The following is a 57671-nucleotide window of genomic DNA, read 5'->3' as shown; positions in this document are numbered from 1 at the left end:
TGAAAGTCAGCCCACCACAAGAACGAGAAGATGGACGTTCAGAAGTTGATTTGTTAAAGGAAGGGGCTGTATTAATCAGTTTCCTCAATCCTTTGGGAAATCCTGTTGTAGCACAGCAACTAGCAAATCGGAAAGTCACAGCCTTGAGTATGGAAATGATTCCCCGTACCACTAGGGCGCAAAGTATGGATGCTTTGTCCTCACAAGCTTCATTAGCAGGTTACAAGGCAGTATTGATTGCGGCAGCTGCATTACCGAAATATTTCCCAATGCTGACAACAGCCGCAGGAACGATCGCACCAGCGAAAGTATTTATTATGGGCGCTGGTGTAGCAGGATTGCAAGCGATCGCTACCGCCAGACGTTTGGGTGCGGTAGTAGAAGCCTTTGATATCCGTCCCGCCGTTAAAGAAGAAGTGCAAAGCTTAGGGGCAAAATTCGTTGAAGTCAAATTAGACGAAGAAACCGTTGCTGCTGGTGGTTACGCCAAGGAAATCTCTGAGGCTAGCAAACAACGCACTCAAGAAGTTGTCGCCGAACACGTCAAAAATTCTGATGTGGTAATTACCACCGCCCAAGTTCCTGGAAGACAAGCACCACGGCTAGTTACAGAAGAAATGGTGGCACAAATGAAACCCGGTTCTGTGATTGTGGATTTGGCTGCGGAACAGGGTGGTAACTGCGCCTGTACACAAGCAGGTAAAGATATTGTGTGGAACGGGGTGACAATCATCGGCCCGATCAATCTCCCATCATCGATGCCAATTCACGCCAGCCAATTGTATGCAAAAAACGTAACTTCGTTAATGCAACTGCTAATTAACAAAGACAAAGCTTTGCATGTGGACTTTAGCGACGACATCGTTGATGCAGCTTGCGTTACCCACGCTGGTGAAATTCGCAATCAACGAGTGCGGGATGCGCTACAAGCTTTGAGTACTCAACAATCGGCGGTTAATTAGGGATGAAGGAGATGAGGGGGATGAGGAGGATGAGGGAGAAATAACTAATGCCCCATGCCCTATGCCCCATGCCCCATGCCCTATGCCCAATTCCCAATTCCCACTTACACAAGGAGTTTTGATTTTCATGACAGAGGCATTACTTGCTGCTTTGTTTGTATTTGTATTGGCATCTTTTATCGGGTTTGAAGTCATCAACAAAATCCCACCGACTTTACACACGCCTTTAATGTCAGGCTCAAACGCGATTTCTGGTATTTCGGTACTGGGAGCAATAGTTGCTGCTGGTGCGAGAGAAACGAATGTGTCAGTAATTCTCGGTTTGATTGCTGTGGTATTGGCAACAGTCAACGTTGTGGGTGGATTTTTAGTGACAGATAGAATGTTGCAAATGTTCAAGAAGAAGGAGATTAAGGCGTGAGCGACTTTTTACCAACTGGCATTCAGCTGACGTACTTAGTCGCTGCATCGTTATTCATTCTGGGCTTGAAAAAGCTGGGATCGCCGGCTACAGCGAGAAACGGTAATCTTGTAGCTGCTGTGGGGATGTTGCTGGCGATCGCAGCGACATTGTTAGATCAACATGTGTTGAACTACGAGATGATATTGTTGGGGTTGGCTATTGGATCGGGAATTGGTGCGATCGTTGCCTATAAAGTCCAAATGACCGAAATGCCCCAAATGGTGGGTTTACTCAACGGTTTGGGCGGTGCAGCTTCGGCATTAGTCGCCGTTGCTGAATTCTGGCGATTATTGGATAATTCTCAGACGATACCCCTAGATGTGAACATTTCCATGCTGTTGGACGTGTTAATCGGCGGTGTTACCTTCACAGGTAGTTTTCTCGCCTTTGCCAAATTGCAAGGCTTAATTAGCGGTTCCCCGATTACATTTCCATTCCAGCAACCATTTAACCTTGCGCTTCTGGCTGCTTATGTAGTAGGAAGTGTCTACTTAATCATCACACCAGATAGCTTACCCATATTCTTGGGAGTAGTTGGCGTTTCCTTGGTGTTGGGCGTAATGTTTGTCATCCCCATTGGTGGCGGTGATATGCCTGTGGTAATCTCGCTGTTGAACTCCTTGTCAGGTGTGGCGGCGGCGGCGGCTGGGTTCGTGGTGATGAACAATATGTTAATCATCGCTGGGGCTTTGGTGGGTGCATCTGGCTTAATCCTCACCGAAATTATGTGTAAGGCGATGAACCGCTCCTTATTTAGTGTGCTGTTCAGCGCTTTTGGTACAGGTTCTAGTTCTGGTGGTGCTGCTGCTAGTGGTGGTGCAACCGATCAAACCGTCCGCAGCATTGATCCTGAAGAAGGGGCGATGATGTTGGGTTATGCCCGTTCTGTGGTAATTGTACCTGGTTATGGTATGGCAGTTGCCCAAGCGCAACATAGCGTCCGGGAATTATCAGATCAGTTAGAAAAAATGGGTGTTGATGTTAAGTATGCCATTCACCCCGTTGCTGGAAGAATGCCGGGACACATGAATGTGTTGCTGGCTGAGGCAAATGTGCCTTATACCCAGTTGTACGACATGGATGATATTAATCCCCAGTTCGATCAAGCGGATGTGGCTTTAGTAATTGGGGCAAATGACGTGGTAAATCCGGCGGCGCGGAGTGATAAAAATAGCCCGATTTATGGTATGCCGATTTTGGAAGTAGATCGGGCGAAGCAGACGATTGTAATTAAGCGCGGGATGAGTACGGGTTTTGCCGGTGTAGATAATGAGTTGTTCTACAAGGAGAAAACGACGATGCTTTTTGGTAGTGCTAAGGATATGGTGGCGAAGTTGGTTTCGGAAGTGAAACAGCTTTAGCGAACCGCCAAGTCGCCAAGGGCGCGGAGGAAAGAAAGAATTTAGAGAGTTGGCTTGCTTTGGGGGTGTGATGCTTCTAAGGCAAGTTTTTTAGTCAAATAAAGTGAGTTTTGCAAATTTCGATTTTGGTGTTTATCTTGCATAAACTATTTATAGAATTTATCATGACAATTTCTTTGGCCTTACTACGGCGTACATTTTTAATCTGCCCCATATTTCTATAGCATAAAAACCAGCATCTGGATTGTCACTTGTCATAGCACGTACTACTTTAATACCTGGGCGATCGTATGTGTTCAAATATTGTTGATATTTTTTTAGTATGGGTTGAGCAGCTTTATCATCTACAGTAAAAAATTGAATCTCAAAATTGTTTTCTATAAAAGTCTGATCAACAAAATAAGTTATGCCGCGAACTATCTTATGACACAAACGTTCTAACTTATCGGCTGATATTGGAATAGATACATATTCTGGATAATAAACATTGCTTTGTACTTGAAAATTTGGATGTAAACCTATAGCTGGAATTGCTTCCCATTTAACTATTTCTTGTTTTATCTTCTCTCTTTTTCTTTCTCTTATTCGTTTTTCTCTTCTATCATTTGCATAGTCTGGATCTATTGAACGTAATACCTTATCTGTAATTCCGCTTGACTTTGCATCTTCAGGATCAATACACAAACCTAGTCTCAAAAGTAGATCCTCTTCCAATCTGCCATATTGCTCGTTGCATTTTTTGCATGATGGAATTGTCCATCTTTGCAAATTTTCAGGAGTATTATCTGGATACCAAGCAAAGGAGAATATATGATCTCGTGTCAAATATTCCACATTTTGTAAACAATGTACACATCTTCCTGACTTAGATCGTTTAGCCATTGTTTGCCTTGTTGCAGTTAAAATTTATTGTAGGTGGGGTAGAGCAACAGAGGAATCTAACCTATTGTCTGACAATATTGATGTACCATTGGAGAGGGCGTAAGTTATAAATATGATCACTGCCCCCTTGAGATTTTGGTATTATATGGTCAATTTCCCATCCATAAGTAGATTGACGCTTTCCATACTTGTATCTATTTATCAATCTTCCAAACTGATCTTTCCGCCAGATCCTTGGATCACAGTCTGGAAGAATAAAACCCTTTTCCCATACTGCTTGAATTTTAGTTAATTGGGCTGCATTTTGAGCCGTTTGATAGGCCAGCGCTAATGAATAATAATTAGGACTTACATTACCGAACATATTGTGGTTTCTCCTTATTAGAGTTAGTTTATAGATTATAGTACATTTGCACTAATAAATATTGGTAAAAAAGGCGATCGCGCCTCAAATCTCCATTGTGCGTAGGCGAAGCCCGCCGAAGACATCGCTTCTCTCCTTCCTCTGTGTCCTCTGCGCCTCTGTGGTTCGTTAAAAAGTGCGATCGCCTGCAAAATCTCTAAAGTGCGTAGGCGAAGCCCGCCGAAGGCATCGCTCATCAAAACATGATATAAATTTGAGATGATAGACCACGATCGCCTATTCAAAGAACTGTTAACAACCTTCTTCTGGGAGTTCATTGAGTTATTTTTTCCAGAGATAACAGCTTATCTGGAACGGGATACGATCTCCTTCATTGACAAAGAGGTATTTACAGATGTTACTGCTGGAGAAAAATATGAAACTGACTTACTAGTAAAAGCAAGATTTAGAGGCCAAGAATCGTTTTTTCTAGTACATCTAGAACATCAAGCTTATTATCAAGAAGCTTTTGATTTGCGGATGTATCGCTACTTCGCTAGATTGTATGAAAAATACGCCTTGCCAGTGTATCCTATCGCTTTGTTTTCTTACGATAGCCCCAAAAAAGCTGAAACAAATTTTCATCAGGTAGCATTTCCCAATAAAGTTGTTTTGCAGTTCAACTATGATGTCATCCAGTTAAATCGCCTGAATTGGCGAGAATATCTGCAACAGCAAAATCCCGTAGCTAGTGCGCTCATGGCTAAAATGAACATAGCGCCAAAAGACAGGCCCAGAGTAAAATCTGAGTGTCTGCGCCTGTTAGCTACCTTACAGCTAGATCCAGCGCGAATACAATTGATTTCCGGGTTTATTGATACTTATCTGCGACTAAATGCCCAAGAAGAAGAAATTTTCCAGACTGAAATTGCTCAATTTGAACCAACTCAACAGGAGGTAGTTATGCAAATCGTCACCAGTTGGATGGAGTCAGGGATACAACAAGGAGAGTTGAAAATAATCCAGCGTCTATTAACAAAGCGAATTGGTGTAATTACTCCTGAATTACAAGAGCGTCTGCGCGGGTTATCCTTAACTCAGTTAGAGGATTTAGCCGAAGCCTTACTAGATTTCTCAATGCAAGCTGATTTAGTGGCTTGGTTGCAACAGCAGCAATAAAATATCTATTGTACCTGCGATCGCTCTCTTGTTACTCTTCTTTCTCTGCGACTCTGTGGTTCGTTAAAAAGTGCGTAGGCGTTCGCGCAGCGTCTCGTAGAGAAGGCATCGCCTGAAAAATCTCCACGGTGCGATTATGATTAATTTGGAAAAAAATCAGAATCTAAGGTTTCATCAACAGAAAAAGGATAGTCTTTGGGAAAAATAGACAGAGGAAGACCTGTTTCAATAGATGCTTCTTTTCTAGCGTGTTGGTAACAAATGTCAAAAACTTCCGTGTAATAGTATTTTAAGCTAGGACTATCTACAAATGTTTCTTGTAATCTTTGACGATGTTCATAGATTGTATATAACCAGCTATTAGATCGGTTCTGGGGTTGAAATTTGTATTTGAGAAGGTGCATTAAAAGCACTCTAAGATTACTCCTTAAAGCATTTTTATCACTTCTTCCCATACTTTCAATTTCTTCAATTAAATTTTCTAACTCTAATTCTAAAAACTTTTTGTTTTTTAATAAATCAACGGTGTATTCTAACCACAAGTGATAATCTTGTGCATAGAGACTATTTGTTTTAGGAACAGATTGATTGCTCATAATCTTCTCCTTTATGGATATATAATTTTAACATTGTTAGAGGATTTAGCCGAAGCCTTACTAGATTTCTCAATGCAAGCTGATTTAGTGGCTTGCTTACAACATCAGCAATAAAATATGTATTCTACCAAGCGATCGCTAAGGTATGGGGTGAGAAATATTTAAGACAACAGCTAATGCTTGAGAAACAAGTTGCATTTCTGAGTCGGAGAGTTAACCTAGTTTTCTGACTAATCTTGTTTCTGAAACTGAACGTATTTGAAAAGCATCTACACCAGAAACTTTAGCTAAACTGTTCTCTGTGCTTGGTTCGAGCCGTACCATCCAAGGTCTAACAGCATATCTTTCTTTCCAATCTGTAACTGGAACAATAACCTTCAAAGGCAAAATCCCAATAGCATCATCATTGACTATAATACAAGGACGTTTTTTGCTAATTTCTGTGCCTACTGTTGGATCTAAATTAACTAACCAGACTTCACCTCTGTACATAATTTCCTGAGTTGTGTAAGTCTTCATCTGGATAGTAGCAAAAGTCTTCTCCCTCTAACTCAGAGAATATATCTAATTCACTACCAGGTGCATAGTCTGCGATCGCTTCGCTGCGACTTTGCGCGAAACAAAAAAGCGATATCCGAAACTCCTAAAGAGCGTAGGCGTAGGCGTTAGCCTCTCCAATAGTTGTCCGCCGTTCGCGTAGCGTCTCGTAGAGAAAGCATCGCCTATTATGGGGTATAAACCATCACACTAATTCATGTTTCTATTCTGCAACGCACATATTGGGACTTAAAGAATTTTATTAGTGGGATAGATTCATATCTCATTCCTCAAAGAGCAAACTGGTATTGAGCGATACTCCTATAGAGTCACTTAGCGATCGCCTGACACAGAAGTTTTGATTTTGAGTCTTCCCAAGTCCCCATGCTAAGACTTACCCTAGATTTTGATTCCCAAGCCCTAGTCTTAAAGATCAATTTAAGGCGAAGGTGGGAGCGTTCAGTGCTAATCTGAAAGGTGACATTGCTTAATTTTATGTCTTCTCCGACCGTATCTGAAATATAGCTTCACTCATTAGGCGCAGCATGGTCACAACCGCAGAAAAAACAAACATTGGCTACATTACCCAAATCATTGGCCCAGTCGTAGACGTTAAATTTCCCGGCGGGAAATTGCCACAAATCTACAACGCTTTGAAAATCAAAGGCACCAATGAAGCTGGACAGGAAATCAACATCACCATTGAAGTACAGCAATTGCTGGGCGACAATCAGGTGCGGACTGTTGCGATGAGTTCCACTGAAGGCTTGGTGCGTGGTTTTGAAGTTACCGATACAGGCGCTCCTATCAGCGTACCGGTTGGTAAAGCCACCTTGGGCCGAATTTTCAACGTCCTTGGCGAACCCGTGGACAACAGAGGCCCAGTAAATGCTGAAGCAACTCTACCCATCCACCGCTCTGCCCCCAAATTCACTGACCTAGAAACCAAACCTTCGGTGTTTGAAACTGGGATTAAAGTTGTTGACCTTCTGACTCCCTATCGACGCGGCGGTAAGATTGGTCTATTCGGCGGTGCTGGTGTTGGTAAAACCGTGATCATGATGGAATTGATCAACAACATCGCTACTCAGCATGGTGGAGTATCCGTATTTGCTGGCGTGGGTGAACGCACCCGTGAAGGCAATGACCTCTACAATGAAATGATGGAATCTGGGGTTATCAACAAAGACAACCTCAACGAATCAAAAATTGCTCTAGTTTACGGTCAAATGAACGAACCACCCGGAGCGAGAATGCGGGTTGGTCTTTCGGGATTGACAGTAGCAGAGTACTTCCGGGATGTGAACAAGCAGGACGTACTGCTGTTTATTGATAATATCTTCCGGTTTGTACAAGCAGGTTCTGAAGTATCCGCGCTATTAGGTCGGATGCCTTCTGCGGTTGGATATCAGCCCACATTGGGAACCGACGTAGGCGAACTGCAAGAGCGGATTACCTCGACTACAGAGGGTTCCATTACCTCCATTCAGGCAGTGTACGTCCCTGCGGATGACCTCACAGACCCCGCACCTGCTACTACTTTCGCCCACTTGGACGGAACTACAGTACTGTCTCGCGGTTTGGCATCCAAGGGAATTTATCCCGCAGTTGACCCCCTGAATTCAACTTCCACCATGCTCCAACCAAACATTGTAGGTGACGAACACTACAATACTGCGCGGGCGGTGCAATCAACTTTGCAACGTTACAAAGAACTCCAAGACATTATCGCCATTCTCGGTTTAGATGAATTGTCTGAAGAAGACCGTCTAATCGTGGCACGGGCGCGGAAAGTTGAGCGCTTTTTGTCTCAGCCGTTCTTTGTCGCAGAAGTATTTACCGGTTCTCCTGGTAAGTATGTGAAGTTGGAAGATACCATCAAAGGCTTCCAAAAAATTCTGTCTGGTGAGTTGGATGCTCTGCCAGAACAGGCTTTTTACTTGGTTGGCGATATTAACGAAGCGATCGCCAAAGCTGAAAAAATGAAAGGTTAGTCATTAGTCATTGGTCATTGGTCATTAGTGCGCGATCGCTAATGGCTAATGACAAAAGACAACAGACAAAAGACAAAGGACAAAAGACAAATGACATTAACCGTTCGGGTAATTTCCCCAGATAAAACAGTCTGGGATGCTCCAGCTGAAGAAGTAGTTTTGCCTAGCACTACTGGTCAACTAGGTATTCTAACTGGACACGCACCACTTTTGACCGCCCTGGATACTGGTGTAATGCGAGTCCGCGCCGCGAAAAATCAGAATTGGCAAGCGATCGCCCTTTTGGGTGGCTTTGCCGAAATCGAAGAAAACGAAGTGACAATTCTGGTTAACGGCGCTGAACGTGGCGACAAAATTAACCTTGATGAAGCTCGTGCTGCTTACAACCAAGCAGAAGCGGGACTGAATCAAGTTCCAGGAGACGATCGCCAAGCCCAAATTAAGGCAAATCAAGCCTTTAAACGCGCCCGCGCTCGGTTTCAAGCTGCTGGCGGTTCGGTCTAATTTAACTTTCTATTTCAACTTTGTAGGTTGGGCAATGTCCAACCTACAAATTTATTTATTTATTAATTTTAAAAAAAATTACGTCAAGTTTAAGAAATCGAGGCAAGCTTTGTTGAAGTGTTAACTTAGCTAATTAGTTGCCCAAATGGGCACAAATTATGAAAAGCTTTTCTTCTTTGCTTGGCACCCGTAAACAAAATAAGGCAGCTCGTTTTGCAGCATCCATCGTAGCAACCTTAGCGATCGCTGGTAACATTCACTCTGCTAACGCTACTCCTGTAAAAATAACTACTGCAAAAGAAATAACTCCGATATCAGTCCAGCTAAATCAGACTACACCAAATATTGCTCAGTTACAAACTAGCAAGACTCAATACCAAAGTGCTGGAATTGATGGTTTTGTACTGGTTCCCATCTTACTTGTCGGCGGCTTCGTCATATTCGTCCCCCTGTTCTTTGGCGGACTAGTGGTTATTGGCGAACGTGAAGTCGGCATTGTGGTCAGAAAATTTACCCTTTCCGGGCGCGGAATCCCAGCCGGAGGATTGATTGCTCTTAATGGTGAAGCAGGTTTACAGGCAGATACTCTGCCTCCTGGTTGGCACTGGGGCTATTGGCCTTGGCAGTATTCTGTAAAAAAAGAGTCGGTAATTGTCGTTCCCCAAGGGGAAATAGCTTTGATTGTGGCGGCAGATGGTGCATCCAACCCACCAGAGCGGATTTTGGGTAAAATTGTGACTTGTGACAACTTCCAAGATGCTCGAAAATTCCTTACCCAAGGTGGTGAAAAAGGGCGGCAAATGGGTTTTCTCACCGCAGGTACGCATAGGATTAACACCGCCCTGTTTAAAGTCATCATGGCATCAAATGCCAGCGCTCATGGCATGGCTCCAGAACAGTTGCGGGTGTACAGTCTTGCATCTGACAAAGTTGGCATTGTCACTACCTTAGATGGTGTACCGATTTCTGCTGGTGAACTCGCAGGCCCCGTAATTGACGGACACGACAACTTCCAAAATGGTTATAAATTTATTGATGGAGGTGGACGGCGAGGTTTACAAGAGCAGATTCTACTTTCTGGTTCTTGGAACTTGAATCCTTGGTTTGTTCAGGTTGAACAAGTGCCGATGACGGAAATTCCCATTGGGTATGTGGGTGTGGTGATTTCTTTCGTGGGTAAGGCACATCAAGATGTCAGTGGTGCAGCTTTCACCCACGGTAACTTGGTGAATCAGGGACATAAGGGTGTGTGGGTTGAACCGCTATATCCTGGTAAGCACCCGATTAATTCCCGGATTATGAAGATTGAACTGGTGCCAACGACCAACATTGTTTTAAACTGGTCGGGTCGGACTGAACGCCACAGCTATGATGCTAAACTGGCTTCCTTAACAGTGCGATCGCGTGATGGATTTGCCTTTGATTTGGAAGTAGCGCAAATTATCCACGTGGGTGCATTAGATGCCCCGAAGGTAATTTCTCGCGTTGGTGTAATGCAAAATCTCGTAGACCATGTATTAGAACCAACTATCGGTAATTATTTCCGCAACTCAGCCCAAGACTATACTGTACTAGACTTTTTGACGGCTCGGAGTGAGCGACAAGCTGAGGCTGCTGAGTATATTAAAACAGCATTGCGGGCTTACGACGTGCAAGCGATCGACACCCTGATTGGTGATATTCTGCCACCAGCGTCGTTAATGCAGACACAGACAGACCGAAAAATTGCCGAAGAAGAACGCAAGACTTATGAAGTCCAGCAGATGGCGCAAACCCAACGTCAGCAGCTTGTCCGGGAAACGGCATTGGCTGATATCCAGCAAGAAATGGTGAAATCAGAGCAAAGTGTGCATATTGCTGACCTAAAAGCTCAAGCCCAAATTAAGCAGGCGAACGGTGAAGCTGAGGGAACAAAACTCCGGGCAATTGCTGAGGCTGAAGGTATTCGGGCCACAGGTAACGCTAAAGCTGAAACCTACCGCACTGGTGTGGAAGCTTTGGGTTCACAAGGTTATACTGCAATGCAACTAATGCAGATTATAGGCGATCGCAATGTCCGCTTAATTCCAGATGTTTTAGTTGGCAGTAACGGTAGCAATAACGGCTTGGTGGATGGGTTACTATCGATGATTTTATGGAATCAAACTGGTAAAGGTGAATTGACACCAACACCTTTGCATCCACAACCAGTAGTTACCAAAGCCCAACCAACCTCAGAAAACGGTTATCCACCTATAGTTGTGAATTTTCCAGATAAGTCAACTTAACGTTAAAAGCGCTGTTTATAACCAGAGGCTCAGATCCCCGACTTCTTAAAGAAGTCGGGGATCTTTTTGTTCAGAAGTCATTTAGGATTGCTATATATTTTATTGTGAATGCCCTCCAAGCAAAGAAATTTTGTTGTTACAAGAACGCTTTCGTTTACTCAAACAGATTGGTAAAGGGGGATTCTGCAAAACCTCCCTCGCTGTAGATGAGGGTCAGTTTCCGCCAATTCCTTGTGTTGTTCAAGAATTATCGCTGGAATCCGAAACAGATCAAACTTTTCACCAAAAGGCGCAAAAGTTAGAAGAATTAGGGAATCATCCGCAAATTCCGGCAATGTTCGCTTATTTTCAGCAGAACGAGCATTTTTATTTAGTACAAGAGTTTATTGCAGGCACTAATTTAGCTCAGGTGGTTGAAGAAGAAGGCGCTTTTAATGAAACTCAGATTTGGCAACTTTTAGAAGATGTGTTGCCAGTTTTGCAGTTTATCAGCGATCGCCACATCATCCACCGCGACATTAAACCCCAAAACATCATCCGTAGATGCCCAATTACCAAAAAAGGGGATTTCGTCATAGTCGATTTTACCACTGCGAAAATCGTCACGGAAATCGATCGGCTAACATCTGAAACCAGTATCGGCAGTCCAGAGTACTCTGCACCAGAACAAGCGAAGGGAAAAGCCGTTTTTGCTAGTGACTTATATAGCTTGGGTGTAACTTGTATTTATTTACTTACCCAGATTCCTCCCTTTGATTTATATGATATTGCTAACGATTGTTGGGTTTGGCAACAATATCTTACTACCAAGGTTAGCGATGTCTGGCGACAAGACTCAAAGAGTCTACGCTTAGTACAAATTCTCGACAAGCTGCTACAAAATGCCGTTAACCGCCGTTTTCAATCAGCTAATGAAGTTATGCAAGCAATGGGTATGGAATGTAAAACTCAAAATTTTCAATTACCAAATCCTCCTTGGCAATGCTTGCATACCTTAACTGGGCATTCCGGGATATTAAGTGGTGTGAATGCCCTTGCCATAAGTTCTGACGACTATACCTTAGCCAGTGGTAGTGATGACAAAAACATCAAATTGTGGGATTTAAATACCCAACAAGTTCTAGCTACCTTATCGGGACATTCCCAAGCTGTTAAATCAGTTGCTTTCAGTCCTGATGGTCAAATTTTGGCAACAGCTAGCGACGATAAAACTATCAAATTATGGCGAGTTGAGACATTAAAGGAAATCTGCACTTTATTGGGACACTCACACGCTGTCAAATCGGTTGCTTTCAGTCCAGACGGGCAGATTCTCGCTAGTGGTAGCTGGGATAAGACAATCAAACTCTGGGATGTAAATACTGGCACAGAAATTTACACCATAACTGGACATCAATTACAGGTAAATTCAGTAGCCTTTAGTCCCCAAGGACAGATTTTAGCCAGCGCTAGCTATGACAGAACAATTCGCCTGTGGCACATACCTGCATTAGAAAATTCCCAGAGAGAATTTGAAAACCGCCCATGCTATAGCTTGTTAAGCACCCTTTCGGGTCATGCATGGGCGGTTTTGACAGTCGCTTTTAGTCCTGATGGTCAAATTTTGGCGACGGGTAGTGATGATAACACTATTAAATTGTGGGAGGTAAACACAGGTCAGCTAATTTGCACACTTGTTGGCCATTCTTGGTCTGTGGTGGCTGTAGCTTTTACTGCCGATGGCGAAACACTCCTAAGTGCAAGTTGCGACAAAACAGTTAAACTTTGGAGGGTAAGCACAGCAGAAGAGATTGTTACTCTCTCTGGTCATGTAGACTCAGTATCTGCTGTTGCTGTGAGCAAAGTTAGACAATTAATTGCAAGTGGCAGCCGAGACAAGACTATCAAACTGTGGCAGCTTGTAGAACAGCGCAATCGCTAACATTGTAATATCAGGCGCTACCTGTGAAGGCAACTTCTGGAAATTTCAACTGAGCTTCGGCCATTGGACGGTTTCTGCCTTCCTCTTGCCAGTAGTTAATCACTTCTGTCGCTTTATTAAGCAACTCGACACGATCCACGTCAGTAATCCAATGTTTGGATTCTAATTCCTTTTTTAACTCTTCCCAGGCATCATTTCTGGGCCAAAAAAAGTACTTAGTCAAAGGACTAGTGCCTTTGCCTACAATTTGATCCACTGCTAGAGCAACGTTTTCGTCTAACCACAAAATTTTCAAAATAAACTTGGTCAATCACACCTCCGGGAATTTCCGGGCATTACTTAACTAGGATAGCGATCGCTTATTTTAACGCAATACTCGATCAAATGACCAAACATTCGGGAGTGGGGAGTGGGGAGTAAGAAATTTTACTCAGTACTGTTTAGTGTTAATTTTTAATTTTTAATTTTTAATTTTTAATTCGGAGCGTAGCGACGTGACTGCCCAACTGCCCCAATCTCAAACAACATCTGGTTCAGATTTGTATGAGCAAGACTTCTACCTGTGGATTCAAACCACCGCAGAACTGCTCAAACAAGGCCGGCTCACAGAACTGGATTTAGAGAATTTAATTGAAGAAATTGAAACAATGGGCAGGAGTGAAAAGAAAGCACTCAGAAGCAATTTGGAAGTGGTGCTAATGCATCTATTAAAGTATAAATATCAAGCCGAAAAGCGTTCTGGTAGTTGGCGAGCCAGAATTCGGGAGCATCGTAAACGCCTCAGAGAAGCTCTAGAAGAAAGTCCTAGCCTCAAACCCTATTTTGGTGAGGTTTTCGGACTGTGTTATGACAATGCGAGACTCTTGGCTGCCGATGAAACTGAATTGCATCCGGCTATCTTCCCCGAACAATCTCCTTTCACTCCAGAACAAGCCCTCAACCCCGATTTTTTACCTGAGTTATAATCTCACCCGGCTCTCAAAGATTTTGCTGTTAATTTTTAATTTTCAATTTTCAATTTTCAATTCGGAGCGAAGCGACGTGACTGCCCAACTGCCCCAATCTCAAATAACATCTAGTTCAGATTTGTATGAGCAAGACTTTTACCTGTGGATTCAAACCACAGCAGAACTGCTCAAACAAGGCCGGCTCACAGAACTGGATTTAGAGAATTTAATTGAAGAAATTGAAACAATGGGCAGGAGTGAAAAACGGTCATTAGAGAGCAATCTGGAAGTATTGCTGATGCATCTACTCAAATACCAAATTCAAACTGAAAGGCGCTCAAAAAGTTGGCAGTACACAATTTTGGAACACCGCAGACTAGTCCAAAAGGCACTCAAGGAAAGTCCGAGTTTAAAGTCTCACTTTGATCGGGTTTTCGAGGAAAGCTACCAAACCGCTAGACGATTGGCTGTAATTGAAACTGGATTAGCGATCGCTATCTTCCCCGAACAATCTCCCTTCACGCCAGAGGAAGCCCTCAACCCCGATTTTTTACCTGAATTTTAAAAAGGAAAAAAGAAAAGACGCAATTCGTCGGGCATCAAAAACCTGTGAAATTGGGTGAAGTGCAAAGCGATCGCTATCCCATCTTAGAAGAAATCAAACTAGGCGATCGCATAGCCGTATCCAATTTATTCTAGTTTAGGGCATCTTCATACAGAATTGGCATAAGCCTTTTTATACAATTATTATGAAACCTGGAATTTCTTACGGGCTATTTATGAAAGGATGAATACATAGAGCAATACGATCTTCCCTACCCATGACTCAACAAACTTTTGCAAAAGCGATCGCTATTTTCGATATTGATGGCGTTGTGCGTGATGTTGGCGGTTCCTATCGTCGGGCGATCGCAGATACGGTAGAATATTTTACTACCCAAGCATATCGCCCAACTCCGCTAGATATTGACCAACTGAAGTCTGAAGGCGTGTGGAATAACGATTGGGAAGCATCACAGGAATTAATTTACCGCTACTTTGAAACCCAAAAACAGAGCCGTAAGCAACTGCAACTAGATTACAGTGCGATCGTTGCTTTTTTTCAATCCCGCTACCGAGGGACAGACCCGAATAATTTTACTGGGTATATCTGTAATGAACCCTTATTATTACAACCTAGCTATTTAGAACAACTTACCCAAGCGGGGATTGCTTGGGGATTTTTTAGCGGTGCGACTCGTGCTTCCGCTAACTATGTATTGGAAAAACGTCTGGGTTTGCAATCTCCGGTATTGATTGCGATGGAAGATGCACCAGCTAAACCAGACCCCACTGGACTTTTTGCTACAGTTCGTAAATTAGAGAAGGGAATTGAGCAAAAATCTGCGATCGTCTATGTGGGAGATACGGTAGCAGATATGTATACCGTAGAGAAAGCGCGGAGTCTAGATTCTTCTCGGACTTGGATTGGTGTAGGAGTTTTACCGCCCCATGTGCAGGAAACAGCAGCCCGTAGTGATGCTTATGGTGAGACACTAATAGCAGCAGGAGCAGCAGTAGTTTTGCTTAATGTGCAAGAATTGACTCCAAAGCAGATTCAAGAGTTGGTGAGTTCATCTCCCCGATCTATGTTCTAAGATTAATCAAGCTGCGGGTGCATGAATGACTAGCTGATAAAAATCTTGCTTTAATCATTGGGAGATTAATAAAAATGTCTGCACTTAAACTGCCTAACGGGCCCCAAACTCACCCTTGGATACAGATGTATCAGTGGCTTACTAATCCCTTAGAATATATAGAAGCCTGTGCTAAACGTTATGGTGATATCTTCACCCTCCAACTTGGATCAAATTTTGCTCCTCAAGTATTCATTAGTAATCCCCAGGCAATTCAGCAGATTCTTGCTACAGATCCAAAAAAGTTAGACTCTGGTGCATCAGCAGGGATTAAAGCGCCTTTATTAGGACAGCAATCATTACTATCTCTAGATGGAAAGCCTCATCAGCGACAAAGAAAGCTTTTGACACCCCCTTTTCACGGGGAACGAATGCTGGCTTATGGTGAATTAATCCGTGAAATCACAGAGCAAGTAACTAATCAGTGGCAGGTTGGAGAAACCTTTACAGTTCTGCCGTCTATGCAAGAAATCTCTTTCCAAGTGATTTTGAAGGCTGTATTTGGTCTAGAAGATGGCCCACGTTACAAAAAACTCAGCCAACTCCTAATTGAAATCCTGAATCCCAAAATCTCTCTACTAAGAACAGTTTTGCTTATTTTCCCATCATTGCGACAGGATTTAGGAGCATGGAGTCCCTGGGGGAAATACTTGCGTTTACGGCAGCAAATTGATGAACTCATCTACACCCAAATTCAAGAACGCAAAGCACAACCCAATCTATCTGGAACTGATATTTTATCTTTGATGATGGCGACTCGTGATGAAACGGGAGAGTCAATGACAGACTTGGAATTACGTGATGAACTGATGACCCTATTAGTGGCGGGTCACGAAACTACTGCAACTTCCTTATCATGGGCGCTGTACTGGATTCATCATCAGCCGGAGGTGCGGGAAAAACTACTGCAAGAACTAGATAATCTTGGTGAAAAACCAGACGCAAACGCTATTTTCCGATTGCCTTATTTGAATGCTGTCTGTTCTGAAACACTACGTCTTTACCCAGTGGCAATGTCAGCACTAAGTCGATTAGTCAAATCGCCGCTACAAATTGGGCAGTACAATTTTGAGCCTGGAACTATACTAATTCCCTCTATTTACTTGACCCATCATCGAGAAGATTTATATCCTGAGTCGAAGCAATTTAAGCCAGAGCGTTTTCTAGAACGACAATTTTCTCCATCTGAGTATTTACCCTTTGGTGGTGGAAACCGTCGCTGTATTGGCATGGCATTTGCCTTATTTGAGATGAAACTAGTTTTGGCAACAGTGCTGTCTCGCTGGCAAATGGAACTGGCTGATAGTAAACCAGTGAAGCCAGTGCGTAAGGGTTTGTTGTTTAGTCCGGGCGGAGGTGTGAAGATGGTAGTGAAGGGGAAGCGTCATCAAAATCAGCCCATGCTTCAGAGTAGCTCTAGTACTCTGTGAAGAAATAATTAACGAATAAATCTTCTGTAGAGACGGCGATTTATCGCGTCTCTCCGACCGTCAAAATGAATACATTGAAGGTGGGACTTCCGCGACTCGTTAATTAATTTGTTTAAGCCAAGACAGGCTTACCAGTAGAAACAGCTTGCTCAATAATATCAGCTGCTCGACTTACTCCCCCAGCACGCAAAGTAGCTGCTTGTAACCTGAGCGCATTCTGTTTATAAGATTCTTCTGTCAACACTCGCCTAATGGCATTTTGCAATCTGGGAACATTCAATTTCTTCAGGGTGACAAGCTCACCCGCCCCTGTCCAAGCAATACGCGCCGCTACTCCTGGCTGGTCATTAGCAACTGGAATTGCCACCATTGGCACGCCTTTTTTCACACATTCCATTGTTGTATTCATTCCCGCATGAGTAATCATGAGGGTGGCTTTTTCCAGCACTTCTAATTGAGGTGCATACTCAACTACTAAAGGATTTCCTGCTAAATCTGGCAGTGATTCGGGTTTAGCAGAACCTCCCAGAGAAATCACTAACTGAGCATCCAAATCTTCACAAGCTGAAGCAATAGTTTGAAAGACCCAAATCAAACGATTTTGCAATGTCCCCATCGAAGCGTAAATTAACGGTTTCCCCGTCAATTTTTCATAGGGGAAAGAAACAGGGACTCGACTGGCTGAAGTGTGGTAACTTCCCGTGAAATGGAACCAAGGAGCTAATTCTTCCCTGGGAAATTCAAATTCAGCAGGTGCATTACTGATTTGAGCTAGTGGAGAGTAGCTATCTGCAAGACTAGAGTACAGGGGTAATTTCCACTCTCGACGATATTCATTTAGCAAATCTTCAAGTGGTTTGACGACGCTATTAAGTAAGGTGTAACCCATTTGATTACGTAAGCGTGCCCACACAGATGGGCTATAGTTCCAAGTTGTGAAAAAAGGAGGAATGCTAGGTTCTCGATTCAGTACTACAGCGCTGCACACAGTGATGAAAGGAATTTTGAGAAACTCTGCAATTGTCCCTCCCTCTATAGAACTTTGGTTTATTAGCAACGCTTCTACACCTGCTGCTTTAATTAATGCTGGGGCATCCTGGAGTGTCACAGATGAAACACGCTTCAGCAAATCAATAGTGTATCGAAACGCAGCTAATCCCCGCAGTTGTCCTAACTTGCCAAAGGTTTCTGCTGTTGAACCAGGAACAAAATCTTTTTCACCAATTGCTTGGAATTCTATTCCGGCTGCGAGTGCTTTAGATTGAGTATCAAGGCTTCCAAAGAGGGTGACGCGATGGCCACGCCGTTGAAGTTCCTGCCCCAAGGGAAGCATAGTGTTGAGGGGGCCAGTTGCTGCGCCAGGACAGATGATGCCAAAATGAGTCATAATCAATGCCTCTATTATTTGATTTTTAAGAACTTATCTAAAGCTGATACCATGCTGGGCGGCCAACGGCGGATATTTGTTACCCAGTTGATGTCCTTGTAGCGGCTATCGAGTCCATAAGCTGCTACCCAGTTACTCTCGGCTTCACCTTGTTCTCCATTTACCCAATATGCAGCTGTCAGCGCAGCACGGACATCAGCAAACTTGGGATATTTACGAACAATATTTCGCATCTCGCGGATTGCTTGTTCTTTTTGACCTGTTTCATAAAGAGCGAGGGCATAATTAGCACGGGCAAAGGCAAAATTTGGGGCTATCTCATTAGATTTTTTGTAGTCTGCGATCGCATCTTCCCATTTTCCTAACCCTGTTTTGGCATTTCCGCGATTGTTATACGCCATCGCATCGTTAGGATCTAGTTCTAAGACATGATTATAATCTGCGATCGCATCATCCCATTTTCCTAACCCTTCCAACGCCGCCCCCCGATTCAAATAAGGATCCGTGACATTCGGCGCTAGTTCTATAGCTTTGTTATAATCTGCCAATGCCTCTTGTAACTTATTCTGACTCACCCGCGAATTTCCCCGATTACTCCACGCCCCCGCATTCGTCGGAAATTGCTCAATAATCTTTGTCCAGTAAGTTTCAGCCGTCGCAAAATCACCTTGATTCGTCGCTTCAAACGCTTGATTAGCCCACTCATCGCCTTGTTTCAACTGTTCTTGAGTAATAGGCGGTTGAGATTGTGCCATCACTGGAGTACCCCAGCCAAAAACAAGCAACAAACTGAGAAAAATACCAATCAACTTAATCATCTAGGTTTACCTGTTTATCTTGAAGATGGGGCATTGGGCATGGGGCATTGGGCATGGGGCATTGGGCATGGGGCAGAGGAACGGAGTTCAAATACTCATTCACGAGTATCAAACACTCATTCTCAATGCCCAATGCCCCATGCCCAATGCCCATTATTACAATAATGACAACTGTTCATTAGGCGGCGTAAACCCCAAATGCTTATATGCTGCCTTAGTCGCCATCCTTCCACGATGAGTCCGAGTTAAATATCCAATCTGCATAAGATAAGGTTCGTACACCTCTTCAATTGTTTGGGTATCTTCACCTGTCGCTGCTGCCATTGTTTCTAATCCCACTGGCCCGCCATTAAATTGTTCAATTATCACACTCAGCATCTGGCGGTCTGTCCAATCTAAACCGCAAGGATCTACTTGGAATAGTTGCAATGCTTCAGATGCAATAATTTCATTTATCTCTCCAGATACCTTTACTTCCGCATAATCACGTACCCTTTTAAGTAGCCTATTAGCAATCCGTGGCGTTCCGCGTGAACGACGAGCAATTTCTGTTGCACCATCTTCTGTAATAGGGGTTTTGAGTAATTGAGCGGTTCGCAGTACAATTTGAGTCAGTTCATCAACTTCGTAAAATCGGAGTTTTTGAATTAAGCCGAAGCGATCGCGCAGTGGTGAAGTTAAAGCACCCACACGGGTTGTAGCTCCCACTAAAGTAAACTTTGACAGTGGCAAACTTCTAATACGAGCGCTGGAACCCTTACCAATAGTAATATCTAAGCGATAATCTTCCATAGCCGGATACAGAATTTCCTCCGTCATCCGCGACAGGCGATGAATTTCATCCACAAATAAAATATCCCCTGGTTTCATATTCACCAGTAGCCCGACAATATCCCGTGGACGCTCTAGCGCTGGCGCACTGGTAATTTTGTAATTTACCCCCATCTCCGATGCTAAAATCATTGCCATTGTGGTTTTGCCCAATCCCGGCGGCCCATACAACAGCAAGTGATCCAGTACCTCACCACGAGACTTAGCTGCTTTGATGGCAATATCTAGCACATCCTTTAAATCTTTTTGCCCAATGTAATCGGCAAATCGGTGCGGTCGAATCCCTTCTTCTTGCTGCTCTTGTTCATCAATAGCAGCTTCAGGCTTCAAAATATTGTCTGTGGATGGTGTTTTTACCAACTCCCGACGCTGCTTTGGTTCTCCGTTGGGTTCTGGAGGCTGTTTTTTCGAGGAGATTATCGCCATAATTCAGCTATCTACTTTTAAGGGACTGGGGACTGGAGACTGGGGACTAGGGAGTGGGGACTGGGGACTGGGGACTAGGGAGTGGGGAGTGGGGAGTGCGGACTGGGGACTTGGGACTGGGAGAGCAGAGGGAGACAAGGAAAATAACCATGCCCCATGCCCAATGCCCCATGCCCCATACCAAATTCCCCATACCAAATTCCCATGAAAATTTTCGTTTGGAAATACCCGCGCCAATTTAAAATTTAAATTCCGGTCAATTACCCATAAGTACAAAAGTTATTATGTTATCTAAAAGAATCTTACCGTGCTTAGATGTGAAGGCGGGACGGGTTGTAAAAGGAGTTAACTTTGTCAATCTCCAAGATGCAGGCGATCCGGTAGAACTGGCGAAGGTTTACAACGAAGCCGGTGCTGATGAGTTAGTATTTCTGGATATTACAGCTACTCATGAAGACCGAGCTACTATTTTAGATGTCGTCTACCGGACTGCTGAACAGGTCTTTATTCCATTGACTGTTGGTGGTGGTATTCAATCCTTAGAAAATGTTAAAGCTTTGTTACGAGCCGGCGCAGATAAGGTTAGTATTAACTCTGCGGCGGTACGCGATCCAGACTTGATTAATCGGGCTAGCGATCGCTTCGGTAATCAGTGCATAGTTGTTGCTATTGATGCCAGACGCAGAAATAACCCGGAAAATCCAGGTTGGGATGTGTATGTGCGGGGTGGCAGGGAAAATACAGGTTTAGATGCCCTATCGTGGGCACTAGAAGTTGAAAAACGCGGGGCTGGAGAACTTCTAATAACAAGTATGGATGCTGATGGAACCCAAGCCGGGTATGACATCGAGATTACACGAGCTATTGCAAACGCTGTAGAAATTCCAGTCATTGCTTCTGGCGGTGCAGGTAATTGTGAACATATTTACACAGCCCTAACTGAAGGCAAAGCTGAAGCAGCACTACTGGCATCACTATTACATTACGGACAATTAAGCGTAGCAGAAATTAAAAATTATTTGCGCGATCGCAATGTGCCAGTAAGAACATCATCTTGATCAACCAAATACCCCTTAATGACATCTATCTGAAGTTAGACACACTTCTCAAAAAGGGTGTTAATATTATTTCACAAGTATTAACAAATATTAAAAAATATGTTGCTTCCTATTTTACTTTTTGATGTAGCTCTGGTAGCGTGGTCGCTGCACTTAATGGAAAAAGCCTACGAGAGTAAAGAATTTTCTCTAATGTTGGCTGGTACATTGGTTGCTCTGGCTGCTGCTGCCATGTTAGTAGTTTACTTTTTAATGGGGCATTGTATGACCTATTTGTTGCAAGTCTCGTTGTAATTGCTAAGTTCTAGAGGAGATATTTAAAATTTAGTTTCTACAAAAACTTGACAAAATACTAAGAATTAAGCCATTATATAATGGATTTTGAAGGGGTTATAGCGCAGTTGGTAGCGCACCTCAATGGCATTGAGGGGGTCAGCGGTTCGAATCCGCTTAGCTCCATTATTAACACTCCAAAGCACGTTAAGAAGCAGAGTTTCTGTGCTTTGATTCCTTCTTTCTCTCATCTGAAGTGGATGTTTGAGTGGTTTATCGGACACACTACCTTTTATTTTGCCACTCTTCAAATGTACGGAGATTTTTCAGAAATCAAATATTAGTCCTATATAATACAACCCTCCACTTTATACAGATTTCGGATTGACACTTTATAGACTGGCTCAAAATTCATGAATACATGCGGAATGGATACCAGCGACACTGAAGTTGATAGTAGCAACATCACTTGTAAGCAAAATTTATGAATACAACTAAGAGATATTTTTTACCCCTTCTTTTTGTAACAATGGTTTTCAGTCTCAGCAGTTGTAGTTCTAAACCCACCGCTCCTAAGATTGACAGCGAAACGCCATCCTCTATAGGAATACCGACGAATAGGCCATCGCTTGAGACTTCTAGCCAAATTCCTAGCGTAGCTCAGTTGAGAGAAAAATCTCCTAATCAAGAACTTCCTAAAGAAAATACATCTTCCTCATCAACTCCTAAAGCTGTTACTAGTAAAACTACTAACGCTACACTATATACAAGTGATGCCCAGTGTCAAGATTTCATTTCAGAAAAGGTTACAGTACCAGCCGATGAACCTGTGGCAAATGTTGTAAGTAAAATCTTAGAAAAACGAGATACAAGCGACTTTAGCTTGTCCCGATATCGTGTCAACATTAAAAATGGTATTGCTACAGTTGATTTGCGAATATCTCCCGAATCAAAGCGACAAATAGCTTCTCTTTCTAGTTGTGAGCAGTTTGCTCTGTTTGGGAGTCTCCGCAAAACTTTAACGAGTAATGCCCAATGGAATATTAAAGAAGTTCGCTTCACTGAGCGAGGTGAAGACATTGTTCTTTAGTTTAATATGGTGGTAAGCTGTCGTGCATTTAATTTGCACAGCGAGGGCGGGCAAGATGCCCACCCCACAAGAGATTTATTTTTTTGAGGATGCAAATTAAAGTATTTTCAGCTTAAGTGCCGTTATTAGCTAGCTGTAAATAGTGGCATTATCGTGGCTAATTCGGCAAACCCTCTACCCGCATCAAATCCAATTCCCGCTCAAATATTTCATCAATTGGCAACATTTGACCATCAACAGTCATAAATTTATGATCTTTTGTTGCCCGAATCACTGAACCATCTTCCAAACAATACTCAAACACTTCTTGCTGTCCGCGATTGTGCCATTGTGCCACAGGTTGCGTATAAATATTTCCATTATTATCAACGCTGTACACAGTACATTCAATATGTTTTTCTACAATCTCCCCAATCGGCAACAATCCATATTCTACCGTCAATATTTCCGTGTCATAGCTTAAACAATATTCAGCAAACTTCAACATTTGCTCAAATAATTCATCCGCAACTTTTTTCTGAACGCCATTTTTTGCAGCGCCATCCACGAATTTTTCTCGCTGCTTTTGCATCTCAGAAACTTTCTTTTTACCCATCGCCCGACGTAGCAAGTCAGCTTGTCCCAAAGAATATCCAGCCATATCTTGAGCAATTTTCATGATTTGCTCTTGATAAACCATAATTCCATAAGTCTCGTCTAATATTGGCTCTAAAATAGTGTGTTGATAATCAATATTTTCTCGACCATGTTTGCGGTTAATAAATTTAGGAATCAGCCCTGCATCTAATGGGCCCGGTCGATAAAGTGCCAAAATTGAAGAAATATCTTCTATATTAGAAGGCTTCAAATCGCGCACAATCTGACGCATTCCAGAAGATTCTAATTGAAATATCCCTTCTAATTCTCCTGCTTCTAATAGTTCATAAGTTTTTTGGACATCTTTGGGCAGAGTACTATGTTCTCCTTTAGCTAATATTCTTTGGGCTTTTCTTTCGTCGCGCGGAATTTCATCAGGATCAACCCGATATCCTCTAGTTTCTTGAATTAAATCAACAGTCTTTTGAATTAATGTTAGATTCCGTAAACCCAGAAAATCCATTTTCAACAAACCCATTGATTCCAAGTCTTCCATGAAATACTGGGTAATCACGGAACCATCATTATTCTTCTGTAAAGGGACAATTTCATCAAGTGGTTCGTCTGAAATTACTACACCTGCGGCATGAACACCAAAAGTTTTGTTAGTTCCTTCAATTCGCATGGCCATATCAAGCCAGTGGCGAACATGGGGTTCTTTATCATATTTCTCTTTGAACTCTGGTTCTGGAGTTTCATTAGAAATCATCACTTTGAGTTTCGTTGGTTTCCCCCGTACCACAGGAATTAATTTCGCCATTTTGTCAGCTTCCCCGTAGGGAATATTTAATACTCTGGCGACATCTTTCAAAACTGCTTTAGAAGTTAGGCGGTTAAAGGTAATAATTTGAGCAACTCTATCTGCACCATATTTATCAGTTACATATTCAATAACTTTATCCCGTTGTTCAATACAGAAATCTGTATCAATATCAGGCATAGATTTCCGTTCTGGGTTGAGGAAACGTTCAAATAGTAGCCCATGATGCACAGGGTCAATATTAGTAATTCGCATCGCATAAGCAACTAATGAACCAGCCGCCGAACCACGACCTGGGCCTACAGGAATATTATTATCTCTAGCAAATTTAATGTAGTCCCATACAACTAAAAAGTATTTTGAAAAACCCATCTGCTGAATCATTTTAAGTTCGTATTCCAATCTTTCTTTATAGACGGAATCGACTTCTTGGCGAGATTTGCGATTTAACCGTTCTAAAAGTCCGTTCCATGCAATATCTTCGGCGTAAGTGTCAGCAGTATGGCCGGAAGGAATGGGGGGTGTAGGAATCTGAGGCTCACCCATGATATGGTAAGGCTCGACTTTATCGGACACTTCTTCAGTAGTAGCGATCGCTTCTGCAATGACATCATCTGGTAAATGGTCACGAAATAGCTGCCGCATCTCCTCACCAGATTTGAGATACTCTGTGCCGCTATAACGCATCCGCTTATCTTCAATAATTAGCTTACCAGTTTGAATACATAGCAAAGCGTCGTGGGCTTCAACATCAAAACAAGAAATAAAATGCGAGTCATTAGTGGCAATAATTTTAATGCCTAGTTCCCTAGCAATTTTGACTATTTCTACATTCACAATCCGGTCTTCTTGGGAACCGTGGTCTTGAATTTCTAGATAATAATCATCACCAAATACATCTTTATACCACTGAGCAACTTTTCGGGCTGCATCTGGCCTATTACTGAGAATTGCTTGGGGGACTTCTCCACCTAAACAAGCGCTGGTAACAATTAAGCCTTCATGATATTGTTTGAGTAAATCTTTATTAATACAAGGACGAGAAAAAATTCCTTTACCTTGAACACCTTTAAGGTGAGAAATAGTAGTTAACTTAACTAAATGTTTGTAACCTTTAGTATTTTTAGCTAAAACGACTTGATGATATTTGGGACGGCGTTCTTGTTTTTCGATATCGCCGTTAATTACATACATTTCATTGCCGATAATCGGCTTAATATTTTGACTACGGCAGATTTTGATCAGTTCAATGGCTCCATACATGACACCATGATCGGTAAGGGCGATCGCTTTCATTCCCAGTGCGATCGCTTGATCAACCAACTCTGGTAGCTGACTTGCCCCATCTAGTAGACTGTAGTCACTGTGAATATGTAAAGGCACAAAGGACATAAGGATCTCCAACCACAAGCCAAGATATCTCTAGGGGCCTACCTTGTGGTATACCCTTTCAAGCCGGATTTTGCAAAGCAACGGAATATTACATTAGCAGTTTTTAACTAAAATTAAAGCTGTTCTTTTTCCGAAATTGTCACTGTCATCAGTGTTGTTTTAATAGTTACAGCAGTTAATCAGCATCTAACTAATGAGTGAAACAGAGAGTACTACTTCGCCTGAAACCAAAGCTGGCCGTTGGTGGCAGCGTATCCCTCTCACATTGCAAATTCTCATCGCCCTAGTAGCCGCAGTCAGCGTCGGAATTGCCCTTGGTGCGGGGAATCCCAATCCCAGCAACGCCACCTTAATCAATAATTTAGTAATTCCGGCTGATTTAGTGTTAAAGGCTCTCCGCGCCCTAGCTACGCCTCTGATTCTGGTAGCGGTTCTGCATACCTTAATGACTACCAATATCCCCGGTACAGCTGGACGGCGATTAGCAGTACTACTTTTAACTAACACTACCGTAGCTATTTTAGTAGGACTTTTGGTAGCAAATGTGCTGCGTCCAGGAACTTGGGGTAATGTAGCCACCACAACAACTACACAAATAACTACTCAGAGTATTGACCCTTGGGGAATCCTCAAAGATGCTGTACCAGAAGCTGTCCTGAAACCTTTAGTTGATAATAACGTCATCCAACTAATTGTTATTGCCCTGAGTTTTGGCATTGTCCTGCGGGGATTAAAATCTGAACAAATCGCCCAAGGGAAAAAAGGATACCAATCGATAGAAGATGTCATCGGGATTTTGTTTGAGGCGGTAGTCGGTGTCCTCAACTGGGTAATTGTCTTAGTACCTTTCGCCGTATTTGGGATTGTTGCTAAAACAGTTGCTATGCAAGGATTTGCACCTTTTAAATCTTTGGGTGCATTTATCCTGGCGGTGCTGTTAGCACTGGCATTGCAGGCGTGCTATTACCTAACCAGAGTAAAATTTGGTTCTTGGGTACCCCCGCTAAAATTTCTCGCTGGCGGATCTGATGCCTTTTTAACAGCTTTTTCAACTTCTTCTTCTGCGGCGGCAATGCCTGTAACCTTTGAGGTTTTGCAAACAAAAGTCGGTTTAAGGGAATCTTCTGCTGCTTTGGGGGCATTAGTTGGGGCAAATTTCAATAACGATGGTACTGCCCTTTATGAAGCAATGTCTGCGTTGTTTATTTCCCAGCTAATTGGGCAACATCTGACTCTAGGACAGCAGCTAATTGTCATCCTGACCTCGATTTTTGCATCTGTAGGTGCGGCAAATATTCCCAATGCTGGACTGGTGACGATGACATTGGTGTTCACTTCTGTAGGCTTACCTACCCAGTACATTGCTTTGCTAGTGACTGTAGACTGGTTTCTTGATCGCTGCCGCACCATGATTAATGTCATGGGAGATATGACTGTCAGTGCTTTACTTGACGGCAAAAAACCTCGTTCTGTAGACGAGGCTTAGTTTGCCAGCTTTTCAGGTAACTACATAGATATCTGTGAAATTAAATATGCATTATCCAGAACCCTTGTAGAGAGACGTAGTACTGCTACGTCTCTACATTCTTTTTAACCAGATGTCTAATGCTGTTGAGGCCCTTTGGCATCACATTCTTTAGTCCAGCAGCGCTCTAGAAGTCGAAGCCGCCAGATTAATGCAAAGCGTTGGGGATTCAATACTAATTTAGGATCGTGACTAAATAAAGGCTGGTTCAGATATTGCCAAAGGGGAAATTTAATTTTGGTGTGTTTTGGAGTCATAAGAACAACAAATATTATAAAAGTTGAGTGCCCATAGTTGGCATTTTGTTTAGGAATTGCCTGATAGTGTTTTTCTAGTTAAAGGCTACACTGTGGTTTTACAATTGTCCTGGTGGCAATTGCGGAATTTCATCAAGTGAATTTATGTTATTTCCGCTTTAATACTGAAATTGGAGACACCATTTTTTGATTCTACATCCTGCGATCGCTCGGTTTTCTGCCGGAGAAAGTAAAATAAGACTCAATAGACATTTCGGAAATAGATCGCTAAAATTTACCGAAGAAGAATTCAGGAGCCAGAATTGGCTTTAGCCCTGGGAGTTTCAATTGCGCCTATTCTGCATCTTGACCGAAACAGCACTCAGCACTCCTGAAAAAAAACTGGGACAGGCATCTTGCCCATCCCACAATAAAAAAGAGAATTTTTGTAATAGAACGCCTTGGCTATAACTAATAATGAGTGCCAGTTTTGCGGTGGTTGATGGCAGTAACAGCATCAGGCTTGAGTAATTTACCTTCATCGACAGTTGCATAGACAACCCAATGATCGCCACATTCCAGACGTTGATTCACTGAGCATTCTAAATATGCTAAAGCGTCAGTTAGGACGGTACAACCGTTATCTGCAACTGCTGTACTAAAGTTGGCGAATCGATCTTCCCCAGGTGCGAAAGATTTACGGAAATGCTTCATGTAATCTTGGTGATTGCCTTCAGGTAAAATATTTAAGGCAAACTTACCGCCTGGATACATCAAAGATTCGATCGCTCGGTCTTTAGCGATCGCAATACTTATTCCAGGTGGGTTAAAGGTGGCTTGAGAAACCCAAGCGCCTAACATTGCGGTAGACACTTCTCCAAGTTTCGCTGTCACCACACAGACGGAACCAACAATCCGACCAACAGCTTGTTCCACTGGGGTAGCAGCTTGTTGTGGTACGCGGATTTTTTTAGCTTTTCTCAGTGCTTGGGCAAAGTCTGTGCCTAGTTCTTCACAGAATTTGAGTGTGACATCATCAGGTTTAAACTTCACTTTCAAAGTGTCAAAACCAAAGCGATATCCAGAATCCCGGAGTTTTCCTTCTATTAAGTCAAAGGCTTCGCCACTCCAGCCATAAGAACCAAATACACCAGCGAGTTTGCTGTTGTCACCGCTTGAGATCACAATCCCTAAAGCAGTATGAATGGGAGTTGGCGCATGGCCACCAATGGTAGGAGAACCGATGATAAAACCTTCTGACTGTGCTAGGCTGATGCGAATTTCATCAGGGGTAGCAAATTCGCAGTTAATGGATTTGACTGCAACTCCACCTTTAGTTAGTCCGAGAGCGATCGCTTGTGCTAGAGTTGCCGTATTCCCATAAGCTGAAGCGTAAAGTAGGGCAACAGAAATCTCGCGATCGTTATGAGAACGACTCCATTCTCCATAAGCTTTGGTAAGCTCGATTAAGCTAGTGCGTACTAAGGGCCCGTGACCCACAGCATACATTCTCACCTGCAAATCTGATATTTTCTCCAAAGCTGCTTGCACATGAGGAGTTTGGGGAGCCATCAGGCAGTTAAAATAATAACGCTGGTCTTCTTTGAGCGCTTCCCAGTTATCATCAAAGACTTCATCACCACACAGATGAGTTGCAAATAACTTATCTGTGTAGAGAATTTGGGTTTGTTGGTCGTAGGTACAAAGTCCTTCTGGCCAACGTGGGCTAGGAGTGGGTAAGAATTTTAAAACATGACCTTTGCCTAAATCGAGAGTTTCTTTCCCCCGCATTACCAAGACGTTCAAATCTTGCTCTAGAAAAGCAGCCCGCAAATTGTTTGCACCGGGAAGAGAACAGACAAAAGTTATCTGTGGTGCCAGTTCTAAAATTGCTTTGAGAGTTGCAACTCGGTTGGGATTAAAATGCCCCAGGATTATATAATCCAAAGTTTTCAAATCTATAGTCTGCCGCAATGCCTCTAAATAAATTTCGGTAAAGCTTTCTGGCGGTGGATCAATAAGTGCGGTTTTATCAGCTTCAATTAAATAGCAATTGGAGGTAGTACCTCTTTCAAGTGCATATTCAATTTCAAACCGCAGACGTGACCAACTACGTGCCCTGATCGCCTTAGTATTTGTAGCAATTGGTAAAACTTGTACGTCGCGTGGCTTGGAATTGGTCATAGCTGTTTAAAGTTGGGGAATTGGGCATTGGGCATTGGGAATTGGGAATTGGGCATTGGGAATTGGGCATTGGGGAAGATGAGGGAGATGAGGGAGACAGGGAAAATAACCCATGCCCCATGCCCCATGCCCCATGCCCAATCTTTAGTAATAATTACCTACTTTGCGGTGGCGAACGGCGGTCAATCCATCGTTTTTGGAGACACGACCTTCTTGGACGGTGCAGTATAAAATCCAGTGGTCGCTGCATTCCATGCTGCTCTGTATTTCACACTCCATATATGCCAGAGCATCTGTCAAAATCGGAGAACCGTTTTTCGCGGTTTGAGTTTTCACTCCTGCAAATCGGTCAGCACCAGGATGCAAGCGCTTGAGAAAGTGCTTTTTCAATTCTTGAAAATTGCCTTCTTCCAAAACGTTGAGGACGAAGCGATCGCCTACTTGCATTAAGGAATCAATGGCGCGGTCTTTGGCAACGGCAATTGTTAATCCTAATGGTTGCAAACTCGCTTGCGTTACCCAGGATGCCAGCATTGCACTTGAGACATTATCTTTTTTAGTGGTGACTATATATAATCCACTACTAATGCGACCTAACGCCTTTTCCATGTTGACATCAAGAGACTTAATATGCTTGATGTTGCGATCGCGCACTAGCAATTGTCCGAAGTCTTTACCCGCTTCTTCACACAACTGGAATGTAGATGCAGTGGGAGCTTCTTTAATCCGAATAGCTGGGAAGGCTTCTTTGATGCCAGAGTCGATAAACTTTCTGCGGAGTGTATCAATGGGTTCATCATCCCCACCGTAACATTCAAACAGCCCAACAACTTGCTTGTTTTTGGCGACTGCTAAAACTGAACTGATACTAGCTTGGGCGGCGGCGGCGGTACTTGGGGGCATACCAATAATGATGCCAGCTGCTCTCCCGGCTAGTTCTTGAATTTCTTGGCTCTCAGCAGTACTCAAATCTAGTACTTCTACGCCAACGCCAGTTTTCAGTATACCTTCGGCAATTGCATGGCCAAGGCGCTCGCCATAACCATAATCTGAGACAAAAAACAAGCCAACTGTTGTTTCTGCTTTAGCTTGTTTTTGGCTCCAATTTTCGTAGCATCCAGTTAGAACATCTAGATGGTGGTATAATAAGGGGCCATGACCATTGGCAATTATATTAATCTTCCCTAGATCGCCCATCCGCTTCATCGCATTCAGCAGCGAACGAGCATTAGGGCCCATCAAACAGTCGTAGTAAAATCTAAAGTCGGCTTCGATCGCTTCTAAATCTTCGTCAAAGGTGCGATCGTCGCAAAAGTGCATCCCAAAAGCATCACAGGTATAGAGAATTTGGGTTTTGCGGTCAAAGCTAAAGATTGTATCTGGCCAGTGTAGGTTAGGCGCACTCACGAATTCCATTTCGTGTCCTTTGCCGATATCTATGCGATCGCCAGTTTTGACAACCCGCTTAGAAAATGGATCGTGGACTAACCCTTCTAAAAACTGAAGCGCAACTTTTGAAGCTAAAACAGTAGCTCTAGGAGCTAATTGCAAAACATCTTCTACCAAGCCACTATGGTCTGGCTCTGTGTGGCTGACAATTATATAATCAATTGTCTTGGGGTTAACAAGACCTTTTAGAGTCTCTAAATACAGATTGCGAAACTTCTGGTGAGAAGTATCAATCAAAACTGTTTGTTCACCCCTAATTAGATATGAATTGTAGGTTGTGCCGTTTTGCAGCCCGAATTCGATATCGAAGCGATCGCGATCCCAATCAAGAGAGCGAATCGCCGTTGTGTTAGGGGCAATTTCTACAGTTTGTATAGTTAGCCGATGTTGAACGTTCTCTGCGTTGGCATTGCCTGTCGTAGACATCGCTACCATTATTCGTCTCCGAGCGCAAATTGTCAGGTTTTTATTCTGCCTCCATTCTCCCTATTATTTTTTGTTTAAGTTGTAATGAATATCAGTTTTTGAGAAATTTAACATGTATCAATTATTGCTGTTTCTCAGCAACAATTGTGACTCAAAAAATCTACTTAAACTTAATGATTCAAAGAATTATACTGAGTATTTAATTTAGCTATTTATTTAATCTTATCCTAATTTCAAAATATTATGTTAGTTATATTGTTTCTTAATAAGAAATTAATAACTTAAAATCAATATCATACATTATATCCACAATTATTATATAGAGATCATATCTAATTTTTTCACAAACTCAGTACAACTAAAAAATATTTATTTTTCCTTACCTATTGCCTGTTGTATATGACCTAATTACAAAAGTAAGTTGATAAATCAAAGTGGATTTTTTATTTTGATAATGACGGATAAATGCTAAAAGTATCCAAGGATTTATAAATAAATTATGTGATTTTGGCATAGAATAATTGTCTTAGGAAAATAGATTAAAAGTTAGCTTTTTAATAGGTTATTTTATAAATTAGGTAGGAAAAGTGGGAAAAGTGGGAAAAATAGGAAAGTCAACAAAAATTTTCTATTTTCAATAGGTATTGAATATATTTATGTCTCAATCAAGAATCTTGTTACGTAAAATATAAAATTTACGTAAAGTCGAGAAAATAGATGTTTTTTGGAGAGCATCAAGACTAATTTACAGAGATGAGTTGAAGGAAAAGGAACTAGGCTTGTATATATATGTTTTGCTACTCATTCAAATAGGAAGTATCGTAAAAATTATTTTTAAAGTTTCGATAAATCACTGTAAAGATACAATTAATCTAATAATTTTAATGCTAAAGTTTTTTATCATCGACTTTAGACATTAATCAGCACAACGCCAGCAAATTATTATTGTAATAGCTGCTTTTGGCTATTGAATAAATTTGCCTATATAGACTAATGGCGTAATTTCTGATGTGCCTAACTTTTTATGAAATTACATTGTCGATTATAAATTACCAACTTTGATAGCGTTCTAAAGCTAATACTTGTTGGTAGTAGCCTTTTTAATACTGACATCCTTCATATTGTAGTTCAGCTTTCAGAGCAAAAGGTTATTAATTATGGGCTGCCGATTAAAAGTCTTTCTAACTCCTCAAGAAAAGCTAACTTTAGAAGAGTTAAGAAAAGCCAAAGATGTTCCTCAACGAACCAAAGATCGCGCTCAAGTCTTACTGCTAAATAATCGCGGCTTAAAAAATGAGCAAATTGCTAAAGGCTTGAACTGGGCAATTTCAACAGTGCGTCAAACCCTTCATCGTTGGGAAAAGATGGGTTTAGCAGGACTGTGGGATGCTCCTGGTAGAGGTGGAAAACCTCGATATTCAGAATCAGATTTAGTTTATCTAGAAAACTGTTTGGCTCAAGATTCACAGACTTATAATTCAAAACAATTAGCAAATAAACTGGCATCTGAACGTCAGGTAAGCTTAAGTGCAGATCGGTTACGACGGGTACTTAAACAAAGGGGAAAGAAGTTTGGAAGCATATGCAAACAACCCCAGGAACAGAATATTCATTAATTAACGGAACCTGCTTTGCATCTAGATATCTACGCTCACTAAATCCTGAAGCTGGAAAGGTACGTTTTTGATTCTGAATAAAATCCGATTTTGACTTTTTATGAATATGCGCGATCGCAAATGGGTGTAGATGTGCAGGAAAGCATCAGATATGCGATCGCGCTTACAACTTTAAATCATCAGCCGTTTCTACAATATACTTGTACGAAAGTAAGTGTGTTATTCACAATGTTAGCACAAGTGAAAGGTTGAGTTGATGCTGAAATTAGACCCTAGCACTATCAATGATTTGATGCAAGTTCTTAGACCATTTATGGAATCTGAGAGAGAACGTCGAACTTTCTTATTTACTGTGTTAGGTGATATACCTGTGTTGCAACATATCAGTTGGGATGGTGCTGTAGCAACTTTCATACCCGATATGGTGTGTAAGTTAGCAGATTATGGAGGGGGAGAGTATCTAAGCGCTATCTTGAAATATGTGCAAGATATAGTGGGAAAAGATGTACAACAAGGTATTGATAAATTACTCGATAAACTGCGGGATGATCCATCTATATTTATACCTTTATCTCCATCATTAGCAGAAGCTGAATACAGAAAAGTAGTGATGGAAAGAGTTACGCCTGATGGTGAAATTTCAGTTGCAGGTCGTGATATTTTAGATCAATGTAAGCAACGTTTGGGAATCTCAGAAGAAAAGGCTGAGAATATTGAGAAAGAAGTTTTACAGCCATTTAACGAATATCAAAAGAGTTTTGATAAATTTATACAGATTTTAGTTAAGCAAATCCACGATAAGTTACCGTTTTCTCAAGAAATACGAAGCGATTTAGAAGCGCTACATTCGCAACTAAAAATTACAGATGTAGAAGCACTTTATATTAAATTAGCTCACGAACTTTATAAACAAAATAAACTGGAAAAATCAATTAATCTTTATAAAGAATTAATTCTTTTTAATAAAGATAATGCTATTTATCGTCAGAATCTAGCTTATTTTTTATTACAAAATGAGCAAATAGATGATGCGATCGTAGAACTTCGAGAAGCTATTCGTATTGAACCAAACAACGTCAAACTATATGAAGATTTGGGAAATAGTTTTTACACAAAAGGTCAGTTTTATAAAGCTATTGAGGCATATCAACAGGCGATTGGAATTAGCACTGACGATACACCAAATGATTTAGCAAAAATACACTATTTGTTAGGATGTACTTTTTGTGAATGTGAGCAGTTAGAAGAAGCAATCAAGCAATATATACAAGCGATTGAGATTGATAGAAAATATGCAGAAGCATATGCTGAGTTAGGAAATTGTCAGCGCCGAATAGAAAATTTTGTAGATGCATATAGTAACTTACAAATAGCAATTACGATCAAACGAGACAATCCAAAATTTTACCGCTATTTAGGAATGGTTATGAGTAGTCAGGGCAAATATAAGGATGCAATTGTTCAGTTTGAAGAAGCTATAAAACGCAATATCATAACTAGCACACCAGATCCAATTACCTATACGCAATATGCATTTACGCTACTCGCACAAAGAAAACAAAAGCAAGCAGAAACTGAAATTAATCTAGCTATAAAACTATTCCAACAGCAAAATATGGGTGATGCTGCCAACCAAATGGAGGACTTATATGAGAAAATAAAAAAAGAAAGTAGTTGGAAAAGCTTTTTCAACTACTTTCTCAAAAATTAGCTTTTAAATCATTATTGATTAGCCAAGTATTTTTTAGGATCAGCTATATATACGATAGCGATTTGGAGGCAAAGTCCTTAACTTCGCTTATCATTATTTGCTTGAACCCTCGACGTAGCCGATGCAACTGCAATTCCAGCAATTGTAGTGGTTGTCGCACCACTCAAAACTAATATTTTGTGACGACGTTGTTCTTTAATAGCTTGCTGTGCCGCTAATTGTGCATCTTGTTTGTCCAGACTGGTTAATACCCCTTTATTAGCATAACGAGATGCTAGTAAATTGAAAGCTGCATCACGCGCTGAATAATAATTCTGTGCTGCTTCTTGAAATGCTTGGTCACTCAAGTTTTGAATATGACTAGGTAAATCATGTATCAATAATTGTGATTGAATTCTTGCGGTGATATCATCCTTCATTCCTTGTTTTAGGATCATCGCATCCCCGGATGATATATTATTAAAAAGTCTTTGTATCGCTTGCTTGTTTTCAGCTTCGGACATTGCTTTTTTGACTAGATGCAGATAGTTAAACTCGGAGTTTGGTAGTGGGTGGAACTGATTAGGATAGGTTGGTTTAATTGGTCTAGGTGGTTTAGATTTAAACCATGGCCATCGTATTTTAAATCTTGGTAACTTAATACCAACAACTGGTTCAAAACTACTCAAACTTATTTGTTCTGCATTCAAGTTCAATAAATTTCCAGAGTACCCAAAATTAACTTCAAATGAATTATGCAGGTACTTATCTAATGTCAAACTCGATACTGATGACAGCGAAACATTGCTAAACAAAAGTGTAACAAACAAAGCCTGCTTGCGTATCTGTGTCATACTTTCATGCGGCTGATAATTTTTATAAATTGACGCTTTTGGCAACTAAGTAGGTAGGCGTAATTAAATATAAGATCAAACCTCACCCTCAATCCCTCTCCAAAGTATCAGAGAGGGAAGCCGGAGGCAGGGTGAGGTTTTATATTTAATTTGACCCACTTACTTAATTCAGTTGATGGGCGTTATATTTAATTTCAACAGTTTCTCTACTTACAATTTCGGAAAATTAAATATTTTAATATGTGATTTTATATTACAGGAATTTTCAGGTCATTAAACTATAGGGTAAGGGCGGACGGATATGGAAAGATAAGCAGCAAATTAAACCTCACCAAATCTGGAAGCTGTAACAAATAAATCTTGCTGTAAACTAGCAATTTAGTAGCTTGTTTAGATAGGATGCAGCAATCGTGACTGTCCAATTATCCCAACCTCACTTCCAACGCCTTATCCGCATTGTACAGAATTTACCCGACTTTGCTAATGTGCGCGATCGCCGTCGTTTAGTTGCAGGTGCATTACAAGGTGTAGCTCAAGCAGATATTATTCTGGCGCGGTTAGATTTAGATGGTGCGCCAATGGGTGTTTCTGTGGAAGTAGTGCGGTTTTTCTCGCAATTTGGACGAGTTGCTTACAATCAAGAAGCCCTTGCTGTCTTCCTCAACTATATTCAGCCTTACACTGGGGATGAAGATAAAGACTTTATCGTAGAACTATTTCAGAATTACCCGCTAGATATTCCAGTCAGTCCTAGTCGTGGAATTAACAATTGGAAGGGAATGGATAGTACGGCTGATATCAAAGAAAAGATTATTGGGGAAAATACATTACGCGATATCTACATTTTAAACTTGGCTCTGGAAGCTTCAAAAGCTGTGGTTCGTATAGCTACTCCCGAAGGTTTAGGTACGGGATTTATGATTGCATCTGATTTACTAATGACGAATAATCACGTTATTAAAAGTCAGAAAGTTGCAGAAGAAAGTAATTTTAGCTTTAATTATCAACTGGATATCAACGGTAAAGAATGTCCAACACAGAGTATTGGAGCTTTACTAGGGGGAACTTTTTACACGAATGAAGAATTGGATTATACAGTAGTTACCCTGAAAGATATACCTGATTTCGGCAAACCTCTAATCTTTAAAAATAAATTAATGCGACGAGATGATCGCGTAGCAATTATTCAACACCCTGGCGGTCATTTAAAGAAAATCTCGATACAGAATAATTTTGTCGCTTATGCTGATAATCAAGTCTTGCAATATACTACAAGTACAGAACCGGGTTCATCAGGGTCGCCTGTTTTCGATGATAATTTTCAGGTAGTTGGTATTCACCATAGCGGTGGGATGCTTCTAGAACCAAATACGCAACAAAGACATTTACGTAATGCAGGAACAATTGCGATCGCTTTGTTGAATGACCTCCATAAAAATGCACCGGAGATTGACACCCATTTGTCGAGATAGTTAGGCGATTGCATAGCCGTGATTTCTGCTCGTCAGGTATATTTGCAAAATTCACCTATGAAAACAAAACCCACCAAACACTTTAATTGTTTGGTGGGTTTTGTTAGTTATTGTTTAGTGGATCCGAGCAGAGTCGAACTGCTGTCCAAATTGGGTATTGACTCCCCGCTCATTCACAGGTTTAGCCTTTCTGACCCTCAAGGCGGGAATCGTTCATTATCCCGAACGTAGGATGCTCTGATTTAATCTTAGCTAGCAAGCCAACCAGAGAACGCTTACTAGAGCATCCGTTGGGGTTTGGTCTTCAGTCCTTAACGGAGTCAAACTAAAGACGCTCGAACCTATAAGAGGTGTTTAGGCAGCTACTAGAGCATCCTTACGAGCAAAGCTAACGATGTTATTCGCATTTACTTTTTGTTTGAGCCTTTGATTTCCGAGAGGAGACTCACTCTCGACCTGAATCACAGAGCAGCGTTCGCCAACCTGTCGAAACCGTGACGGACCCATGCGCTTCTACATCTTAATTATAATACGGGATTTGGTAATTCGTAATTCGTAATTCGTAATTAGTAGTTATCCAAGTCAGAATATATGGCTCTAATTACTGCAAATAGCCAATCACTAATTTTGAAACCATTAGCAATTGGCTATTTGCCACGATCCACAACAAGTATTTTTTTAAGTTAGTGCTTCAGCACCACCTACAACCTCAAGAAGTTCTTGAGTAATTGCAGCTTGTCGGGCTTTGTTGTAAGACAGTGTGAGGCTGTTAATCAGTTCACCAGCATTTTCACTGGCATTACTCATAGCTGTCATTCGCGCTGCTAGTTCACTAGCGGCAGATTCTTGCAGCGCCCGCAATAGCTGGTTACTCAGATACAGGGGCAACAGAGAATCGAGGATTTGTACTGGATCTTGCTCGAAAATCATGTCAGGAGCTAATGCACGGACTTCCTTAGTCACTTTCTGCCGTTCGACTTCAAATTTACCGCCACGGGTTGTCAAGCGGAAGATTTCGTCATCGCTTGCTTCTAGACCTTGTGGATCGAGGGGCAGTAGGGTTTGGATCACAGGACGGGAGCTAACCAAGGAAAGGAATCTGGTATAGATTAATTCGATGCGGTCAACTTCTTCCGAAAGGAACAAGGAAAGTAGTTGATCGGCAATTTGATTGGCTTCGGCTGCGGTTGGAATTTGCTCTAGGCCGCTGTAGGTAGCATCAATGGGCTGATCGCGGCGTTGAAAGTATTGTGTTGCTTTGCGTCCGACTAGCACAAATTGATAGTCTAAGCCTTCTGCCTTGATTTCTTTGGCGCGGTTTTCTGCACGACGGATAACGTTATTATTGTAGCCGCCGCATAAACCGCGATCGCCTGAAATTACTAACAGCCCAACTGATTTAACTTGCCGTTTTTTCAGTAGTGGGAGGTTTGCTTCTTCAAAGCGGAGACGGCTTTGCAAACCATATAATACTTGTGCCAAGCGATCGGCAAAGGGACGAGTCGCTAGTACTTGTTCTTGCGCCCGACGCACTCTAGCCGCAGCTACGAGACGCATGGCTTCTGTGATTTTTTTGGTGTTTTTGACCGACTGGATGCGATCGCGTATTGATTTTAGATTGGCCATATTTTTTTCCTTAGTAGTTAGTCATTTGTCCTTTGTCATTAGTCAGTAGTCATTAGTTCTGTACCAATGACCCTTCGGGTTCGCCAGTTGCTTATGGGGGAAACCCCCAAGACCGCACTGGCTCACCAATGACCAATGACTAATGACTAATTACGCTGTAGCTTTGAAGGTCTTCTTGTATTCGGTAAGCGCTTCCTTCAAGGCTGCTTCTTCTGCGTCACCTAATGCTTTAGAAGCTTGTACTCCTTGGGCATATTTACCACCCTTTAAGGACTCCCGCAGACCTTGGGTAAAGGTGGTGACTTTATCTACAGGTACATCATCTAAGTAACCGTTGATACCTGCATACAAAATTGCCACTTGTTCATATACTGAAAGTGGCGAATTTTGTGGCTGCTTGAGAAGTTCGCGTAACCGTTGACCCCGTGCCAACTGGTCTTGAGTGGCTTTATCTAAGTCAGAAGCAAATTGGGCGAAGGCTTGCAAGTCGTCAAATTGGGCTAGTTCCAATTTAATCTTACCGGCAACTTTTTTCATTGCCTTGGTTTGCGCCGCAGAACCCACGCGGGATACGGAAATACCGGGGTTTACAGCCGGACGGATACCAGCGTTAAACAAGTCAGAAGAGAGGAATATCTGACCATCGGTAATAGAAATTACGTTGGTGGGGATGTATGCTGAAACGTCACCAGCTTGGGTTTCGATGATTGGTAGGGCGGTCATGCTGCCTTTACCTAATTCATCACTTAGCTTTGCGGCTCTCTCTAGCAAGCGGGAGTGAATGTAGAATACATCTCCAGGGTAAGCTTCGCGTCCTGGTGGACGACGTAGCAGCAAGGACATTTGGCGATAAGCTTGGGCTTGCTTGGAAAGATCGTCGTAAATTACCAGGGTAGCTTTGCCTTTGTACATAAAGTACTCGGCAATAGTTGCGCCTGTGTAAGGAGCTAGGTATTGGAGGGTTGCTGGTTCACTGGCGCTAGCAAAGACGACGACGGTGTAATCCATTGCGCCTTTTTCTTGCAATGTCTGCACCACGTTAGCAACGGTGGAAGCTTTTTGACCGATCGCCACGTAGACACAAACTACATCTTCTGATTTTTGGTTGATGATTGTGTCGATGGCGATCGCAGTTTTACCGGTTTGGCGATCGCCAATAATCAATTCCCGTTGACCGCGACCGATGGGAATCATTGAGTCAATAGCTGTGATACCCGTTTGCATGGGTTCGTGTACAGATCGACGAGCAATGATACCTGGTGCTGGAGATTCAATCAAACGACTTTCTGAGGATTTGACATCTCCCTTACCATCGATGGGAATACCCAAAGCGTTTACAACTCGTCCAATTAAGGCTTCACCAACTGGAATCTGAGCAATTTTACCAGTAGCGGTTACAGAACTACCTTCTTGAATTTCCAGCCCTTCACCCATCAACACCGCGCCCACGTTGTCTTCTTCTAAGTTCTGGGCGATGCCAATTGTACCATCTTCAAATTCTAAGAGTTCCCCGGCCATAGCCTTTTCCAGACCATAAATCCGGGCAATCCCGTCACCAACTTGTAAAACTGTACCAACGTTAGCAACTTTGACCTCTTGATCGTATTGCTCGATTTGTTGTTGGATAATGCTACTAATTTCGTCAGGTCTAATTGATATGCTCATGTGTCTATCTTGTTTGCTTTCGAGACGGAAGTAAAAGGAACTAGGGATTAGGGACTGGAGATTAGGGATTAGGGATGGAAAGAACTTATGACTATAATCTTTTTCCTAGTCCCCAGTACCCAGCCCCCAGTCCCAATTTTCTAGCTATTGGTTAAGCGCAATGAAAGGCGGCGCAGCTGACCCCGAATACTGGCATCAATTACCTGCGAACCTACTTTAATAATCACGCCACCAATTAACTCACTATCTACCTTGGTTTCTAGTTCTACCTGGCGAGCATTACTGATGGCAATCACTTTTTCTGTGATTGCTTGCTGTTGAGCTTCTGTGAGGGGAACGGCTGAAATTACTTCCGCTAATACGGTTTGATTCAGCTGCCGCAACAGCGCCAGATATTGTTGAAAAATCGATTCCAAGAATGCAATGCGGCGTTTGTCTACTAAAACCAACAAAAAGTTGCGTAAGTAGGGGTTAGCGCCTTCACCGAGTATTTTTTTGATGAGAGCTTTTTTGTTCTCAGCCTGAATAAACGGGTTGCTGAAGAAGTTATGTAGCTGTTTGTCTGCTCTGAGCAGTCCTAGAAAAGTCCGTGCATCTTCCCCGAACTCTTCTGTCAAATTTTTCGATTGCGCTATTGACAAAAGCGCCTGTGCATAAGGCTGGGCGACTTCGGCTGCGGCTATTTGACTTGTCATACATTGACTCCCAGTTGTGCGATGCTGCGATCGATTAAACTTTGTTGAGCATCGTCGGCAATCCCGCCTTTTAGTTGTGATTCGACTTTTTGCAGTGCTAGTGTAGCAACTCTTTGCCGTAATTGAGCGATCGCTCGCTCGGTTTCGGTGTTTAAATCTGCTGCTGCTGTTTGTTTCAAGCGTTCTACGTCTTGCGCTGCTTTCGCTAACAAGCCTTCTTTCGCTTTTTGAGCGTTTTCTACAGCCGATTGGCGAATGCGTTCTGCTTCAGCTTGAGATTGCTTCAACTGCTCTTGCGCTTGGGAAAGGGCCGTCTTTGCCTCTTTTAAGCGCCCTTCTGCTTCCTGAATTGCGGTGGCAATATTGGATTGTCGCTCGTTCAGGATATTGCTTAAAACCTTACGTCCGAAGTAGAATAGTATGCCAATCAGAATCGCTAGATTGATCAGATTGGTTTCAAAAATGTCTAGGTTTAGACCGAAACCACCTTCTGCTGCGCCTTCTGCCAATTCAGAATGAACAGCGTTCGCTTCTGCGGCAAGTAATAAGAATGTCCCCATGATACCCATTTACAAGTGCGCTGCTCGCTTGCTAATACGTTGTATTTTCCCGAAGGGAAATTAAGTATCTTTTCCCCGAAGGGAAATTAAGTATCTTTCCCCCGAAGGGAAATTAAGTATCTTTTCCCGAAGGGAAGGAAATTTAAGTATCTTTTCCCCGTAGAGAAATTTAAGTATCTTTCCCCAGAAGGGAAAAAGTGCCTTTTTTTGACACTTAATTAAGCGCTCTGGACTATAGCCCAGTTGCGCGTATGCTTTACACAGAACCAATCTCGTTAGTTTATCTAACTGCAGTTGGCCCCAATAGTTTTTCTAGAATCTGCCTGCTTAGAGCATCAACTTGTTGCTCTAAGGTGCTAAAAGCTGCTTGCTTTTGTTGTTCTATTTCAACAGAAGCTTGTTCTCGTTGAGTCTGAGCTTCTTTTTGGGCTTCAGCAATTTTCTCGGCAGTAATTTTCTTAGCTTCAAGTTGAGCGGCTTCTAGAGTAGCTTGCGATTGTCTGCGAGCGTCTGCGAGTTGCTGCTCATATTCGGTAGCCAAGCGCTCGGCTTTAGCCAAGCTCTCACGTGCCTCAAGGGTATTCGTTCGGATATAATTATCGCGATCGTCTAGTACCTTGGTCAGTGGCTTATAGAAAATTGCATTCAACAAAGCTGCTAATAGCAGGAATTGCAATGCCATGAAGGGCAAGGTAGCATCGAAATCAAACATTTGTCTCCTCTTTGGCTGGAGTAGCAGTTTTCATGGCTAGCAACGTCATCCAACCTTTCATATTTTAGAGACCCATAGCCAACAAGGGTCAAGGGATTTTGGATTTTAGATTTGCGATTTTAGATTTTTAGATCAGGGATAGCTCAGGGGCATGTACCAAAAACTCTTGATCGTCCAAAATCCAAAATTGGTAATCCATTACATCAGAACGACTAAATTTCCCAAATATTTTGTTTGATTGTAGAGGCGTGATGATTCACGTCTCCACATTCACAAAATTTTCAGGTCTTATGCGAAGGGGTTAGCAAATAGCAACACCAAGGCAATTACTAGACCATAGATAGTCAAAGATTCCATGAATGCCAAGGTTAATAGCAGAGTACCGCGAATTTTTCCTTCTGCTTCAGGTTGACGAGCAATACCTTCTACTGCTTGTCCAGCAGCGTTACCTTGACCGATACCAGGGCCAATTGCAGCTAAACCAATCGCTAAAGCAGCAGCGAGAACTGAAGCAGCCTGAACTAATGGATCCATGTTGATTTTCCTTGCTTTGATTACAAAACTAACAGACATTACGTTAACGATTAGAAACGTGGTTTTCACGCTGCACTCGTTTCTTTGAAATCGCGCTTTGCGATGTTTTGAGCGAATATGCTCTTATTCACTGTGCTATCAACTGAGAAGTTTAATGCTCCTCATGTTCTTCTCCGCCATGTCCCTCCATTGCCTCATGAATGTATGCTCCGGCTAGGGTGGCGAAAACCAGGGCTTGAATGGCACTGGTAAATAAACCCAAGGCCATTACAGGCAGAGGTACAAAGAGAGGAACTAGCAGCACCAATACCGCAACTACCAATTCATCCGCCAAAATATTACCAAATAGCCGGAAGCTTAGGGAGAGGGGCTTGGTGAAATCTTCAAGAATTGCGATCGGCAATAGAATCGGTGTTGGCTCTATATATTTCTTAAAGTAGCCTAAACCCCGTTTGCTAAAACCTGCGTAAAAGTACGCCAAGGAAGTTAGCAGTGCCAATGCAACAGTCGTATTGATGTCATTGGTGGGAGCAGCCAATTCGCCCGAAGGTAGCTTGATGAGCTTCCAGGGAATTAGCGCACCCGACCAGTTCGATACGAAAATAAACAAGAACAATGTGCCAATAAATGGCACCCAAGGACGGTACTCTTTCTCACCAAGTTGGTTTTTAGCCAAATCACGAATAAATTCTAGGGCGTATTCCATCAAATTCTGGATACCCTTGGGAATTCTTTGTGCGTTGCGAGTAGCAGCGATTGAAGCCACTACTAAAATGCTAATCACAAACCATGAAGTGAGGAAAACTTGCCCATGAATTTTAAGATTGCCCAACTGCCAGTAGAAATGATGACCTACTTCTAATTCGGCGAGGGGAAAAGAATTAAAGGCGTTTAAGAGACTAAGCATTTGCATTCTTCAAGCATTTTCCCCAACAAGCGAGGATGGGATTACTATCTTTGTGAGCCTGACTTTTTAAGAATCAGGAAGGAACGCAATTTGCACCATATAGACGAGGAGGGTGGCTTTGTAAGTTAGAAATCCCAAAAATATGGGCAAAATCTGTAGCTCACGCCATTGAGTTGCTACGATCATGACTCCCATAAATAGAGCAAAACGAGTTTTGCTCAAACTGGCTTTCTCACTACCAAGTTGCTCAACGTCTCTAGCCAACATTTTTAAGTAAACCACACCTGTACACGCCCCAATTAAATAATTTAGGGCAATGTTTAAGGAATAAAAAATCCACACAGAGATAAAAATAACCCCCGTCAAGACAAGCGTGATTACCAACAATCGCTGGAAGAGTTGATGAAACTCTTGCATGGAGTTACCTGATTCTGTGTCTCCAGAACCAGCTTTAGCATCTTGTTGCGTTGTCGGAGTGGGCGCAATTGATTCGTCTGACAAGCTCACGAGACTCGAAACCAGTACAGCTAAATTATGATGACTGCACATTCAGTCAGATGAATCATATCACGATGCGGTAACAATACTTTAGGAAAAAACAATTAACTTCTTGGCAACGTTAGACAGTAAGTAAAATCGCGCTCTCAGAAGCGAGAGAGCGGCTGATTATATAGGAGACTGTACAGGTGAATAATCGCCTAAAAATTCAAAATTTCTTCCAATTCCAGCTTTTTTGATTGGATTATTTTCCTCCAAAGTTGTTACATAGCATCTTGGTGTTTGAATTAATGGGGTGTCAATAAAATCAACTGGTGCTTGAGGAGTGTATGGACTTACCGCAAATCATAAATCGGAGAGTAGCGGCTTGTCATTAAACATCGCACCACTGCTGAATTTCAGGAAATTCAAACTTTTGGGATGCAGAATACCCGTTTGTTGGTCACTTTCCTAATTTACATTAATTTACCAAAAGTGGTGATAGGCGATCGCTCCTCGCCATGAGTATAAATTGCATTCTGATTAAGCAGGTGTCAATAAAATCAACTGCTGCTGAAGAAGTTTTCTTACCTCATCTAATCCAAGTTGCACACCTGCCAAAATCTCTGCAACTGTTGAATTTAAATCACACTTTTGCATAAATTCAAACTCTTCTACAGATAAATTAACAATCTGATAATTGTAGTTAAAAAAGCATTGACTAGGAAATCCTTCAATACAAGGATTAAGTTCGGGAATCGCTGTTAATAAGGTATTATCGTCTGACCAGTCAGCTTTGACTAAGGGAGGACGACCGAGGAAAAACTCGTAATGAGTTACTTCTGGATCTAGTAATTCTATCAGACGGTAAAGCTGGCGTTGGCTTTGCCCTGCGGAGGCATCGCTCAATCCTTTTGCCCGTTCTAATAGCTCTGGTGCTTTGCCCAAAAGTCTCTCCAAATCCCAGAAACTCGGATTCGAGAAACCAATAAACTCCAATCCCGAAGCATCAATTAATTCAAACAGAGTCTCAATGTTGTAGTCAATTTCCTGGGGATGCACGTACATATCAGCAAAGTGTTCATCCTTGTGGTTTTCTAATGACCAGCGTTGTTTTTCAGATTTGACAATTCGGTTATTTTCTGGTAGAGAAGCAAATATTTGTCGCCCGACTTGGACACCATCACGGTAGTCGCCTTTTTTGTCACCTTGCAGAAGTGCGATCGCTTTTTGCATGAGTTGAATTTCCCAGCGTCCCAATTCCCCATACACAAAAATGTGCATCAAGCCGCCTGGGGCTAGCTTCTTCGCCAAAGCTTGAATACCGCGAATTGGATCGAGGGTATGATGCAAAACGCCAACGCAGTTGATTAAATCAAACTCACCTGGTAACTGTTCCACATCAAATAAGCTGAGGTGATGAAACTCAACACGGGTAGCTCCTGAACGCTGACAACGTTCTTTTGCTACAGCTAAAGCGCCAGTGCTGAGGTCAATTCCCACAACCGAAGCCTGGGGATTGAGGTGAACCAGGTACTCTGTACTCACACCAGTACCGCAACCTGCATCTAAAATCCGAATATCTTGCCTTTGGGGTTTTTGACCTATGCAGAAGTTATGAGCGGCTAGCCAATTCCAGCGCCAGTTATAGCCTGGAGGTGGTTCATCCAAGAGGGCTTCGGGCGGAAAGGGGTAGGTATTGTAGAGTTTGGCAACAGCAGCACTAACGGTTTGGGAATCGGACATGATGAGGAATAACGCAGCATTTCTGAGTTTACCGGATAGTGGATGATTAGGGCAAAGATTACTATTGCTTATTTCCTGCTACTTACCACTCTTCTGTCACTTTCCGGGAGGGAGATTCAAAGCCTCTCTCCTAAAAGGCTACGGTATACACACAAGTCATCGAATCAGCCAAGACAAAAGAAAAACCCCACCCTGTCAAAGATTGGACATCCCTCTCCAAAGCATCGGCTACGGTGTACACACAAGTAGAAAAACACAATACACATAGCTTCAATCTAGTAGGGTGCGTTATGGACGTTAGTCCTAACGCACCAAAAATCTAGGATGGTGCGTTAGCGTCCGGCATAACACACCCTACAAAATGGGATTTGGGGTAATTAAATTATTTGTGTGTACACCGTAGCCTTTTAGGAGAGAGGTGTGCATCCAAGGGAGAAGCGCTATAATCTCCCTGATTCCTTGCTTCTTCCCCATTCCCCAACCCTTAATCTATCGCCTCATAATCAACCTGTGCGGTACTTTCTTCGTCAAAATCAAAGTTGAATTGTGGTATCAGCGTACCGTTCATTGGTGAGTCTACTTCTGGAGTAAAGAGACTATCTGAAGCCTCTCCAGTCTCATCATTTTGGCTGTTAGCTCGGTTATAAACATCAGCACCAATTGCAAACAGGGTTTGCTGGAAGTCGTCTAAGCGCTGCTTAAATTCCACAGTGGAGATGCTGGAGTCAATCATTGCAGCTTGAAGTTGTGAAACTTTTTCACTAGCCAAAGTCTTCATCTGGTCGCCGATAAAGTTGCTATTATCCTTGATGGTGGATTCGTAGCTGAACAACAGATTATCTGCTTGGTTTCTGAGTTCAACCAGTTCTTTACGTCTTCTATCTTCTTCGGAAAACAGTTCGGCTTCTTGGCGCATCCGTTCGACTTCGTTGGTACTTAAACCACCTGTATTAGTAATCCTGATACTCTGTTCTCTACCTGTGCCTTTGTCTTGGGCAGAAACCTTCAGGATGCCGTTAACATCGATTTCAAAGGATACTTCAATTTGTGGTACACCACGGGGCGATGGGGGAATTCCTGCTAGCAAAAACTTGCCGAGACTCTTGTTATCTCGTGACATTGCCCGTTCACCTTGGAGAATATGAATTTCTACCGAGGTTTGCCCATCAACTGCTGTAGAAAAAATTTGTGACTTACTTGTAGGAATTGTGGTGTTGCGTTCAATAATTTTGGTGAAGACTTCACCCAAGGTTTCAATTCCTAGAGACAGAGGGGTGACATCCAATAGTAAGAGATTATCGACTTCGCCACCCAAAACCCCTGCTTGGATAGCTGCTCCTAATGCTACCGCTTCGTCAGGATTGATAGAGCGATCGGGAGCTTTGCCATTGAAAAACTTAATCAGCGCATTTTGGACTGCGGGAATACGAGTAGAACCACCTACTAAAATAATCCGATCTATGGCATCTGGTTTGAGATCCGCATCTTTGAGCGCTTGGATCATTGGTTCGATGGTAGTTTCAATTAATTTCCCTGCAAGCTCTTCAAATTTAGAGCGGCTGAGTTCCATTTCCAGATGCTTTGGCCCGGTATCATCAGATGTGATGAATGGCAAGTTGATGGAGGTATTCATCATACTGGAGAGTTCAATTTTTGCCTTTTCTGCTGCCTCCCGCAGGCGTTGCAATGCCATCTTATCTTTGGAAAGGTCGATTTTCTCATCTTGCTGAAAGCGTTCCATCAGCCAAAGCACGATCGCATTATCAAAGTCGTCTCCACCCAAGTGGTTGTTACCACAAGTCGCCTTAACTTCAAAAACGCCATCCCCAAGTTGCAGGATCGATACGTCGAAAGTCCCGCCTCCCAAGTCAAATACTAAAATTAGCTGCTCTTGATCTTGCTTGTCTAATCCGAAAGCTAAAGCCGCAGCTGTTGGTTCATTGATGATTCGCAGGACTTCTAATCCGGCGATCGTGCCAGCATCTTTAGTGGCTTGTCTTTGAGCATCTGTAAAATATGCGGGTACGGTGATCACTGCCTGCGTGACTTCTTCACCCAAGAAGTTTTCTGCATCCTGCTTGAGCTTTTGCAGGATCATGGCGGATAGTTCTTGTGGCGTGTAGTTTTTTGAGCGAATTTGGACATCAACGGTATCATCTCTACCTTTGACGCAGTTGTAGGGGACGCGATCGCGTTCTATTTCAGTATCTTCCCAACGCCGCCCGATAAATCGTTTAATACTGTAAATTGTGTTTTCGGCATTGGTTACGGCTTGGCGCTTGGCCAATTGACCAACCAAGCGATCGCCACTCTTGCCAAATCCTACAATACTTGGAGTAGTTCGTCCGCCTTCAGAATTGGAGATCACCAATGGTTGACCACCCTCCAAAACTGCGACGCAACTGTTAGTAGTGCCTAAGTCGATCCCAATAACTTTTCCCATATTTGTCAGTATTTTTACCGAGTCTTTCTGCTGTAATATGTCGCGGAATAACTTTTTCTCTGAATCAAGGCTAGCGGATAACATCTGTGTAACCCATATTGCTGGTAGCAAGAGAGAAGTTGAAACACAGAGAGTTATCCAAAGCCTTGTCCAAGTTTTAGGTACGCGATGCTCGTTCTTGCTAGAACCCAGGCACTTTTGGTCAGCGAGACGAGCGACTACAGCTTAACTGTTGGCTGGACTCGACTGATCTTCCTCCGTAGAAGGTGTATCTTCCTTTGGAGCAGCTACTTTGACCATTGCATGGCGTAGCACGCGATCGCCCAAGTAATATCCGCGCACTAACTCTTCTAACACTGTTCCTTCAGGATGTTCATCCGTAGGTTCCCGCATTACTGCTTCATGGAGGTTAGGATCAAATTCTTGACCTTCAGGACGCATTGGTGATACACCCAAGCGCTTCAGGCTGTCTACTAATTGCTTGTAAACGCCTTGATAGCTTTTGTGCATGGTCATTTCGCCATCAGATTGCGGTTTGAGGTGCGATCGCGCCCGCTCAAAATTATCGACCACTGGCAGCAATTCTAGAATCGTGTTCCGCTTCATCAGCGTCTCTAGCTCTTCTTTTTCTTTGCTAGTACGTTTCCGATAGTTCTCAAAATCAGCAGCAATCCGCATATATTGAGTACTACGTTCTTCTAGTTGGGTTTTGAGAGACTCAATTTGTTGAGTCAGTTCTGCCAAAGCTGCCGTATCCACTCCAGTGTTCTCGGTTGCAGCGACACCAGTTTCTGGATTTGTAGTAGCTGCATCTCCCGGTACATTAGTTTGGGCTGCCACTTCCTCTGTCACCTCGCCATCAGATTCATTGAAATTAATTTGGGCTGGGAAGTCACTCTTCATTGCTTGCTTTACCTCTGTTGGTTCACCCAATTGCTGGCTAGTATTGTCTACCTGTTTATTTTCATCCATCATTGTCCACTCATTCCAGATGCTTGCTATTTATGGCAGTGTATCTCCATAGCTTGCAACTGTCGTCATCCACGACTTGCAACTGAGGCTGATCTTGTTGCCGACAAGTATTCTGGAATTGATGTAACCGTTTTCCTATTGTGACAAATGGTGAACACGTTAGCGTAGACACCATTAAGGCGGGAATCCGAACGAGTAGTGTAGCTCTAAAAGCGCAAAAAATAGTCCAAAGGTAGATTCTCCGGTAGGGGTAATTCATGAATTACCCCTACTACGTGTAGTTCTGCGTAAGTCCTAAGTAATTTGGAAGCTATGGCAAGACTTGTGTAATACACCGTAGGAAGTGGGGGAAGGAATGGAACCGGGGTTCTAAGAATAAGTTACCCTTACCCTTACATCAGGGTCAATCCAAAATTTAAAATCCAAAATCTAAAATCCTTTGACTCAGGACTTTTTTGGGAAATGAGAATTCTATCTCACAGGCTGGGAATACTTTAAACAGAGGTTCCCCTACTCATTCGCTCATTTATGACTTACTCGTCACCACAACGGCGCAGTACCGCTCTAACTACCAGAACAGAGTTTTCGCCCTTCGGCAACAAACTAGTGCAATCTGGTTATGTCAATACCGACCAGATGAGGCAGGCATTAATTGAAAGCCGCAAATCTGGCCGACCCTTAACGGAAGTATTAGAGTCAATTACTGGGCAACAACTATCACCTGAGTTGCTCAGGCAATACAAAAAGCAGCAGCTATTTGAACTTAAAATACTATACGGAGTTGAATTCCTCGATCCGGAAGTCAACTCCCTTGGCAACACGATGATGGGGAACCTGATTGAAACCCTCATCCCAGTGGATATTTGCCGTCGCCATCGTTTAGTACCACTGTCAAAACACGAAGACCAAACCCCGCCCTCAGTTTTAGTGGCGATGGTTGCTCCAGATAATTTAGAGGCTTCCGATGACCTGAATCGCATCTTGCGCCCCCAAGGACTGGCATTGCAGCGCATGGTGATTACACAGGAAGACTACCAGCAGCTAATCAACCAATATCTGGATGAAATGGCTGTTAAGCAAAAGCACCTGGAACAAGAAAAGTTTACAGATATTAATCAGGATTTAGAAAACCTCGGAAATCTCGATCTTTCTGATGCTCCTGAAGAAATGGAGGCCGATCTAGGGGCCGCGATGAAGGGTGCAGAGGATGCCCCAGTCATTAACCTAGTAAACAGAATCCTGGCTAAAGCCTTGCATGAGGGCGTTTCTGACATTCATATTGAGCCGCAAGAAGAAAACTTACGCATTCGCTTTCGGAAAGATGGCGTACTGAAGGAAGCTTTCGATCCCCTACCGAAAAAAATCATCCCGGCGGTGACAGCCCGATTTAAAATTATCTCCAATCTAGATATTGCCGAACGACGTTTACCCCAAGATGGACGTATCCGGCGGTTGTTTGAGGGACGTAAGGTGGATTTCCGGGTGAATACCTTACCCAGCCGCTACGGGGAAAAAGTGGTGTTGCGGATTTTGGATAACTCTTCAACCCAACTGGGATTAGATAAGTTAATTACCGATCCAGAGACTTTACATATTGTCCAGGATATGGTTAGCCGTCCCTTTGGGCTAATTTTGGTGACTGGGCCAACTGGTTCTGGAAAAACAACCTCGCTGTATTCTGCACTCTCAGAAAAAAACGATCCCGGAATTAATATCAGTACTGTAGAAGACCCGATTGAGTATAGCCTTCCAGGGATTACTCAAGTCCAGGTGATTCGGGAAAAAGGACTAGATTTTGCTACCGCGTTGCGGGCTTTCTTGCGACAAGATCCAGATGTGCTACTGGTGGGTGAAACGCGGGATAAGGAAACGGCAAAAACAGCAATTGAGGCTGCTTTGACAGGTCACTTGGTATTAACTACCTTACATACCAATGATGCCCCAGGCGCGATCGCTCGTTTGGGAGAAATGGGCATTGAACCTTTCATGGTTTCTAGTTCCCTAATTGGCGTTCTAGCTCAACGTTTAGTGCGGCGTGTCTGTTCTGAGTGTCGCATTCCCTACACTCCCACAACCGAGGAACTAGCTCGTTATGGTCTATCAGCATCTTCTGATGTCGGAGTCACCTTCTATAAAGCTAACACCTTGACATTAGATGCGATCGCTGAAGCCAAAACCAAAAATCAGCTTTGCTCAAAATGTAATGGGGCCGGCTACAAAGGGCGCTGTGGTGTCTATGAAGTCATGCGAGTTACCGAAAACCTGCAAACTCTCATCAACGAAGATGCACCGACGGAACGCATCAAGGAAGTGGCAATAGAAGAGGGGATGAAAACCTTGCTGGCTTACAGTTTGGACTTAGTGCGCGAAGGTTCCACCACTCTAGAAGAAGTAGAACGAGTGACGTTTACTGATACTGGTCTGGAAGCAGAATTAAAAGCCAAACGCAAGACTGGTCTTACCTGCCGGAATTGTCAGGCCACATTGAAACAAGAATGGCTAGATTGTCCCTACTGTATGACATCTAGGTTTTGAGATTAGTCATTAGTCATTGGTCATTAGTCATTGGTCATTGGTCATTAGTCATTAGTCATTGGTCATTGGTCATTGGTCGATGGTTAGTAACTTTAAACAAACGACAAAAGACAACTGACAAAAGACAAATGACAAATAACAAATAACAAACATAAAAAAGGAAGCAGAAATATGGAAATGATGATTGAAGACTTGATGGAACAGTTGATTGAAATGGGTGGCTCGGATTTGCACTTATCCGCAGGTTTGCCTCCCTACTTCCGCATCAGTGGCAAACTCACCCCCATCGGTGAGCATATATTGACAGCCGATCAATGTCAAAGGCTGATTTTTAGTATGCTCAACAATACCCAACGTAAAACCTTAGAGCAAAACTGGGAATTGGATTGTTCTTATGGTGTTAAGGGTTTGGCACGTTTCCGGGTCAATGTATACAAAGAACGTGGTTCTTATGCTGCTTGCTTACGGGCATTAAGTTCTAAGATTCCTAACTTTGAAAAATTAGGTTTGCCAGATATTGTACGGGAAATGACAGATAAGCCCAGAGGACTAATTCTGGTGACAGGGCCTACAGGTTCCGGGAAGACAACTACCCTTGCCGCGATGATTGATTTGATTAACCGCACTAAAGCAGAGCATATTTTAACAGTGGAAGACCCAATTGAATTTGTCTACGAACCAATTAAAAGTTTGGTTCACCAGCGACAACTGGGTGAAGATACTAAGAGCTTTGCTAATGCTTTAAAAGCAGCTTTGCGGGAAGATCCAGATATTGTTCTGGTGGGAGAAATGCGGGATTTGGAAACGATTTCTTTGGCGATTTCCGCAGCAGAAACAGGACACTTGGTATTTGGTACTCTCCACACCAGTTCTGCCGCCCAGACAGTTGACCGGATTATTGACGTTTTCCCACATGAAAGACAAACCCAGGTGCGGGTGCAGTTGTCTAACTCATTAGTGGCAGTATTTAGCCAAACCTTGGTATCCAAAAAAAGCCCTAAACCAGGTGAATATGGTCGGGTGATGGCTCAAGAAATTCTAATTGTGACTCCCGCTATTTCCAACTTGATTAGAGAAGGTAAAACAGCCCAAATTTACTCAGCTATTCAAACTGGCGGTAAGTTGGGGATGCAAACTCTGGAGAAGGTTTTAGCTGATTTTTACAAAGCAGGAACGATTTCTTTTGAAGCGGCGATGTCTAAGACTTCTAAGCCAGATGAAATCCAACGTCTTATCGGTACTTCTGTACCACCCCAGGCAGCAGGTGCAAAATCCGGTGTGGCTGCCAAAGCGCATTAAAGGAACTATGGGGATCAGGGAGATGAGGGGGATGAGGGGGATGAGGGAGAAAGAATAAAGAACTAATGCCCAATGCCCAATGCCCAATGCCCAATGCCCAATTACCAATGCCCAATGCCCAATTCCCAACGACTATTTTTAATTTATCTATGCCAAACTTTGTTGCCCGTGTTCGGGATTCTCAAGGAAAATCCCGAACAGAAAAAATTAGTGCTGAATCCTTGACGCAAGCTCGAACTAATCTTAGAGATCAAGGTTTTGTAATCCAGGATCTCAAACAATCTCAAGGATTTCAGCCAGATGTTGCCTTCAAAAAATTCCAGAATTCCTTAGTTAAGGTTTCTGTAAAAGACAAAGCTGTTTTTTCCCGTCAATTTGCCGTTTTGATGAATGCGGGGGTTGCGATCGTTAGAAGTCTGGGGGTACTTTCTGAACAGTGTAGTAATACTAAACTCAAACAAGCCCTAGTTGAGATTAGCACCGATGTTCAAAGCGGAATGAACCTTTCAGAGGCAATGCGGAAGCATCCTGACTGCTTTGATGGGTTATATGTGAGTATGATTCAAGCCGGTGAAGTGGGTGGTGTTCTAGACGAAGTATTGAATCGTTTAGCTAAGTTGCTAGAAGATGTTGCTCGCCTACAAAACCAAATTAAATCAGCTTTGTCTTATCCAACTGTTGTGGGTTTTATCGCAGTTGCGATCTTTCTGGGAATGACTATTTTTCTTATTCCCATTTTTGCCACAATTTTTACACAAATTGGAATCTCATTACCACCTTTAACGCAATTCTTGATGGATGCTAGTAAATTTTTGAGAAGTCCTGGCGCTTTCGTACTTCTCGGTATTCTCATAGCATTAAAATTTGCCTATGGACAATATGCTAAAACTCCTATTGGCCGCATAACAATTGATCGTCTTTCGCTCAAAATGCCGTTATTTGGTGACTTAATTCAAAAATCTTCAGTTGCCCGCTTTAGTCGGACTTTTGGTTCTTTGACTCGTTCAGGCGTACCAATTTTAACTTGCTTAGAAATTGTCCGAGATACATCAGGAAACCAAGTAATTGCCAATGCCATAGACGCAGCCCGGATGGAGATTCAACAAGGAGGTATGATTAGCATTGCTTTACAACAAAGTGATGGCGTTTTTCCGGCTATGGCAATTCAAATGATTAGTATCGGAGAAGAAACTGGAGAATTAGATGGAATGTTGATGAAAGTTGCTGATTTCTATGAAGATGAAGTCGAGCAAGCAGTAAAAGCAATGACTAGTATTTTGGAACCAGTAATGATTGTAGTTTTAGGGGGGATGGTTGGAACTATTTTGTTAGCAATGTATTTGCCGATGTTTGCGGTCTTTGAAAAGCTGGGATAAGGGATAAAGAGTTAGGAGTTAAGAGTTAGGAATTAAGGGTTTAAACTCTTTACTTTTTATGCTCATTTTTAACTCTTGACTGCTTAATTTTTTTTCTAACTCCTAACTATTGAATAAACTATGACTGTGCAAAAATCTGACTACGAAGCGAGTTTGGCAGAGTACAGCAATCATCTAGCTGCGATCGCCTTACTAAAGCAATATCGGCCATATTTAGAGATGATTCCCAGTTTGCGCCGTCCTGATGAAAGTGTCATCACTATCCCCTTGCCGATTGTACGTCTTCGCAACACAGCTACAACAACTCCACAAACAATCTGTTTACCCTGTGATGTGGCAATTTTGATGTGCGATCCTGAGTGGAAAATCAAAACTGGAGCCGAAATTTTAGTCTTTATTCATCGTGCTAACGAAGATTTTTCTGATTTGTTAGGACGTTGGCGACAAACCCAAGTTTTCTTGGACAATGATTATGAGTGGTTGATGCCTCTCCGTCACAGTCATATTTTGAGTGAGGGAGCTAATATTATATATCCTCTATTTGTTGTTTTTAGTGATACTTTAGAACGCATCCAACGAGGACTTGTAGGAGCCGAACTTCCATTTATTATCCAAACACCAGATTCGCTGCTTGAGGAAAATTTTACAGACATTTTCTCTCCAGAAATTCCATCAACTTAGAAAAAGCGGTTCCCATTCAGATGAAGTACAACATTAATCGCAAAGTGCAAGGGCACGGCAATGCCGTGCCCCTACTGGTGTATCTCACTCAACCGAGAACCGCTATAATAGTTTTTTTGAATAGCAAGTTCTAAACAAAACCAAAGATTTTCAAGTCTAAAGTTTAGGTTTGTAACTCCTAACTATGGCAGCTTTGGATTTTAGATTTCTCTTTCAATCTAAAATCTAAAATCCAAAATTCAAAATCTAAAATTGAATAGCTCCTAATTATTACCTAACAAATTTGGGCATAATTTCGGCAGCAGTAAATATTCCATAGATGCCGCGTTGGTGCAATTGCTTACCAGCTTTGAGATAACCAAAGGCAGGCCCGCAGACATTGGCTGCCATACTGGTTTCATCTCCCAGAGTAAAAGTATGGGTGGAAATCTTGCCTTCAAAGGTACGCCCTGTTACCTTAACGTTGGTGCTGAGGGGCTTTTTAGGATTGCGAGTATCGACTACACCACCAACTGTAACGCGATCGCGCCCTACTATTCCTGCCACCTCTAGCATCACATCATCAGCGTGTTCCATATTCTTCAAAGTCAGCACGCCATTAGTTTTATCTAGTAGTGCTTCTACTTCTGCGTCAGTCATCGCCCTAGCAGTTTCCACTGTGTAACCAGGCATGTGGCCAATGTCTTCCCGAACAGTGGCGCGGTAAGCTTCCCAGTTGGCAATTCCCACCCCAAAGGTGATTTCAACTTGATGAATTTCGGCGTAGCTTTGGGCGGCTAATGCGGCGGCCGCGGTTAACAGTCCGGGTGTAGCACCACAGCCTGTCATGTACGTAATCCCGGCTGCAAGGAGTTCTTCTTTCATCGCCAGTAGTTGTTCTACGGCAGAGGTGCGCTTAATTGCATCCACTAGCACCCCACGCCAACCAGATTTAATAAACTCCTTGGCTACAGAGGGGATAAAATCGTTTGGTAGGTTGGGTAAAGCCAGAAAATACCCATCCACAGGTTGAGCTATTGCAATTACATCCTGAATACTTTGATTTGTTAACGTACCAACTGGTTCTAAATAACCTACTGAACCTTGGGACTGGTAAGTTGCAATGCATTGTTGAGTATTTAAACCTTCAGCAGCGTAAGCGTAACCTTTTTGATCTGCTGCTGCGACTAAAATCATTTCCTGTTTAGCAGCAAGTACTTTGGCGGCGGCTTGTCCGAGTCCGCCGAAACCTAGTACTCCTATACGTATCGCTGACGAAATATTTGCTGTACTCATAATCAATTACTTAAGTTGAATCACAAGCCTTCAAACTTTACCATCTCAGCTTGTGGCTGATGGCTGACAGCTTTTAGCTATAAAGGTTAATTATGCTTCATTATCCTGGTTTCTTCGCCAACCAAATCAGTTTTTTCACCAGAAATTCTTGCTGGGTGATTTCGGCTTGAGTAAATTTTCACGCGAGATACCACCAGAAATCTAAATATACCTTGAAGCGATGGCTATGGCTGGCTACGCCTATGATGGTAGTGATGAAAGCTATGCCACCTTTGGTCTAAGCTGGAAAATACTAAATAATGTTGTCTTCATCAACAAGCTGCAAAACTCTCTTGTATAAAGGTTCAGCTACCCAGAATCCTGCTTGATTAATTAGAGCATCTAACAGAGGTTTCACAGCAGAAATTAGCCTTTGACTTTTAGCTTCAACCAAGATCCCTAAAATCCCTGTATAACTAATATTTAGCCTAGCTGCAACCATGCGACCTCGACGTTCATCAATCAACACTTGATCTGCTTTCATTTCCACTGCTAGAGCGATCGCTTCAGCTTCACCAATATCCAGCTCATTGCTGAATGCTTCAACCAGTATACGATCTTGAATTGGACGAGTTTGAATCCAGATAAAAGTTTGTACTTCAGTTGCACCTGCAACTAGAAAGTTTGGATCAGTCAGTTCTCGATAGACAGCTTCAGGAATTAGAACTGTTCCGTAAAGCTGTTGTAATAAATGAAGGTGGTTAATGGCAGCGAGGTTATTAATGGACGAAGTATCACTGACAATAATCACAGTCTCCCCATCGCCCGCAAGTTTTCTATATCTTGTTCAAAATCCTCCACACCGTAATGCACTGAAATTTGACGACTTGCGAGTAGATGCTGAAATGCTATACGATTCATGCCTGCAAAGCGGCTGGCTTGAGCAAGGGTTAACTTTTCTTTTTGAAAGAGCATCACTGCAATTTCCTGCTTCATTTCGCCTT

At 42.5% G+C, this 57671-nt stretch carries 56 protein-coding genes, 1 tRNA gene, 1 other RNA gene and 1 pseudogene (2 of these 59 cut by a window edge); 28 read left to right on the top strand and 31 right to left on the bottom strand.

Translation table 11 applies throughout. The features are described 5' to 3' along the window. The 3 genes from V7K98_RS11320 to V7K98_RS11310 form a co-directional block, all read left to right on the top strand. Nucleotides 1-962: the 3' portion of a Re/Si-specific NAD(P)(+) transhydrogenase subunit alpha gene (locus tag V7K98_RS11320; protein ID WP_335021725.1), read on the top strand. Its footprint begins 214 nt before the window's first position; only the last 962 of its 1176 coding nucleotides appear in the window; its start codon lies off the left edge, out of view; its stop codon occupies nucleotides 960-962. A 127-nt stretch (nucleotides 963-1089) separates the two neighbouring features. Beyond that, nucleotides 1090-1383 carry an NAD(P) transhydrogenase subunit alpha gene (locus V7K98_RS11315; protein WP_179066403.1) on the top strand — a complete coding sequence of 98 codons (294 nt, stop codon included), beginning with the start codon at nucleotides 1090-1092 and terminating at the stop codon, nucleotides 1381-1383. Further along, a complete protein-coding gene (locus tag V7K98_RS11310; protein WP_335021723.1) occupies nucleotides 1380-2786 on the top strand; it encodes an NAD(P)(+) transhydrogenase (Re/Si-specific) subunit beta in 1407 nt (468 codons plus the stop codon). The genes V7K98_RS11315 and V7K98_RS11310 overlap by 4 nt, the downstream gene beginning before the upstream one ends. 162 nt (nucleotides 2787-2948) lie before the next feature. Here the strand turns inward: V7K98_RS11310 and V7K98_RS11305 are convergent, their stop codons facing one another. The 3 genes from V7K98_RS11305 to V7K98_RS11295 form a co-directional block, all read right to left on the bottom strand. Beyond that, nucleotides 2949-3668 carry an HNH endonuclease gene (locus V7K98_RS11305; protein ID WP_335021721.1) on the bottom strand — a complete coding sequence of 240 codons (720 nt, stop codon included), beginning with the start codon at nucleotides 3666-3668 and terminating at the stop codon, nucleotides 2949-2951. A gap of 61 nt (nucleotides 3669-3729) precedes the next feature. Further along, nucleotides 3730-4032 (bottom strand): HNH endonuclease, encoded by a 303-nt coding sequence (locus tag V7K98_RS11300; protein ID WP_335021719.1) that lies wholly within the window; start codon nucleotides 4030-4032, stop codon nucleotides 3730-3732. Between the two features lie 35 nt (nucleotides 4033-4067). Beyond that, nucleotides 4068-4268 carry a hypothetical protein gene (locus V7K98_RS11295; RefSeq protein ID WP_335021717.1) on the bottom strand — a complete coding sequence of 67 codons (201 nt, stop codon included), beginning with the start codon at nucleotides 4266-4268 and terminating at the stop codon, nucleotides 4068-4070. A gap of 22 nt (nucleotides 4269-4290) precedes the next feature. Here V7K98_RS11295 and V7K98_RS11290 point away from each other — a divergent pair, with 22 nt between their 5' ends. Beyond that, nucleotides 4291-5190: a DUF4351 domain-containing protein gene (locus V7K98_RS11290; RefSeq protein ID WP_335021715.1), complete on the top strand. Its 900-nt coding sequence runs from the start codon at nucleotides 4291-4293 to the stop codon at nucleotides 5188-5190. 140 nt (nucleotides 5191-5330) lie between these two features. Here the strand turns inward: V7K98_RS11290 and V7K98_RS11285 are convergent, their stop codons facing one another. Then, nucleotides 5331-5786, bottom strand: coding sequence for a DUF29 domain-containing protein (locus V7K98_RS11285; RefSeq protein ID WP_335021713.1), 456 nt, complete (start codon nucleotides 5784-5786; stop codon nucleotides 5331-5333). Nucleotides 5787-5999: 213 nt separating this feature from the next. After that, a complete protein-coding gene (locus tag V7K98_RS11280; protein ID WP_442940410.1) occupies nucleotides 6000-6305 on the bottom strand; it encodes a type II toxin-antitoxin system PemK/MazF family toxin in 306 nt (101 codons plus the stop codon). Nucleotides 6306-6868: 563 nt separating this feature from the next. On the opposite strand from V7K98_RS11280, the gene atpD reads away from it, so the two are divergent. From atpD to V7K98_RS11260, 4 genes are all read left to right on the top strand, one after another. Continuing rightward, nucleotides 6869-8317, top strand: coding sequence for a F0F1 ATP synthase subunit beta (gene atpD, locus V7K98_RS11275; RefSeq protein WP_335021711.1), 1449 nt, complete (start codon nucleotides 6869-6871; stop codon nucleotides 8315-8317). 90 nt (nucleotides 8318-8407) lie between these two features. Then, the gene (atpC, locus tag V7K98_RS11270; RefSeq protein ID WP_335021709.1) at nucleotides 8408-8821 is read left to right on the top strand and encodes an ATP synthase F1 subunit epsilon; all 414 of its coding nucleotides are present in this window, start codon (nucleotides 8408-8410) and stop codon (nucleotides 8819-8821) included. A gap of 158 nt (nucleotides 8822-8979) precedes the next feature. Then, entirely contained in the window at nucleotides 8980-11088 is a 2109-nt protein-coding gene (locus tag V7K98_RS11265) for an SPFH domain-containing protein (RefSeq protein ID WP_335021706.1), read from the top strand. Between the two features lie 130 nt (nucleotides 11089-11218). After that, a complete protein-coding gene (locus V7K98_RS11260; RefSeq protein ID WP_335021704.1) occupies nucleotides 11219-13009 on the top strand; it encodes a serine/threonine-protein kinase in 1791 nt (596 codons plus the stop codon). A gap of 10 nt (nucleotides 13010-13019) precedes the next feature. Here V7K98_RS11260 and V7K98_RS11255 read toward each other — a convergent pair whose 3' ends face one another. After that, nucleotides 13020-13319, bottom strand: coding sequence for a 30S ribosomal protein PSRP-3 (locus tag V7K98_RS11255; RefSeq protein ID WP_069071048.1), 300 nt, complete (start codon nucleotides 13317-13319; stop codon nucleotides 13020-13022). A 184-nt stretch (nucleotides 13320-13503) separates the two neighbouring features. On the opposite strand from V7K98_RS11255, the gene V7K98_RS11250 reads away from it, so the two are divergent. The 4 genes from V7K98_RS11250 to V7K98_RS11235 all read left to right on the top strand — a co-directional run bounded on the left by V7K98_RS11250 (nucleotide 13504) and on the right by V7K98_RS11235 (nucleotide 17062). Further along, the gene (locus V7K98_RS11250; RefSeq protein ID WP_335021702.1) at nucleotides 13504-13974 is read left to right on the top strand and encodes a DUF29 domain-containing protein; all 471 of its coding nucleotides are present in this window, start codon (nucleotides 13504-13506) and stop codon (nucleotides 13972-13974) included. A 76-nt stretch (nucleotides 13975-14050) separates the two neighbouring features. Beyond that, nucleotides 14051-14521 carry a DUF29 domain-containing protein gene (locus tag V7K98_RS11245; protein WP_335021700.1) on the top strand — a complete coding sequence of 157 codons (471 nt, stop codon included), beginning with the start codon at nucleotides 14051-14053 and terminating at the stop codon, nucleotides 14519-14521. Between the two features lie 256 nt (nucleotides 14522-14777). Continuing rightward, nucleotides 14778-15593: a TIGR01548 family HAD-type hydrolase gene (locus V7K98_RS11240; protein WP_335021699.1), complete on the top strand. Its 816-nt coding sequence runs from the start codon at nucleotides 14778-14780 to the stop codon at nucleotides 15591-15593. Nucleotides 15594-15667: 74 nt separating this feature from the next. Then, on the top strand, nucleotides 15668-17062 hold the full coding sequence (locus V7K98_RS11235; RefSeq protein WP_335021697.1) for a cytochrome P450: 1395 nt from the start codon (nucleotides 15668-15670) through the stop codon (nucleotides 17060-17062). Nucleotides 17063-17174: 112 nt separating this feature from the next. On the opposite strand, the gene V7K98_RS11230 is transcribed toward V7K98_RS11235, so the two are convergent. The 4 genes from V7K98_RS11230 to ruvB are packed head-to-tail and all read right to left on the bottom strand — an operon-like array spanning nucleotide 17175 to nucleotide 20524. After that, complete coding sequence (locus tag V7K98_RS11230) at nucleotides 17175-18449, bottom strand: glycosyltransferase (protein WP_335021695.1); 1275 nt, start codon at nucleotides 18447-18449, stop codon at nucleotides 17175-17177. Nucleotides 18450-18463: 14 nt separating this feature from the next. Continuing rightward, on the bottom strand, nucleotides 18464-19267 hold the full coding sequence (locus V7K98_RS11225; RefSeq protein ID WP_335021693.1) for a tetratricopeptide repeat protein: 804 nt from the start codon (nucleotides 19265-19267) through the stop codon (nucleotides 18464-18466). Beyond that, nucleotides 19260-19421, bottom strand: a complete 162-nt coding sequence (locus V7K98_RS11220; protein ID WP_335021691.1) for a hypothetical protein — start codon at nucleotides 19419-19421, stop codon at nucleotides 19260-19262. Before V7K98_RS11220 ends, V7K98_RS11225 begins: the two co-directional genes overlap by 8 nt. Nucleotides 19422-19423: 2 nt before the next feature. Further along, a complete protein-coding gene (gene ruvB, locus V7K98_RS11215) occupies nucleotides 19424-20524 on the bottom strand; it encodes a Holliday junction branch migration DNA helicase RuvB (protein ID WP_335021689.1) in 1101 nt (366 codons plus the stop codon). A gap of 53 nt (nucleotides 20525-20577) precedes the next feature. Here ruvB and V7K98_RS11210 point away from each other — a divergent pair, with 53 nt between their 5' ends. The 6 genes and pseudogenes from V7K98_RS11210 to V7K98_RS11190 all read left to right on the top strand — a co-directional run bounded on the left by V7K98_RS11210 (nucleotide 20578) and on the right by V7K98_RS11190 (nucleotide 22945). Beyond that, a complete protein-coding gene (locus V7K98_RS11210; RefSeq protein ID WP_335021687.1) occupies nucleotides 20578-20766 on the top strand; it encodes a hypothetical protein in 189 nt (62 codons plus the stop codon). Between the two features lie 42 nt (nucleotides 20767-20808). Further along, nucleotides 20809-21582, top strand: a complete 774-nt coding sequence (hisF, locus tag V7K98_RS11205) for an imidazole glycerol phosphate synthase subunit HisF (RefSeq protein WP_335021685.1) — start codon at nucleotides 20809-20811, stop codon at nucleotides 21580-21582. 99 nt (nucleotides 21583-21681) lie between these two features. Next, nucleotides 21682-21876 (top strand): hypothetical protein, encoded by a 195-nt coding sequence (locus tag V7K98_RS11200; protein ID WP_012410736.1) that lies wholly within the window; start codon nucleotides 21682-21684, stop codon nucleotides 21874-21876. A 92-nt stretch (nucleotides 21877-21968) separates the two neighbouring features. After that, a tRNA-Ala gene (locus V7K98_RS11195) sits at nucleotides 21969-22041 on the top strand. Between the two features lie 35 nt (nucleotides 22042-22076). After that, nucleotides 22077-22199: pseudogene (locus tag V7K98_RS28905) on the top strand (IS630 family transposase); the annotation flags it as partial. Nucleotides 22200-22339: 140 nt separating this feature from the next. Continuing rightward, on the top strand, nucleotides 22340-22945 hold the full coding sequence (locus tag V7K98_RS11190) for a sporulation/spore germination protein (protein ID WP_335021683.1): 606 nt from the start codon (nucleotides 22340-22342) through the stop codon (nucleotides 22943-22945). Between the two features lie 157 nt (nucleotides 22946-23102). On the opposite strand, the gene V7K98_RS11185 is transcribed toward V7K98_RS11190, so the two are convergent. Further along, nucleotides 23103-25733, bottom strand: a complete 2631-nt coding sequence (locus V7K98_RS11185; protein WP_335021681.1) for a DNA polymerase III subunit alpha — start codon at nucleotides 25731-25733, stop codon at nucleotides 23103-23105. A gap of 193 nt (nucleotides 25734-25926) precedes the next feature. On the opposite strand from V7K98_RS11185, the gene V7K98_RS11180 reads away from it, so the two are divergent. After that, complete coding sequence (locus tag V7K98_RS11180; RefSeq protein WP_335021679.1) at nucleotides 25927-27219, top strand: dicarboxylate/amino acid:cation symporter; 1293 nt, start codon at nucleotides 25927-25929, stop codon at nucleotides 27217-27219. A gap of 116 nt (nucleotides 27220-27335) precedes the next feature. Here V7K98_RS11180 and V7K98_RS11175 read toward each other — a convergent pair whose 3' ends face one another. From V7K98_RS11175 to V7K98_RS11160, 4 genes are all read right to left on the bottom strand, one after another. Next, on the bottom strand, nucleotides 27336-27515 hold the full coding sequence (locus tag V7K98_RS11175; protein WP_335021676.1) for a hypothetical protein: 180 nt from the start codon (nucleotides 27513-27515) through the stop codon (nucleotides 27336-27338). 450 nt (nucleotides 27516-27965) lie between these two features. Further along, nucleotides 27966-29678: a diflavin flavoprotein gene (locus V7K98_RS11170; RefSeq protein WP_335021675.1), complete on the bottom strand. Its 1713-nt coding sequence runs from the start codon at nucleotides 29676-29678 to the stop codon at nucleotides 27966-27968. Nucleotides 29679-29684: 6 nt separating this feature from the next. Then, nucleotides 29685-29813, bottom strand: coding sequence for a hypothetical protein (locus tag V7K98_RS11165; RefSeq protein WP_335021673.1), 129 nt, complete (start codon nucleotides 29811-29813; stop codon nucleotides 29685-29687). A 9-nt stretch (nucleotides 29814-29822) separates the two neighbouring features. Continuing rightward, the gene (locus V7K98_RS11160; RefSeq protein WP_335021671.1) at nucleotides 29823-31562 is read right to left on the bottom strand and encodes a diflavin flavoprotein; all 1740 of its coding nucleotides are present in this window, start codon (nucleotides 31560-31562) and stop codon (nucleotides 29823-29825) included. 1148 nt (nucleotides 31563-32710) lie between these two features. Here V7K98_RS11160 and V7K98_RS11155 point away from each other — a divergent pair. The 3 genes from V7K98_RS11155 (at nucleotide 32711) to V7K98_RS11145 (ending at nucleotide 34880) form a co-directional block, all read left to right on the top strand. After that, nucleotides 32711-33169, top strand: a complete 459-nt coding sequence (locus V7K98_RS11155) for a helix-turn-helix domain-containing protein (RefSeq protein ID WP_335021669.1) — start codon at nucleotides 32711-32713, stop codon at nucleotides 33167-33169. Between the two features lie 90 nt (nucleotides 33170-33259). After that, on the top strand, nucleotides 33260-33421 hold the full coding sequence (locus V7K98_RS11150) for a hypothetical protein (protein ID WP_335021667.1): 162 nt from the start codon (nucleotides 33260-33262) through the stop codon (nucleotides 33419-33421). Nucleotides 33422-33425: 4 nt separating this feature from the next. Beyond that, nucleotides 33426-34880 carry a tetratricopeptide repeat protein gene (locus V7K98_RS11145; protein ID WP_335021665.1) on the top strand — a complete coding sequence of 485 codons (1455 nt, stop codon included), beginning with the start codon at nucleotides 33426-33428 and terminating at the stop codon, nucleotides 34878-34880. Nucleotides 34881-34957: 77 nt separating this feature from the next. On the opposite strand, the gene V7K98_RS11140 is transcribed toward V7K98_RS11145, so the two are convergent. Further along, nucleotides 34958-35713: a hypothetical protein gene (locus V7K98_RS11140; RefSeq protein ID WP_335021663.1), complete on the bottom strand. Its 756-nt coding sequence runs from the start codon at nucleotides 35711-35713 to the stop codon at nucleotides 34958-34960. A gap of 410 nt (nucleotides 35714-36123) precedes the next feature. Between V7K98_RS11140 and V7K98_RS11135 the strand changes: the two genes are divergently transcribed. Beyond that, nucleotides 36124-37185, top strand: coding sequence for a trypsin-like peptidase domain-containing protein (locus V7K98_RS11135; RefSeq protein WP_335021661.1), 1062 nt, complete (start codon nucleotides 36124-36126; stop codon nucleotides 37183-37185). A gap of 115 nt (nucleotides 37186-37300) precedes the next feature. On the opposite strand, the gene ssrA is transcribed toward V7K98_RS11135, so the two are convergent. The 12 genes from ssrA to grpE form a co-directional block, all read right to left on the bottom strand. Beyond that, nucleotides 37301-37690, bottom strand: a transfer-messenger RNA (tmRNA) gene (gene ssrA / locus V7K98_RS11130). Between the two features lie 173 nt (nucleotides 37691-37863). Then, entirely contained in the window at nucleotides 37864-38811 is a 948-nt protein-coding gene (locus V7K98_RS11125) for a F0F1 ATP synthase subunit gamma (protein ID WP_335021659.1), read from the bottom strand. 150 nt (nucleotides 38812-38961) lie between these two features. Then, nucleotides 38962-40476 carry a F0F1 ATP synthase subunit alpha gene (gene atpA, locus V7K98_RS11120; RefSeq protein WP_335021657.1) on the bottom strand — a complete coding sequence of 505 codons (1515 nt, stop codon included), beginning with the start codon at nucleotides 40474-40476 and terminating at the stop codon, nucleotides 38962-38964. 140 nt (nucleotides 40477-40616) lie between these two features. Continuing rightward, nucleotides 40617-41171: an ATP synthase F1 subunit delta gene (gene atpH / locus V7K98_RS11115; protein WP_335021655.1), complete on the bottom strand. Its 555-nt coding sequence runs from the start codon at nucleotides 41169-41171 to the stop codon at nucleotides 40617-40619. After that, complete coding sequence (locus tag V7K98_RS11110; RefSeq protein ID WP_335021653.1) at nucleotides 41168-41740, bottom strand: F0F1 ATP synthase subunit B; 573 nt, start codon at nucleotides 41738-41740, stop codon at nucleotides 41168-41170. The genes atpH and V7K98_RS11110 overlap by 4 nt, the downstream gene beginning before the upstream one ends. 271 nt (nucleotides 41741-42011) lie before the next feature. After that, nucleotides 42012-42443 (bottom strand): F0F1 ATP synthase subunit B', encoded by a 432-nt coding sequence (locus V7K98_RS11105; protein ID WP_335021651.1) that lies wholly within the window; start codon nucleotides 42441-42443, stop codon nucleotides 42012-42014. 288 nt (nucleotides 42444-42731) lie between these two features. Then, nucleotides 42732-42977: an ATP synthase F0 subunit C gene (atpE, locus tag V7K98_RS11100; protein ID WP_013192016.1), complete on the bottom strand. Its 246-nt coding sequence runs from the start codon at nucleotides 42975-42977 to the stop codon at nucleotides 42732-42734. A gap of 151 nt (nucleotides 42978-43128) precedes the next feature. After that, nucleotides 43129-43890 carry a F0F1 ATP synthase subunit A gene (gene atpB / locus V7K98_RS11095; RefSeq protein WP_335021649.1) on the bottom strand — a complete coding sequence of 254 codons (762 nt, stop codon included), beginning with the start codon at nucleotides 43888-43890 and terminating at the stop codon, nucleotides 43129-43131. Between the two features lie 60 nt (nucleotides 43891-43950). Further along, nucleotides 43951-44433 (bottom strand): ATP synthase subunit I, encoded by a 483-nt coding sequence (locus tag V7K98_RS11090; protein ID WP_335021647.1) that lies wholly within the window; start codon nucleotides 44431-44433, stop codon nucleotides 43951-43953. A 471-nt stretch (nucleotides 44434-44904) separates the two neighbouring features. Further along, the gene (locus V7K98_RS11085; protein WP_335021645.1) at nucleotides 44905-46107 is read right to left on the bottom strand and encodes a class I SAM-dependent methyltransferase; all 1203 of its coding nucleotides are present in this window, start codon (nucleotides 46105-46107) and stop codon (nucleotides 44905-44907) included. Between the two features lie 484 nt (nucleotides 46108-46591). Next, complete coding sequence (dnaK, locus tag V7K98_RS11080) at nucleotides 46592-48550, bottom strand: molecular chaperone DnaK (protein WP_335021760.1); 1959 nt, start codon at nucleotides 48548-48550, stop codon at nucleotides 46592-46594. 225 nt (nucleotides 48551-48775) lie between these two features. Continuing rightward, nucleotides 48776-49525, bottom strand: a complete 750-nt coding sequence (gene grpE / locus V7K98_RS11075; RefSeq protein ID WP_335021643.1) for a nucleotide exchange factor GrpE — start codon at nucleotides 49523-49525, stop codon at nucleotides 48776-48778. Nucleotides 49526-50050: 525 nt separating this feature from the next. Between grpE and V7K98_RS11070 the strand changes: the two genes are divergently transcribed. From V7K98_RS11070 to V7K98_RS11050, 5 genes are all read left to right on the top strand, one after another. Continuing rightward, entirely contained in the window at nucleotides 50051-52057 is a 2007-nt protein-coding gene (locus V7K98_RS11070) for a GspE/PulE family protein (RefSeq protein WP_335021641.1), read from the top strand. Then, nucleotides 52054-52203, top strand: coding sequence for a hypothetical protein (locus V7K98_RS11065; RefSeq protein ID WP_335021639.1), 150 nt, complete (start codon nucleotides 52054-52056; stop codon nucleotides 52201-52203). Before V7K98_RS11070 ends, V7K98_RS11065 begins: the two co-directional genes overlap by 4 nt. Further along, on the top strand, nucleotides 52193-53356 hold the full coding sequence (locus V7K98_RS11060; RefSeq protein ID WP_442940412.1) for a type IV pilus twitching motility protein PilT: 1164 nt from the start codon (nucleotides 52193-52195) through the stop codon (nucleotides 53354-53356). Before V7K98_RS11065 ends, V7K98_RS11060 begins: the two co-directional genes overlap by 11 nt. 149 nt (nucleotides 53357-53505) lie before the next feature. After that, entirely contained in the window at nucleotides 53506-54732 is a 1227-nt protein-coding gene (locus V7K98_RS11055) for a type II secretion system F family protein (protein ID WP_335021758.1), read from the top strand. Between the two features lie 120 nt (nucleotides 54733-54852). Then, nucleotides 54853-55413 (top strand): hypothetical protein, encoded by a 561-nt coding sequence (locus V7K98_RS11050; RefSeq protein ID WP_335021635.1) that lies wholly within the window; start codon nucleotides 54853-54855, stop codon nucleotides 55411-55413. 270 nt (nucleotides 55414-55683) lie between these two features. Here the strand turns inward: V7K98_RS11050 and bioU are convergent, their stop codons facing one another. From bioU to V7K98_RS11035, 3 genes are all read right to left on the bottom strand, one after another. Beyond that, a complete protein-coding gene (gene bioU / locus V7K98_RS11045) occupies nucleotides 55684-56688 on the bottom strand; it encodes a (S)-8-amino-7-oxononanoate synthase BioU (RefSeq protein WP_335021633.1) in 1005 nt (334 codons plus the stop codon). Between the two features lie 292 nt (nucleotides 56689-56980). Then, the gene (locus V7K98_RS11040; RefSeq protein WP_335021631.1) at nucleotides 56981-57478 is read right to left on the bottom strand and encodes a DUF3368 domain-containing protein; all 498 of its coding nucleotides are present in this window, start codon (nucleotides 57476-57478) and stop codon (nucleotides 56981-56983) included. Beyond that, a protein-coding gene (locus tag V7K98_RS11035) for a UPF0175 family protein (RefSeq protein ID WP_335021629.1) crosses the window boundary here: on the bottom strand, nucleotides 57475-57671 show its 3' portion. 49 nt of this gene lie beyond the right edge of the window; 197 of the gene's 246 nt are visible here — the last part of the coding sequence; its start codon lies beyond the right edge, outside the window; its stop codon occupies nucleotides 57475-57477. The genes V7K98_RS11040 and V7K98_RS11035 overlap by 4 nt, the downstream gene beginning before the upstream one ends.

This window comes from Nostoc sp. (assembly GCF_036917435.1).
Lineage (GTDB): Bacteria > Cyanobacteriota > Cyanobacteriia > Cyanobacteriales > Nostocaceae > Nostoc.
The sequence above is the reverse complement of the archived record's forward strand: the minus strand, read 5'-3'. Positions and strand labels throughout refer to the sequence as shown.

Bases quoted from the DNA above. Each gene is read 5' to 3' on its own strand.
- grpE (WP_335021643.1), bottom strand. From the start codon at position 49,525: ATGATGGATGAAAATAAACAGGTAGACAATACTAGCCAGCAATTGGGT.
- V7K98_RS11180 (WP_335021679.1), top strand. From the start codon at position 25,927: ATGAGTGAAACAGAGAGTACTACTTCGCCTGAAACCAAAGCTGGCCGT.
- V7K98_RS11315 (WP_179066403.1), top strand. From the start codon at position 1,090: ATGACAGAGGCATTACTTGCTGCTTTGTTTGTATTTGTATTGGCATCT.
- V7K98_RS11185 (WP_335021681.1), bottom strand. From the start codon at position 25,733: ATGTCCTTTGTGCCTTTACATATTCACAGTGACTACAGTCTACTAGAT.
- V7K98_RS11280 (WP_442940410.1), bottom strand. From the start codon at position 6,305: ATGAAGACTTACACAACTCAGGAAATTATGTACAGAGGTGAAGTCTGG.
- ruvB (WP_335021689.1), bottom strand. From the start codon at position 20,524: ATGGCGATAATCTCCTCGAAAAAACAGCCTCCAGAACCCAACGGAGAA.
- V7K98_RS11125 (WP_335021659.1), bottom strand. From the start codon at position 38,811: ATGGCCAATCTAAAATCAATACGCGATCGCATCCAGTCGGTCAAAAAC.
- V7K98_RS11165 (WP_335021673.1), bottom strand. From the start codon at position 29,813: ATGGGGCATGGGGCATGGGGCATGGGTTATTTTCCCTGTCTCCCTCAT.
- V7K98_RS11230 (WP_335021695.1), bottom strand. From the start codon at position 18,449: ATGACTCATTTTGGCATCATCTGTCCTGGCGCAGCAACTGGCCCCCTC.
- atpE (WP_013192016.1), bottom strand. From the start codon at position 42,977: ATGGATCCATTAGTTCAGGCTGCTTCAGTTCTCGCTGCTGCTTTAGCG.
- hisF (WP_335021685.1), top strand. From the start codon at position 20,809: ATGTTATCTAAAAGAATCTTACCGTGCTTAGATGTGAAGGCGGGACGG.
- V7K98_RS11090 (WP_335021647.1), bottom strand. From the start codon at position 44,433: ATGTGCAGTCATCATAATTTAGCTGTACTGGTTTCGAGTCTCGTGAGC.
- V7K98_RS11290 (WP_335021715.1), top strand. From the start codon at position 4,291: ATGATAGACCACGATCGCCTATTCAAAGAACTGTTAACAACCTTCTTC.
- atpC (WP_335021709.1), top strand. From the start codon at position 8,408: ATGACATTAACCGTTCGGGTAATTTCCCCAGATAAAACAGTCTGGGAT.
- V7K98_RS11055 (WP_335021758.1), top strand. From the start codon at position 53,506: ATGCCAAACTTTGTTGCCCGTGTTCGGGATTCTCAAGGAAAATCCCGA.
- atpH (WP_335021655.1), bottom strand. From the start codon at position 41,171: ATGACAAGTCAAATAGCCGCAGCCGAAGTCGCCCAGCCTTATGCACAG.
- V7K98_RS11175 (WP_335021676.1), bottom strand. From the start codon at position 27,515: ATGACTCCAAAACACACCAAAATTAAATTTCCCCTTTGGCAATATCTG.
- V7K98_RS11155 (WP_335021669.1), top strand. From the start codon at position 32,711: ATGGGCTGCCGATTAAAAGTCTTTCTAACTCCTCAAGAAAAGCTAACT.
- V7K98_RS11140 (WP_335021663.1), bottom strand. From the start codon at position 35,713: ATGACACAGATACGCAAGCAGGCTTTGTTTGTTACACTTTTGTTTAGC.
- V7K98_RS11170 (WP_335021675.1), bottom strand. From the start codon at position 29,678: ATGACCAATTCCAAGCCACGCGACGTACAAGTTTTACCAATTGCTACA.
- V7K98_RS11105 (WP_335021651.1), bottom strand. From the start codon at position 42,443: ATGTTTGATTTCGATGCTACCTTGCCCTTCATGGCATTGCAATTCCTG.
- V7K98_RS11305 (WP_335021721.1), bottom strand. From the start codon at position 3,668: ATGGCTAAACGATCTAAGTCAGGAAGATGTGTACATTGTTTACAAAAT.
- V7K98_RS11300 (WP_335021719.1), bottom strand. From the start codon at position 4,032: ATGTTCGGTAATGTAAGTCCTAATTATTATTCATTAGCGCTGGCCTAT.
- V7K98_RS11285 (WP_335021713.1), bottom strand. From the start codon at position 5,786: ATGAGCAATCAATCTGTTCCTAAAACAAATAGTCTCTATGCACAAGAT.
- V7K98_RS11240 (WP_335021699.1), top strand. From the start codon at position 14,778: ATGACTCAACAAACTTTTGCAAAAGCGATCGCTATTTTCGATATTGAT.
- V7K98_RS11085 (WP_335021645.1), bottom strand. From the start codon at position 46,107: ATGTCCGATTCCCAAACCGTTAGTGCTGCTGTTGCCAAACTCTACAAT.
- V7K98_RS11295 (WP_335021717.1), bottom strand. From the start codon at position 4,268: ATGAGCGATGCCTTCGGCGGGCTTCGCCTACGCACTTTAGAGATTTTG.
- V7K98_RS11110 (WP_335021653.1), bottom strand. From the start codon at position 41,740: ATGGGTATCATGGGGACATTCTTATTACTTGCCGCAGAAGCGAACGCT.
- V7K98_RS11145 (WP_335021665.1), top strand. From the start codon at position 33,426: ATGCTGAAATTAGACCCTAGCACTATCAATGATTTGATGCAAGTTCTT.
- V7K98_RS11190 (WP_335021683.1), top strand. From the start codon at position 22,340: ATGAATACAACTAAGAGATATTTTTTACCCCTTCTTTTTGTAACAATG.
- V7K98_RS11160 (WP_335021671.1), bottom strand. From the start codon at position 31,562: ATGGTAGCGATGTCTACGACAGGCAATGCCAACGCAGAGAACGTTCAA.
- V7K98_RS11070 (WP_335021641.1), top strand. From the start codon at position 50,051: ATGACTTACTCGTCACCACAACGGCGCAGTACCGCTCTAACTACCAGA.
- atpA (WP_335021657.1), bottom strand. From the start codon at position 40,476: ATGAGCATATCAATTAGACCTGACGAAATTAGTAGCATTATCCAACAA.
- dnaK (WP_335021760.1), bottom strand. From the start codon at position 48,550: ATGGGAAAAGTTATTGGGATCGACTTAGGCACTACTAACAGTTGCGTC.
- V7K98_RS11235 (WP_335021697.1), top strand. From the start codon at position 15,668: ATGTCTGCACTTAAACTGCCTAACGGGCCCCAAACTCACCCTTGGATA.
- atpB (WP_335021649.1), bottom strand. From the start codon at position 43,890: ATGCAAATGCTTAGTCTCTTAAACGCCTTTAATTCTTTTCCCCTCGCC.
- V7K98_RS11225 (WP_335021693.1), bottom strand. From the start codon at position 19,267: ATGATTAAGTTGATTGGTATTTTTCTCAGTTTGTTGCTTGTTTTTGGC.
- bioU (WP_335021633.1), bottom strand. From the start codon at position 56,688: ATGAGTACAGCAAATATTTCGTCAGCGATACGTATAGGAGTACTAGGT.
- V7K98_RS11265 (WP_335021706.1), top strand. From the start codon at position 8,980: ATGAAAAGCTTTTCTTCTTTGCTTGGCACCCGTAAACAAAATAAGGCA.
- V7K98_RS11200 (WP_012410736.1), top strand. From the start codon at position 21,682: ATGTTGCTTCCTATTTTACTTTTTGATGTAGCTCTGGTAGCGTGGTCG.
- V7K98_RS11220 (WP_335021691.1), bottom strand. From the start codon at position 19,421: ATGGGCATTGGGCATGGGGCATTGGGCATTGAGAATGAGTGTTTGATA.
- atpD (WP_335021711.1), top strand. From the start codon at position 6,869: ATGGTCACAACCGCAGAAAAAACAAACATTGGCTACATTACCCAAATC.
- V7K98_RS11050 (WP_335021635.1), top strand. From the start codon at position 54,853: ATGACTGTGCAAAAATCTGACTACGAAGCGAGTTTGGCAGAGTACAGC.